This window comes from Propionivibrio limicola (assembly GCF_009469695.1).
Taxonomy (GTDB): Bacteria; Pseudomonadota; Gammaproteobacteria; order Burkholderiales; family Rhodocyclaceae; genus Propionivibrio; species Propionivibrio limicola.
This window is the reverse complement of the sequence record NZ_SSSR01000011.1, coordinates 1-56,573: the sequence shown is the minus strand read 5'-3', so window position 1 is coordinate 56,573 and position 56,573 is coordinate 1. Positions and strand designations below refer to the sequence as shown.

Annotated in this window: 49 protein-coding genes, 1 other RNA gene and 2 riboswitches (1 of these 52 running past the window's edge); of the genes, 20 read left to right on the top strand and 30 right to left on the bottom strand. The window is 64.2% G+C overall.

The annotated features are described in order from the left end of the window. Positions 1–1,527 carry the 3' portion of a phosphate acetyltransferase gene (pta, locus tag GH659_RS09255; protein WP_153111119.1) on the top strand. The gene continues 531 nt to the left of window position 1, outside the view, so only the last 1,527 of its 2,058 coding nucleotides appear in the window; its start codon lies off the left edge, out of view; it ends in the stop codon at positions 1,525–1,527. Between the two features lie 57 nt (positions 1,528–1,584). Here the strand turns inward: pta and GH659_RS09250 are convergent, their stop codons facing one another. After that, positions 1,585–3,906 (bottom strand): diguanylate cyclase domain-containing protein, encoded by a 2,322-nt coding sequence (locus tag GH659_RS09250; protein ID WP_153111118.1) that lies wholly within the window; start codon positions 3,904–3,906, stop codon positions 1,585–1,587. Continuing rightward, the gene (locus tag GH659_RS09245; protein ID WP_153111117.1) at positions 3,903–4,733 is read right to left on the bottom strand and encodes an ABC transporter substrate-binding protein; all 831 of its coding nucleotides are present in this window, start codon (positions 4,731–4,733) and stop codon (positions 3,903–3,905) included. Before GH659_RS09245 ends, GH659_RS09250 begins: the two co-directional genes overlap by 4 nt. 200 nt (positions 4,734–4,933) lie before the next feature. Between GH659_RS09245 and GH659_RS09240 the strand changes: the two genes are divergently transcribed. The 3 genes from GH659_RS09240 to GH659_RS09230 are packed head-to-tail and all read left to right on the top strand — an operon-like array spanning position 4,934 to position 9,069. Next, positions 4,934–6,007, top strand: a complete 1,074-nt coding sequence (locus tag GH659_RS09240; RefSeq protein WP_153111116.1) for an alkene reductase — start codon at positions 4,934–4,936, stop codon at positions 6,005–6,007. Continuing rightward, a complete protein-coding gene (locus GH659_RS09235) occupies positions 6,004–6,438 on the top strand; it encodes a thioredoxin family protein (RefSeq protein ID WP_246167791.1) in 435 nt (144 codons plus the stop codon). Before GH659_RS09240 ends, GH659_RS09235 begins: the two co-directional genes overlap by 4 nt. A gap of 48 nt (positions 6,439–6,486) precedes the next feature. Next, positions 6,487–9,069, top strand: coding sequence for an ATP-binding protein (locus GH659_RS09230; protein WP_153111115.1), 2,583 nt, complete (start codon positions 6,487–6,489; stop codon positions 9,067–9,069). 115 nt (positions 9,070–9,184) lie between these two features. Here GH659_RS09230 and GH659_RS09225 read toward each other — a convergent pair whose 3' ends face one another. The 6 genes from GH659_RS09225 to ilvD all read right to left on the bottom strand — a co-directional run bounded on the left by GH659_RS09225 (position 9,185) and on the right by ilvD (position 16,368). Beyond that, on the bottom strand, positions 9,185–9,913 hold the full coding sequence (locus GH659_RS09225) for an ABC transporter ATP-binding protein (protein WP_246167790.1): 729 nt from the start codon (positions 9,911–9,913) through the stop codon (positions 9,185–9,187). Next, the gene (locus tag GH659_RS09220) at positions 9,882–10,661 is read right to left on the bottom strand and encodes an ABC transporter ATP-binding protein (protein WP_153111114.1); all 780 of its coding nucleotides are present in this window, start codon (positions 10,659–10,661) and stop codon (positions 9,882–9,884) included. The genes GH659_RS09225 and GH659_RS09220 overlap by 32 nt, the downstream gene beginning before the upstream one ends. Further along, complete coding sequence (locus tag GH659_RS09215; protein WP_153111113.1) at positions 10,658–11,767, bottom strand: ABC transporter permease subunit; 1,110 nt, start codon at positions 11,765–11,767, stop codon at positions 10,658–10,660. Before GH659_RS09215 ends, GH659_RS09220 begins: the two co-directional genes overlap by 4 nt. Further along, complete coding sequence (locus GH659_RS09210) at positions 11,767–12,690, bottom strand: branched-chain amino acid ABC transporter permease (protein WP_153111112.1); 924 nt, start codon at positions 12,688–12,690, stop codon at positions 11,767–11,769. Before GH659_RS09210 ends, GH659_RS09215 begins: the two co-directional genes overlap by 1 nt. Before the next feature lie 228 nt (positions 12,691–12,918). Continuing rightward, a complete protein-coding gene (locus tag GH659_RS09205; protein WP_153111111.1) occupies positions 12,919–14,154 on the bottom strand; it encodes a branched-chain amino acid ABC transporter substrate-binding protein in 1,236 nt (411 codons plus the stop codon). 354 nt (positions 14,155–14,508) lie between these two features. Continuing rightward, positions 14,509–16,368 (bottom strand): dihydroxy-acid dehydratase, encoded by a 1,860-nt coding sequence (gene ilvD, locus GH659_RS09200; RefSeq protein WP_153111110.1) that lies wholly within the window; start codon positions 16,366–16,368, stop codon positions 14,509–14,511. A gap of 222 nt (positions 16,369–16,590) precedes the next feature. Here ilvD and lgt point away from each other — a divergent pair, with 222 nt between their 5' ends. The 6 genes from lgt to dsbD all read left to right on the top strand — a co-directional run bounded on the left by lgt (position 16,591) and on the right by dsbD (position 23,277). Continuing rightward, positions 16,591–17,388, top strand: coding sequence for a prolipoprotein diacylglyceryl transferase (gene lgt / locus GH659_RS09195; RefSeq protein ID WP_153111109.1), 798 nt, complete (start codon positions 16,591–16,593; stop codon positions 17,386–17,388). 59 nt (positions 17,389–17,447) lie between these two features. Beyond that, complete coding sequence (locus tag GH659_RS09190) at positions 17,448–18,836, top strand: malonyl-CoA decarboxylase (RefSeq protein ID WP_153111108.1); 1,389 nt, start codon at positions 17,448–17,450, stop codon at positions 18,834–18,836. Between the two features lie 88 nt (positions 18,837–18,924). Continuing rightward, positions 18,925–19,338, top strand: a complete 414-nt coding sequence (gene mce / locus GH659_RS09185; protein ID WP_153111107.1) for a methylmalonyl-CoA epimerase — start codon at positions 18,925–18,927, stop codon at positions 19,336–19,338. Positions 19,339–19,458: 120 nt separating this feature from the next. Next, the gene (locus tag GH659_RS09180; protein WP_153111106.1) at positions 19,459–21,084 is read left to right on the top strand and encodes a hypothetical protein; all 1,626 of its coding nucleotides are present in this window, start codon (positions 19,459–19,461) and stop codon (positions 21,082–21,084) included. Between the two features lie 58 nt (positions 21,085–21,142). Next, positions 21,143–21,487 carry a divalent-cation tolerance protein CutA gene (cutA, locus tag GH659_RS09175; protein ID WP_153111105.1) on the top strand — a complete coding sequence of 115 codons (345 nt, stop codon included), beginning with the start codon at positions 21,143–21,145 and terminating at the stop codon, positions 21,485–21,487. An 8-nt stretch (positions 21,488–21,495) separates the two neighbouring features. Next, the gene (gene dsbD / locus GH659_RS09170; protein WP_153111104.1) at positions 21,496–23,277 is read left to right on the top strand and encodes a protein-disulfide reductase DsbD; all 1,782 of its coding nucleotides are present in this window, start codon (positions 21,496–21,498) and stop codon (positions 23,275–23,277) included. 21 nt (positions 23,278–23,298) lie between these two features. Here the strand turns inward: dsbD and GH659_RS09165 are convergent, their stop codons facing one another. From GH659_RS09165 to GH659_RS09145, 5 genes are all read right to left on the bottom strand, one after another. Continuing rightward, positions 23,299–23,553 (bottom strand): TIGR02647 family protein, encoded by a 255-nt coding sequence (locus GH659_RS09165; RefSeq protein ID WP_153111103.1) that lies wholly within the window; start codon positions 23,551–23,553, stop codon positions 23,299–23,301. A 102-nt stretch (positions 23,554–23,655) separates the two neighbouring features. Beyond that, positions 23,656–25,212: a protein adenylyltransferase SelO gene (locus GH659_RS09160; RefSeq protein WP_153111102.1), complete on the bottom strand. Its 1,557-nt coding sequence runs from the start codon at positions 25,210–25,212 to the stop codon at positions 23,656–23,658. 161 nt (positions 25,213–25,373) lie between these two features. Continuing rightward, positions 25,374–25,557: non-coding RNA, 6S RNA (ssrS, locus tag GH659_RS09155), on the bottom strand. A 12-nt stretch (positions 25,558–25,569) separates the two neighbouring features. Then, positions 25,570–25,923: a cell division protein ZapA gene (locus tag GH659_RS09150; RefSeq protein WP_153111101.1), complete on the bottom strand. Its 354-nt coding sequence runs from the start codon at positions 25,921–25,923 to the stop codon at positions 25,570–25,572. Between the two features lie 8 nt (positions 25,924–25,931). Beyond that, positions 25,932–26,138, bottom strand: a complete 207-nt coding sequence (locus GH659_RS09145; protein ID WP_153111100.1) for a hypothetical protein — start codon at positions 26,136–26,138, stop codon at positions 25,932–25,934. Between the two features lie 185 nt (positions 26,139–26,323). Beyond that, positions 26,324–26,559: riboswitch (cobalamin riboswitch) on the top strand. 157 nt (positions 26,560–26,716) lie between these two features. Here GH659_RS09145 and GH659_RS09140 point away from each other — a divergent pair. The 5 genes from GH659_RS09140 to GH659_RS09120 are packed head-to-tail and all read left to right on the top strand — an operon-like array spanning position 26,717 to position 32,262. Then, positions 26,717–28,567: a TonB-dependent receptor domain-containing protein gene (locus GH659_RS09140; RefSeq protein ID WP_170285855.1), complete on the top strand. Its 1,851-nt coding sequence runs from the start codon at positions 26,717–26,719 to the stop codon at positions 28,565–28,567. 6 nt (positions 28,568–28,573) lie between these two features. Beyond that, a complete protein-coding gene (locus GH659_RS09135; RefSeq protein ID WP_153111098.1) occupies positions 28,574–29,563 on the top strand; it encodes a FecCD family ABC transporter permease in 990 nt (329 codons plus the stop codon). 1 nt (position 29,564) lies between these two features. Then, positions 29,565–30,344 carry an ABC transporter ATP-binding protein gene (locus GH659_RS09130; RefSeq protein WP_153111097.1) on the top strand — a complete coding sequence of 260 codons (780 nt, stop codon included), beginning with the start codon at positions 29,565–29,567 and terminating at the stop codon, positions 30,342–30,344. Positions 30,345–30,349: 5 nt separating this feature from the next. Beyond that, on the top strand, positions 30,350–30,970 hold the full coding sequence (gene cobO, locus GH659_RS09125; RefSeq protein WP_153111096.1) for a cob(I)yrinic acid a,c-diamide adenosyltransferase: 621 nt from the start codon (positions 30,350–30,352) through the stop codon (positions 30,968–30,970). Between the two features lie 2 nt (positions 30,971–30,972). Next, complete coding sequence (locus tag GH659_RS09120) at positions 30,973–32,262, top strand: cobyrinic acid a,c-diamide synthase CobB (RefSeq protein ID WP_153111095.1); 1,290 nt, start codon at positions 30,973–30,975, stop codon at positions 32,260–32,262. A gap of 260 nt (positions 32,263–32,522) precedes the next feature. Here the strand turns inward: GH659_RS09120 and GH659_RS09110 are convergent, their stop codons facing one another. Together GH659_RS09110 and GH659_RS09105 are read right to left on the bottom strand one after the other, a co-directional pair. Next, complete coding sequence (locus tag GH659_RS09110) at positions 32,523–33,083, bottom strand: lipid-binding SYLF domain-containing protein (protein WP_153111094.1); 561 nt, start codon at positions 33,081–33,083, stop codon at positions 32,523–32,525. Positions 33,084–33,294: 211 nt separating this feature from the next. Then, on the bottom strand, positions 33,295–35,679 hold the full coding sequence (locus GH659_RS09105; protein WP_153111093.1) for a Lon protease family protein: 2,385 nt from the start codon (positions 35,677–35,679) through the stop codon (positions 33,295–33,297). A 212-nt stretch (positions 35,680–35,891) separates the two neighbouring features. Here GH659_RS09105 and GH659_RS09100 point away from each other — a divergent pair, with 212 nt between their 5' ends. The 5 genes from GH659_RS09100 to GH659_RS09080 all read left to right on the top strand — a co-directional run bounded on the left by GH659_RS09100 (position 35,892) and on the right by GH659_RS09080 (position 40,931). After that, entirely contained in the window at positions 35,892–37,469 is a 1,578-nt protein-coding gene (locus GH659_RS09100) for a L,D-transpeptidase family protein (RefSeq protein WP_246167789.1), read from the top strand. A gap of 27 nt (positions 37,470–37,496) precedes the next feature. Then, positions 37,497–38,051 (top strand): peptidoglycan L,D-endopeptidase MepK, encoded by a 555-nt coding sequence (gene mepK, locus GH659_RS09095; RefSeq protein WP_153111092.1) that lies wholly within the window; start codon positions 37,497–37,499, stop codon positions 38,049–38,051. A 79-nt stretch (positions 38,052–38,130) separates the two neighbouring features. Next, positions 38,131–38,568 (top strand): universal stress protein, encoded by a 438-nt coding sequence (locus tag GH659_RS09090; protein ID WP_153111091.1) that lies wholly within the window; start codon positions 38,131–38,133, stop codon positions 38,566–38,568. A 213-nt stretch (positions 38,569–38,781) separates the two neighbouring features. Beyond that, on the top strand, positions 38,782–40,143 hold the full coding sequence (locus tag GH659_RS09085; protein WP_211364180.1) for an NfeD family protein: 1,362 nt from the start codon (positions 38,782–38,784) through the stop codon (positions 40,141–40,143). Further along, complete coding sequence (locus GH659_RS09080; RefSeq protein WP_153111089.1) at positions 40,140–40,931, top strand: slipin family protein; 792 nt, start codon at positions 40,140–40,142, stop codon at positions 40,929–40,931. The genes GH659_RS09085 and GH659_RS09080 overlap by 4 nt, the downstream gene beginning before the upstream one ends. Before the next feature lie 34 nt (positions 40,932–40,965). Here the strand turns inward: GH659_RS09080 and GH659_RS09075 are convergent, their stop codons facing one another. From GH659_RS09075 to GH659_RS09005, 15 genes are all read right to left on the bottom strand, one after another. Next, positions 40,966–43,851: a sensor domain-containing protein gene (locus GH659_RS09075; protein ID WP_153111088.1), complete on the bottom strand. Its 2,886-nt coding sequence runs from the start codon at positions 43,849–43,851 to the stop codon at positions 40,966–40,968. Between the two features lie 200 nt (positions 43,852–44,051). Further along, positions 44,052–44,801, bottom strand: coding sequence for a uroporphyrinogen-III C-methyltransferase (gene cobA, locus GH659_RS09070; protein WP_153111087.1), 750 nt, complete (start codon positions 44,799–44,801; stop codon positions 44,052–44,054). A 21-nt stretch (positions 44,802–44,822) separates the two neighbouring features. Continuing rightward, positions 44,823–45,824, bottom strand: a complete 1,002-nt coding sequence (cobJ, locus tag GH659_RS09065; protein ID WP_153111086.1) for a precorrin-3B C(17)-methyltransferase — start codon at positions 45,822–45,824, stop codon at positions 44,823–44,825. Continuing rightward, positions 45,821–46,225, bottom strand: coding sequence for a cobalamin biosynthesis protein (locus tag GH659_RS09060; RefSeq protein WP_153111085.1), 405 nt, complete (start codon positions 46,223–46,225; stop codon positions 45,821–45,823). The genes cobJ and GH659_RS09060 overlap by 4 nt, the downstream gene beginning before the upstream one ends. A 346-nt stretch (positions 46,226–46,571) precedes the next feature. After that, positions 46,572–47,330, bottom strand: a complete 759-nt coding sequence (locus GH659_RS09055; protein ID WP_153111084.1) for a cobalamin biosynthesis central domain-containing protein — start codon at positions 47,328–47,330, stop codon at positions 46,572–46,574. 116 nt (positions 47,331–47,446) lie between these two features. Continuing rightward, positions 47,447–48,226 carry a precorrin-2 C(20)-methyltransferase gene (gene cobI, locus GH659_RS09050; RefSeq protein ID WP_153111083.1) on the bottom strand — a complete coding sequence of 260 codons (780 nt, stop codon included), beginning with the start codon at positions 48,224–48,226 and terminating at the stop codon, positions 47,447–47,449. Between the two features lie 84 nt (positions 48,227–48,310). Continuing rightward, positions 48,311–49,597: a precorrin-6y C5,15-methyltransferase (decarboxylating) subunit CbiE gene (gene cbiE / locus GH659_RS09045; protein WP_153111082.1), complete on the bottom strand. Its 1,287-nt coding sequence runs from the start codon at positions 49,595–49,597 to the stop codon at positions 48,311–48,313. Between the two features lie 105 nt (positions 49,598–49,702). After that, complete coding sequence (locus GH659_RS09040) at positions 49,703–50,842, bottom strand: cobalt-precorrin-5B (C(1))-methyltransferase (RefSeq protein WP_153111081.1); 1,140 nt, start codon at positions 50,840–50,842, stop codon at positions 49,703–49,705. Position 50,843: 1 nt separating this feature from the next. Beyond that, the gene (locus tag GH659_RS09035) at positions 50,844–51,515 is read right to left on the bottom strand and encodes a precorrin-8X methylmutase (RefSeq protein ID WP_153111080.1); all 672 of its coding nucleotides are present in this window, start codon (positions 51,513–51,515) and stop codon (positions 50,844–50,846) included. Between the two features lie 6 nt (positions 51,516–51,521). Beyond that, positions 51,522–52,508, bottom strand: coding sequence for a sirohydrochlorin chelatase (locus GH659_RS09030; RefSeq protein ID WP_153111079.1), 987 nt, complete (start codon positions 52,506–52,508; stop codon positions 51,522–51,524). Beyond that, the gene (gene cobM / locus GH659_RS09025) at positions 52,501–53,295 is read right to left on the bottom strand and encodes a precorrin-4 C(11)-methyltransferase (protein ID WP_153111078.1); all 795 of its coding nucleotides are present in this window, start codon (positions 53,293–53,295) and stop codon (positions 52,501–52,503) included. The genes GH659_RS09030 and cobM overlap by 8 nt, the downstream gene beginning before the upstream one ends. A gap of 28 nt (positions 53,296–53,323) precedes the next feature. Then, complete coding sequence (locus tag GH659_RS09020; RefSeq protein ID WP_153111077.1) at positions 53,324–54,280, bottom strand: energy-coupling factor ABC transporter ATP-binding protein; 957 nt, start codon at positions 54,278–54,280, stop codon at positions 53,324–53,326. Next, positions 54,277–55,023: a cobalt ECF transporter T component CbiQ gene (gene cbiQ, locus GH659_RS09015; protein WP_153111076.1), complete on the bottom strand. Its 747-nt coding sequence runs from the start codon at positions 55,021–55,023 to the stop codon at positions 54,277–54,279. The genes GH659_RS09020 and cbiQ overlap by 4 nt, the downstream gene beginning before the upstream one ends. 4 nt (positions 55,024–55,027) lie before the next feature. Then, positions 55,028–55,372 carry an energy-coupling factor ABC transporter substrate-binding protein gene (locus tag GH659_RS09010; protein WP_153111075.1) on the bottom strand — a complete coding sequence of 115 codons (345 nt, stop codon included), beginning with the start codon at positions 55,370–55,372 and terminating at the stop codon, positions 55,028–55,030. After that, positions 55,369–56,046, bottom strand: coding sequence for an energy-coupling factor ABC transporter permease (locus GH659_RS09005; protein ID WP_153111074.1), 678 nt, complete (start codon positions 56,044–56,046; stop codon positions 55,369–55,371). The genes GH659_RS09010 and GH659_RS09005 overlap by 4 nt, the downstream gene beginning before the upstream one ends. A 169-nt stretch (positions 56,047–56,215) precedes the next feature. Further along, positions 56,216–56,432: riboswitch (cobalamin riboswitch) on the bottom strand. Positions 56,433–56,573: the final 141 nt, after the last annotated feature.

Here is a 56,573-nt window from a genome sequence, read left to right as displayed (position 1 = left end):
GCCAAACAGCAACTGGGCAACGTCTGCGTCTGGGGCGTGGTCAACGACAATCCGCTGCTGCTCGCACCGCGTACCAAGGATGTCGCCGACTACCTGAACGCCGAAGTCGTGATGCCGGGCGAAATGGCGACCCGTCGCGTCACCGACACCATCATCGCCGCCCGTTCGGCCTCCGAATTCGTGCCGCGCCTGCGTCCGGGCACGCTGATCATCACCTCCGGCGACCGCCACGACATCATTCTGGTTGCCGCACTCGCCGCCAGCCGTGGTATCCCGCTCGCCGGCCTGATGCTGACGCATTCGAGCTCGATCTCGCCGCAACTGCTCGAACTGGCTACGCCTGCCCTGAACAGCGGCGTGCCGGTCCTGCGCGTCTCCGGCGACAGCTTCTCGAACGCCGTCAAGGTTGGCCAGATCCCGACGTCCGTTCCGCTTGACGACGTCGAGCGCATGAACGCCGTGCTCGATACCGTGGCCGAGCACCTCGATGCCAAGGCCATCACCGGTTCGTTCCATGTGCCGGAAATCATCAAGATGTCGCCGCCGGCTTTCCGCTACCAGCTCATCCAGAAGGCACGCGCCGCGCAGAAGCGCATCGTGCTGCCGGAAGGCGACGAGCCGCGCACCGTCAAGGCCGCCGCGATCTGCGCCGAGAAGGGCATCGCCAAGTGCGTGCTGCTCGCCAAGCGCGACGTCGTCGAAACCGTGGCCGCTTCGCAAGGCATCAAGCTGCCGACCGAAAACCTCGAAATCCTCGATCCGGATGAGATTCGCGAGAAGTACGTCGCGCCGATGGTCGAACTGCGCAAGTCGAAGGGCCTGACCCCCGACCAGGCAACGGCCCAGCTCGAAGACACCGTCGTTCTCGGTACCATGATGCTGGCCGTCGATGACGTCGATGGCCTCGTCTCCGGCGCTGTCCACACCACCGCCAACACCGTGCGTCCGGCGCTGCAGCTGATCAAGACGGCACCGGGCTCGTCGATCGTTTCGTCGGTCTTCTTCATGCTGATGCCCGATCAGGTGCTGGCCTACGCCGACTGCGCGATCAATCCGAATCCGACGGCCGAAGAGCTGGCCCAGATCGCCAAGCAGACCTCGGACAGCGCGGCCGCCTTCGGCATCACGCCGAAAGTTGCGATGATCAGCTACAGCACCGGCAGTTCCGGTCAGGGTGAAGACGTCGAGAAGGTTCGTGCGGCGACCGACATCGCCCACAAGAACTTCCCGGATCTCGTCGTCGATGGTCCGATCCAGTACGACGCCGCTTCCGTGGCCGACGTTGGCAAGCAGAAGGCCCCGAACAGCCCGGTCGCCGGCCAGGCGACCGTGTTCGTCTTCCCGGATCTGAACACCGGCAACACGACCTACAAGGCCGTTCAGCGCAGCGCCAACGTGCTGTCGGTTGGCCCGATGCTGCAGGGTCTGCGCAAGCCGGTTAACGACCTGTCGCGCGGCGCATTGGTCGACGACATCGTGTTCACGATCGCCCTGACCGCCATCCAGGCGGCTTCGATCAAGAACTGATCACTCGGCAGCGTCCGAAGCCAAAAGCCGTCCTTCGCAAGAAGGGCGGCTTCTTTTTTATGTCGGCCGCGCTGGCGGGCGGGGTGCTGGCTCCGTCTCCCCTTCTGTTGCCGCCTCCGTCGCGGCGTCCTTGGCGCAACCGGTACCTTTGTCGTCGGTTCTGAACACGCGATAACGATTCTTGCCCGCCAGCTTGGCCTGATACATCGCCTGATCGGCTTGTCGAACCAGTTGATCGGCGTCGACTTCGTTCGCCTGCGGGAAAAAGGTGACGCCGAGGCTGGCCGATACCTGCAACGTGAGGTCGCCGACATGCACCGGCTGCGAGGCGGCGTCGAGCAGGCGGGTCAAGGTCGGCAGTTGGCCGTCGACGTGGGCCAGATCAAGCAGCACGGCGATGAATTCATCGCCGCCGAGTCTGGCCAGGGTGTCGCCTTCGCGCAAGGTCAGCTTCATGCGCGTGGCGACGATGATCAGCAAGCGGTCGCCGATTTCGTGGCCGTGCGTGTCGTTCACGGCCTTGAAGCCGTCAAGGTCGAGGAAGGCGACGGCCAGACTGGTGCCGTGCCGTTGCGATTGCGTCATCGCCTGATTCAGGCGGTCGGCGAGCAGGACGCGGTTCGGCAGGCCGGTCAGGGCATCGAAGTGGGCGATGTGTTCGAGTTCGTGCTCGTGCTCCTTGAGCCGGGTGATGTCGGTGAACAGGGCGACGAACTGCCGTGCCCGCCCGCGTTCGTCGCGCACGGCGCTGATGGTCAGAATTTCGGCCAGCAGTTTGCCGCTCTTGTGGCGGTTCCAGATTTCGCCGTGCCAGAATCCGTTTTCCTTCAGTTCCCGCCACATCGTGCTGTAGAAGGCCTTGCCGTGGCGTTCGGAGCGGAACAGGCGCGGTGTGTTGCCGATCGCTTCCTCGCGCGCAAAGCCGCTGATCTGGCAAAACGCGTCGTTGACGTCGATGATCGTGCCGACTTCGTCGGTAATGAAAATCCCCTCGCGCGCGTGCGTGAAAACGCTGGCGGCGAGGCGGATTTTTTCTTCCGACTGCTTGCGGGCAGTGATGTTGCGCGCGATGCGCCGGTAGCCGGCACGTTCCCGTCGTTGCGGCGGTTCCGGGGTGGCGAGAATCTCCATCCAGAACGGTTCGCCGTTCTTGCCGCGTAACTGCACTTCGAGCCGCGCGGGCGCTTGCTCTTTCTCGTTCGGTGGCGGCGCATTCTTGAACGTGGCAATGCCTTTTTCGTCGAGAAAGTCGAACAAGTGCCGGCCGATGATTTCTTCCGGCGGGTAGCCGGTGACGCCGGTGAAAGCCGGGTTGACCGAGATGACGCGCAGGTCGCTGCCGGTGATCAGCGTCGCTTCGGCGCAGGCGTCGAAGAGCGTGGCGTTGATCCGCTGCAGGCGCTCGAACTCGGTGCGTTCGGCGGCTCGGGCGAGTTGCCGGCGCAGGAAGTGGGCGGCCAGCAGGATGACCGCCAGCAGGGCGGGCGCGACGATCGACAGCAGCGTCCGCGTTGCCGTGCGCCACGGGCCCAGCGCATGCTTGCGGTCGATGTGGGTGACGACCACGAACGGGTAGAGGCGCGAGACACGGAAGGCGCTCAGGTGGCCGCTGTCGGTGTCGAGGTTCTTGAAGCGCCCGGTGGCGCTGCCGGATTCGTCGATGCGCCTGATCGTTGCTTCCTCGCGGCTGCCCGGCGGGCGGTCATGGCCTGACGACATCAGCAGCGTGCCGTCGTAGCGCAGGACATCGACGAGGCCTTGCTCGTCCTCCAGGCGTTCGGCGAACTGATTGACGAAATAGCCCGGATTGAAGGCGAGGAGCAGGAACAGTGTGCGTTCGCCGACGTGCAGTTGCTGGGCGACGGGGACGAAGCCCAGCGCGTCGGTGCTGGCCGGTGCCCGGTGGCTGGTCGAGGCGCCGCTGGCGAAGTCGCGGCCGGTCCACGGCGGGCCGATGCGGAGCACGTCGGGATTGTTGGCGGCCAGCGGCAGGAAGGTGTCGGTGGCCGGGGTCAGGCCGAGATTGGCTGGATTCGTGCTGATGAAAATGCGGCCATCCTCGTCGAGCAGCGAGATCGAACGCAGGAAAGGAGTGCGGCGCAGGATCGTGTCGAGCGCTGCCTGCAGGGCTTCCGGGTCGGTGGTGGCGGTCTTGTGCGCGAGGACGCTGGCCGTCAGGTAGTGTGCGGCGTGCAGGCTCTGCGTCAGTAGATCCTCGAAGCCGCGGGCGTGGACGGACGAGCGTTCGAAGCCGCTGGCGATCGCTTCGGCGCGCAGCGTCTTGACCGTGTAGGCCGTGATCGCCAGCATGCCGCCGACGAACAGCAACAGCGCTACCAGGTAGGTGCGTTGCAGTTGGCGGGTGCCAGGGGCGGTCATGGCGCGAGGATGGTCTCGAGTTTGTGGCGCCGGGCAGCTTCGCGCAGGCGACCGTCGCGCTTGATGTCGCTGACGAAGCGCTCGACGCGGGCGTACCAGCCGTCGTCGCCCGGCTTCATGGCATAGGCGTAAGGGGTGATGTGGTAGGTGGTTGGCGGTGCCACCAGCCGGGCCCAGTCGGCGTTGGCGAGGAAACGCTGGCTGTATGGGTAGTCGGTCATGAACACGTCGGCGCGGCCCGAATGAACCTCCTGTTCGCGCGCGAACGGCGTGTCCACCACCAGCAACTGCGCCGCCTTCAGTTTTTCGCGCATGACCGGCTCGTGCAGCGTTCCCTTGGCCACGGCGACGACGCTGTCCGGTTTGTCGATGTCACCCCATTGCTGGATGCGCCGATTGCTGCGCGCGACGATGGCGTAGATGTCGCTGGCCAGATGCGGGCGGGTGAAGCGCAGCTTCTCGGCGCGTTGCGGCGTGATGCCGATGGCGAACATGGCGATGTCGCAGCGCTCCCCGGTGACGTCGTCGATCAGCCGGGCGAACGAGCTGTCGATGAACTCGACGGCGACGCCGAGGTCCTTGCCGAGGGCGTGCGCCATGTCGATGTCGATGCCCGACAGCATGAGTGTTTTCGGGTTGCGATAAGTGATGCCGTAATAGTCGGGCCAGATGCAGACGCGCAGGCGCTGGCTGGCGGCGATGCGTTCAAGGCGGGTGGCGCTGGCGGCTCCGGCGGGGCTGCTTTTCGGCTCGGCGCCGCGCGCCACCGCCGGGAGAAGGATCGCGGCGCTGGACACAAGCGCCAGAAGGAAGGAAGAGCATCGCATCGGCATCGACTCCCCAAAACAGTTCGGGTCCAATCGATGATACCCGATTGCTGCGACGGATTCCCCCTCGCTTTGACGTGACTGCGTTCGGGCATGAGGGACGGGCCGCGCCGATCGGGTATCGAGCATGACCACGGTGCCGGAATCGACACCTGTTTGCGCTAATATGATGCTTATACGTTCATAGGAGTTCCCGCATCATGAACACGTTATTTACTCCTCTCTCACTGGGCGCGTTGACCGTGCCGAACCGGGTTTTCATGGCGCCGCTCACCCGTTGCCGCGCCGGCGAAGATCATCTGCCCAACGCCCTGATGGCCGAATACTACGCGCAACGGGCCAGCGCCGGCCTGATCGTTGCCGAGGCAACGATGGCGATGCCGCGCCATTCCGCGTTCTGGAAGGAGCCGGGTATTCATTCCGAGGCGCAGGTGGCCGGCTGGCGGCTCGTCACCGACGCGGTGCACGCGGCGGGCGGGCGCATCTTCCTGCAAATCTGGCATGGTGGACGGGCTTGCCATCCGCTGCTCAACGAGGGCGCGCGCCCGGTCGCGCCGAGCGCCATCGCGATTTCCGGCGATGAAGTCAATACGCCGCAGGGCAAGCAGCCGTATGTGATGCCGCGCGCCCTGCGCGATGACGAATTGCCGGGCATCGTCGATGGTTTCCGGCGGGCGGCCGCGAATGCGCGCGCAGCCGGGTTCGACGGCGTCGAAGTGCATGCGGCCAACGGTTACCTGCTCGACGAGTTCCTGCGCGATGGGGCGAACAAGCGCAGCGGCGCCTATGGCGGGCCGATCGAAAACCGGGCCCGCCTGCTGCTCGAAGTGCTCGAAGCGGTGTGCGGCGAACTGGGTGGCGGCCGTGTCGGCGTGCGCGTCTCGCCGCTCAACAGCTTCAACAGCATGTTCGACAGCGATCCGGTCGCGCTCTATTCGTGGCTGGCCAAGCGGCTCAACGATTTCGACCTGGCGTACCTGCACGTGATGCGCGGCGACTTTTTCCAGAAGCAGCAGGGCGATGTGCTGACGCCGGTACGCGAACGCTACGACGGCGTGCTGGTTGGCAACATGGGCTATTCGCCGCAGGAGGCCGAGGCGGCCATCGCCGCCGGACAGGTCGATGCCGTGGCGTTCGGCCTCGCCTTCCTGGCGAATCCCGATCTGCCGGCCCGCATCAAGGCTGGGGCACCGCTCAATGCGCCGCGCCCCGAAACCTTCTACAGCGAAGGGGCCGCCGGCTACACCGACTATCCGGCATGGGAGGGCGCGTGACGGTGGCCATGTCCGAATCGCCGTGTGCGCAAGGGGCGGCGGATGCCGCCGAAGGTTTTGTCGTGCTGTGCCTGTGCGCCGACTGGTGCGGCACCTGTCGTGAGTACCGGCCGGCGTTCGATGCGTTGGCCGAGCAGTTTCCGGGGGTTGGCTTCGGCTGGCTCGATATCGAGGATCACGCTGACCTGATGGGCGACCTCGACATCGAAAACTTCCCGACCCTGCTCATCGTGCGGCGCAATCTGGTCCTGTTTTTCGGGACGATGCTGCCGCATATCGGGCATTTGCGGCGGACGATCGAAACCTTCCTCGAACAGGGGCTCGACGAGAGCCGTCAGTACGTCGGCTCGAACGCCGAGCGGCGCGCATGGCAGGCCGATGATGACCTGCGCCGACTTGCCGGGCAATGGCCGGCGGCGTTGGCTGGATGAACGGCCGGCGTTTCTTGCCGGCCGGTTTTTTTTCAAAGGATCAAATCCATGCCTGAAGGGACTTACCCCGTCCATGAGGGGCGGGCGTTGCGCAGCCGTTTGCCGCGCTGGCTGCTTTCGATCGTCCTCCTGTTGCTCTTCGCGCTCCTCGGCTATCAGCTCTGGCTGAGCCATGAGGATCAGATCAGGACGGCCGAAATCAGCACGCGCAATCTGGCGGCGATTTTTGAAACGCGGCTGGAGGCAACGCTGCGCCGAACCGACGCCGATCTGATCGCGCTCGGGCTGGAAATTCCGCCGGAAGCGCTGCTCAAGGAGAATGTGCCGCTGTTCCAGCAGGAGATGAGCAATCGCCTCAATGGTCGCTTGTTCAACGTCGAACGCAGCGATGGCTTTCACGTTTTCGACGTCGAGGGCGATGCGCTTTACTCGTCGGACGCCGTCCCGGCGCACCGCATGAATGTCGCCGACCGCGAGTATTTCAGGCGTCTGCGTGACGATCCCCAGGGGCTCGTATTTTCGGAGGTGGTGACCAGCCGTATTTCCGGGCGCGACATTCTCGTGCTCGCCAGAGCCTTGCGCGATGCCCATGGAACCTTCCTCGGCGTGGTGATCAACCCGATCGATCTTGACCATTACCGGCAACAGTTCAGTTCCGTCAACCTGGGCCAGCAGGGCGTCATCTCGCTGGTCCGCTCCGATACCCATGCGCGCGTCGTGCGCTGGCCGGAAATGCCGGGGGGAACCAATCAGCCGTTGCCTCCTGATCATCCGGCCGTCAGCCGCCTGCCAGCGCCGGGCGGCGAGGTCACCTTGCTGCATGACGTCGATGCCGTCCATCCGGCGCTCATCATGAGCCTCAAGACGATGCGGACCTATCCGTTCTATTTTGCCGTCGGCGTTGGGCGCGATGAAATATTGGCGGGCTGGTACGCCCAAGTCAGGCTGGTGGGCGTGTCGATCCTGTTGATTGCCGGCCTGGTCGGCGTGCTGCTGTTCCGGCTGGGCCGCATGCGCCAGCGCGAGGCCGGCATCCTCACGGATCTGGCGCAAAGCGAGCGGCAATATACGAAGCTCGCGCAGGCGGTGCCGGTGGGGATTGCCCATTTCGACCGGGAAGGGCGTCACACCTACGTCAATGACCGCTATCTTCTGCTGACCGGGCGGAGTCGCGAAGCGCTCATCGGCCGCACCTGGTCCGAGGTCGTCGATCCCGAGGATTCGGCGCTCCTGCGCGCGACGTGGGGGCAAATTCTGGCGGCCGGCGACGTGGCGGCATGCGAATTCCGTCTGGTGCGGCCCGATGGCGTGCCGGTGCATGTGTTCGGCGAGGCCAAGACGGAGACGGCGCCGGACGGCACCCTGATCGGCTATTTCACCGCGCTGACCGACATCACCCAGCGCAAGCAGGCGGAGGCGGAATTGCTCGTCGCCAAGCAGCAGGCCGAGAGCGCCAACCTGGCCAAGACCCGCTTTCTGGCCGCGGCCAGCCATGATCTCCGGCAGCCGATCCAGGCCATCAATCTGTTCAGCGATGCCCTCGGGCGTACGCCGCTGAACGAAGAGCAGCAGTCGATTGCTCGCTATCTGACGATGTCGGTGCGCCTGCTCGGCGAACTGCTGTATTCGTTGCTCGACATCTCGAAACTCGAGGCGGGGCTCGTCAAGCCGCAGATGCAGCCGGTGTCGGTCGAGGATCTGCTCAAGGTCATCGACGCCGAATTTTCGCCGCTGGCGTGCGAGCGGCGGTTGCGCTTCAAGCTGTTCTATCCCTTTGCCAGTCCGGTGTTGATGACCGATTCGGCGCTCTTGCTGAGCGTTCTGCGCAATCTGGTGGACAACGCCTTCAAATACACCGAGAAGGGCGGGGTGCTGGTCGGCGTCCGCCGGCACGGCGAACGGGCGTTGATCCAGGTCTGGGATACCGGTGTCGGCATCGATCCGCGTTACGGCGATCAGCTGTTCGAAGAGTGCTTCCAGGTCGGCAATCCGATGCGCGACCGCACCAAGGGGCTGGGTATCGGCCTGGCGATCGCGCGCCGGACGGCACGCCTTTTGGGCGGTGACGTGATCTTTCATTCGCGGCCGGGCCGAGGGTCGGTGTTCGAGGTGTCGCTGCCGCTGGCCGACGCGTCAGACATTTCCATGGATGATCTCGGCGATACGGAGGCCGAGGATGGCCAGTGGCCCGGAGGCGCGGCGGGCGAAGATGCTTCGCTGCTCGCTGGCTGGCGCGTCGTGGTGGTCGAGGATGATCCCGTGGTGGCGAAGTCGGTCGAGTTTTCGCTGCAATCGCTCGGCATTGACGTGAGCGTTTTTCAGGATGCGGAGAAGGCCTTGGCATCACCGGCCATTGCTGCGGCCGACTTTTACGTGACCGATTTCAGCATGCCGGGGATGAACGGCCTGCAACTTCTGGCGGCGATCAAACAGCGGGTCGGTCATCCGATCGACGCGGTGCTGATCACCGGTGAAACGTCGCCGGAGCGTATCCGGCAAGCATCAGACGCGCACTGGCCGGTGTTGTTCAAACCGGCCGAACTGTCCGGCCTGCTGGCGGTGATGAACCGGGCGGCCCGGCGTCGTGCACGCGGGGTCGACGCTCCCTCAGCGGTGGCCGATTTGCCCTGAATCCTCCGGTTTGAACTGCTTTAACGCAGAGATCGCCCGGCAGAGCCGGGCTCCTACCGTGGCTGTCAGCATCGTAGGAGCGCTTTGCTGCGCGAAAGGAGCGACCACGTGCGCCTCACTCGCCGAGGTAGGCGGCGCGTACTTTCGGGTCTTCGAGCAGTGCGCCAGACTCGCCGGTGAGCGTGATTTCCCCGCTTTCCATGACGTAGCCGCGTTGGCTGACTTCGAGCGCCAGCTTGGCGTTCTGCTCGATCAGCAGCACTGTCATGCCTTCCTTGGCGACGGCGCAGATGACCTCGAAAATCTTCTGCACCATCAACGGGGCCAAGCCCATCGACGGTTCGTCGAGCAGCAGCAGTTTCGGCCGGCTCATCAGGGCGCGGCCGATGGCCAGCATCTGCTGTTCGCCGCCGGAGAGCGTGCCGGCGAGCTGAAAGGCGCGTTCCTTCAGGCGGGGAAAAAGCGAGAAGACGTGCTCCTTGTCGGCTTCGATGCCGTCGTTGTCGCGGCGGCTGTAGGCGCCCATCTGCAGGTTCTCGACGATGCTCATGCGCGGAAAGACGCCACGCCCTTCCGGCACCAGCGCGATGCCTGCGGAGACGAGCTGATGCGGCGGCAGGTTCAGAATTTCCTTGCCGCAATAGCGCACGCTGCCGCCCGCCGCGTTGAGCAGGCGCGCGAGTGCTTTCAGCGTGCTGGTCTTGCCGGCGCCGTTGGCACCGATCAGCGCCACCATCTCGCCCTGATTGACGTGGAAATTGATGCCACGCACTGCCTGAATGCCGCCGTAGGCGACGCGAAGTCCGGTTACCTCAAGCAACGCTGCCTCCCAGATAAGCTTCAATGACTTTCGGATCTTTCTGCACGACGGCGGGGATGTCCTCGCAGATCTTGACGCCGTAATCGAGCACGGCGACCCGGTCGCACAGGCCCATGACCAGCTTGACGTCGTGTTCGATGAGCAGCACGGTGATGCCGTCGGCGCGGATGCCTTCGATCAGCACGCGCAATTCCTCGGTCTCGGTGCCGTTCATGCCGGCGGCCGGTTCGTCGAGCGCCAGCAATTTCGGTTCGGTGGCCAGGGCGCGGGCGATTTCGAGCCGGCGCTGGTCGCCGTAGGACAGGTGTTTCGCCAGATCGTTGGCGCGGTGGTCGATTCCGACGTAATGCAGCAGTTCCTCGGCGCGGCGGTGGATGGCGGCTTCTTCGCGTTTCGTGAACGGGTCGTGCAGGATCGCGCCGAAGACGCCGGCGCGGGTGCGCACATGGCGGCCGACCATGACGTTCTCGATGGCCGTCATGTTGCCGAACAGACGGATGTTCTGGAAAGTGCGGGCGATGCCGCGCTGCGCCGCCTTGTGCGGGGCGCTGGCCTGCAGCTTCTCGCCGTCGAAGTGCAATTCGCCGCCGTCCGGGTGGTAAAGCCCGGTCAACACGTTGAAGAAGGTCGTCTTGCCGGCGCCGTTGGGGCCGATCAGGCCGTAGATTTCGCCGCGCCGGATGCTCAGCGAAACGTCGGTGAGCGCCTTGACGCCGCCGAAGTGCTTGGCAATGGCGCGCGCTTCGAGCAGGGTGGGGCTAACGGTACTCATTCGCCCTCCTTGAGTACATCGGTGGTCGATTCGCCCTTGAATTCGCGGCGGCGGGTGGTCGATGGCCACAAACCGGCCGGCCGGTAGAGCATGACGAGTACCAGCGCCAGGCCGAAGAGCAGCATGCGCAGCGCTTCCGGGTCGAGCAGGATCTTGCCGAAGATGGCCTGCTGGACCGGGCCGGCGCTGTGGCGGAAGAATTCCGGCAGCACGGTCAGCATGAGGCCGCCGAGGATGACGCCGGGGATATGGCCCATGCCGCCGAGCACGACCATGCACAGCACCATCACCGATTCCATCAGGTTGAACGACTCGGGGCTGACGAAGCCCTGGAAACCGGCGAACAGGCCGCCGGCGACGCCGCCGAAACTGGCGCCCATGGTGAAGGCGAGCAGCTTGATGTTGCGCGTGTTGATGCCGCAGGCCTTGGCGGCGATCTCGTCCTCGCGGATGGCCACCCAGGCGCGCCCGATGCGCGAATCCTCCAGCCGGATGGTGACGAAAATGATCAGCAGCGCCAGCGCCAGGAACAGGAAGTAGTAGGCGTGCAGCGACGGGATCGTGAAGCCGAGAAAAGTGAGCGGCTTGGCCAGCGTGATGCCGCCCAGGTGGATCGGGTCGATGCCGGAAATGCCCTGCGGACCGTTCGTGATATTGACCGGTGCGTTCAGGTTGTTCATGAAGATGCGCACGATCTCGCCGAAGCCGAGCGTGACGATGGCCAGGTAGTCGCCGCGCAGGCGCAGCGTCGGCGCGCCGAGCAGGGCGCCGGCAAAGCCGGCCAGCACGGCGCCACACGGGATGATGACCCAGATCGGCACGTGCAGCCCGAAGTGCGGGCTGGCCAGCAGCGCGTACAGATAGGCGCCGACGGCATAGAAGGCGATGTAGCCCATGTCGAGCAGCCCGGCGAAGCCGACCACGATGTTCAGGCCGAGCGCCAGCATGATGTAGAGCAGCGCGAAATCGACGATGCGCAGCCAGGAATTACCGAGCGCGTTGCCGACCGCGAACGGCAATACCGCCAGCACGAGGCCGAGGACAGCGGTCGCGGCGATGGCCGCACGTTTGTCGTGACGCAGGGATTCGAGTGTCAGTGTGGTCATTAGGCACGCTCCGAAACGCGTTCGCCGATCAGGCCCGAGGGGCGGAAGATGAGCACGCCGATCAGCACGAAGAAGGCGAAGATGTCCTGGTAGTGGCTACCGAGGAAACCGCCGGTCAGGTCGCCGATGTAGCCGGCGCCGAGTGCCTCGATTAGCCCGAGCAGGATGCCGCCGAGCACGGCGCCGGCGATGTTGCCGATGCCGCCCAGTACCGCCGCGGTGAACGCCTTCAGGCCGAGCATGAAGCCCATGTAGTAATGCGCGATCGAGTAGTTGGCGCTGACCATCAGGCCGGCGACGGCGGCCAGCGCCGAGCCGATGACGAAGGTGGCAGAGATGATCTTGTTGATATCGACGCCCATCAGCTGGGCGATCTGCGGGTTTTCCGAGGTGGCGCGCATGGCACGGCCGAAGCGCGTGTGGTTGATGAGCACCATCAGGCCGGCCATCATCAATCCGGCGATCAGCACAATGGCGACCTGCAGGCTGGTGATCGTCGCCCCGAAAATCTCATGGGCGGAAGCCGGCAGGATCGGCGGGAAAGCGTGGTAGTTGCGCCCCCAGACGAGCATCGCCGTGTGTTGCAGGATGATCGAAATGCCGATGGCGGTGATCAGTGGCGCCAGCTTGTGCGCACGGCGCAACGGCCGATAGGCGATGCGTTCGACGGAAAAGCCGATCGCCATGCATACCAGCGCGGCGGCAGCGAGCGCGATCAGGATGACGGCAAAGACGGGCAGGCCACTGGCGGCCAGCGCCTTGACGACGGAGAGCGCGACCATGGCGCCGATCATGACCACTTCGCCGTGCGCGAAGTTGATCAGCCCCATGATGCCGTACACCATCGTGTAGCCCAGCGCGACCAGGGCGTAGATGCTGCCGAGCACCAGGCCGTTGATGATTTGCTGGATGAAAATGTCCATCGTGTCTTGAATCCGGGAGTGAGGCGTTAAAACCGCTGGATGGCAAACGCTCATCCGGCCAGCCAGCGGCTAGTAGTCAGTCAACGAAAAAAGCGAACCACCAAGGCACCAAGCACACCAAGAGAGCACCAAGTTAACGTCCTGTTTTCTTGGTGAATCTTTGTGTTCTTGGCGTCTTGGTGGTGAAGCATTTGTCCATGCCCTTCAATATGACTGACTATCGGCTAATTACTTGGCTTCGTCCTTCTTCGGCTCTTCAGCCGGTGCGGCGGGGGCGCCGCCGATGGTTTCGCGGTACTCCCACTTGCCATCCTTGACCTGATAGAGCGAAATGGCGCCGCCCTTCAGGTCGCCCTTGTCGTCGAACTGGATCTTGGCCGACACGCCCTGATAGTCGGTCTTGCCGATTTCAGGCAGGTATTTGGCCGGTTCGACCGAGTTGGCGCGCTTCATGGCTTCGGCCATGACCATCACGGCGTCGTACACATAGGGCGCGTACAGCTGGATCTGGCCATACTTGGCGTTGAACGTGTCGCCGAACGCCTTGCCGCCCGGCATCTGGTCGAGCGGCACGCCCGGCAGCGAACAGAACTGGCCTTCGCTGGCTTCGCCGGCGAGCTTGATGAATTCCGGCGTGCAGGCGCCGTCGCCGGTCAGGAATTTGGCTTTCAGGCCGAGCGACTTCATCTGCTTGGCCATCGGTCCGCCCTGGGCGTCCATGCCGCCGTAGAAGATGACGTCAACCTTCTTCGACTTGATCTTGGTCAGGATGGCCGCGAAATCGGTGGCCTTGTCGTTGGTGAATTCGCGCGTGGCGACCTTGCCGCCGGCGGCGACAACGCCCTTCTCGACTTCGTCGGCCAGCCCCTGCCCGTAAGCGGTGCGGTCATCGACGATGGCGACGGTCTTGCCAGCCAGCTGCTTGATGGCGTATTCGCCGAGTACCTTGCCCTGTTGCACGTCGTTGGCCATGACGCGGAAGGCGGTGGCAAAGCCCTGCTGGGTGTATTTCGGGTTGGTCGATGACGGCGAGATCTGCGGGAGGCCGGCGTCGAAGTAGATTTTCGAGGCGGGGATCGTGGTGCCGGAATTGAGGTGGCCGATGACGCCGTTAACCTTGGCGTCGACCAGCTTCTGGGCGACGATGGTGCCCTGCTTCGGGTCGGCCTGGTCGTCTTCGGCAACCAGCGTGAACTTGACCTTCGAGCCGCCGATTTCGACGCCCTGGCCGTTCAGCGCGTCGATCGCCATGCGGGCGGCGTTTTCATTGTCCTTGCCGAGATGGGCCTGCGGGCCGGTCAGCGGGGCGACGTGGCCGATGGCGACGGAAATTTCTGGCTTGGCGGCCTCGGGGGCGGCAACGGGCGCGGCTTCTGGCTTCGGTTCTTCCTTCTGGCCGCAGCCGATCATGGCGAGGGCGGCGGCGACGGCGAGTGTCATGCTGGAAAGGCGTGAATGCTGCATCTTGATTTACCTCCGGAAGCGTTGGGTGGGAAAAAGGTTCTGGCAGTTACGGACGTGTGACGTGGCCGGCGGACGCATGATTCGTGCCATCAGCCGACGGAGGGGAGCGCAAGTGCTTGCGGCTAAATCGAGTGCAGCGCGATTGGCTGCAAGCACTGCTTTGGTGCGGCGGATAAAACAACGCCCCGTCGCGGTGTGGTACCGGCGGGGCGTTGTGAGGGGCTTCTGCTGGAGAGTCTCGCGGGCCAGCGGGCCGGCTTCGTCCGCCGCGACCGGGGAGTCGGCGGCAAGGCGTGGGACGAAGCCGGGGAGGTTCATGTTCTTCTTTGGCTGGTGGCGGCGGGCTCCCGGGGATTAGCGGCGCTTGAGCTGATCGAGGTCGCGTACCGCGCCTTTGGCCGCCGACGTGGCCATCAGCGCGTAAGCCTGCAGCGCCTTGGAAACGATGCGCGGGCGTGGCTTGGCCGGTTGCCAGGCTTGGTCCTTCTTCGCTTCCATCGCATCGCGGCGGGCTTCGAGGTCGGCGTCGGAAATCATGAGCTGAATGCTGCGGGCGGGGATGTTGATCTCGATGGTGTCGCCGTCTTCGATCAGGCCGATGGCGCCGCCTTCAGCGGCTTCCGGCGAGGCGTGGCCGATCGACAGGCCCGAGGTGCCGCCCGAGAAACGGCCGTCGGTGAGCAGCGCGCAGTCCTTGCCGAGTCCCTTCGACTTGAGATACGAGGTCGGGTAGAGCATTTCCTGCATGCCCGGGCCGCCTTGCGGGCCTTCGTAGCGGATGACGACGACGTCGCCGGCTTTGACTTCGTCGCCGAGAATGCCTTGCACGGCCGCGTCCTGGCTTTCGAAAACCTTCGCCTTGCCGGTGAATTTCCAGATGCTTTCATCGACGCCCGCCGTCTTGACGATGCAGCCGTCTTCGGCAATGTTGCCGAACAGCACGGCGAGGCCGCCTTCCTGCGAGTAGGCATTGGCCTTGTCGCGGATACAGCCGTGCGTGCGGTCGAGGTCAAGTTCGTTGAAGCGCTTGTCCTGCGAGAAGGCGACTTGGGTTGGGATGCCGCCCGGCGCGGCGCGGTAGAACTCGTGCACCTTGATGTCCTGTCCGTGGCGCATGACGTCCCACATGTCGAGCGCCTCGCCGAGGTTCTTGCCATGCACGGTCGCGGTCTTGCGGTGGATCAGGCCCGCCCGGTCGAGTTCGCCGAGAATGCCGAAGATGCCGCCGGCGCGATGCACGTCCTCGATGTGGTACTTGTCGGTCATCGGAGCGACCTTGCACAGGCAGGGCACCTTGCGCGAGATGCGGTCGATGTCGGCCATCGTGAAATCGACGCCGGCTTCCTGCGCGACGGCCAAGAGGTGCAACACGGTGTTGGTCGAGCCGCCCATGGCGACGTCGAGCGTCATGGCGTTTTCAAAGGCTTCGAAGGTGGCGATGCCGCGCGGCAGCACCGAGGCGTCGTCTTTCTCATAGTAACGGCGGCAGAGTTCGACGATCTGGCGGCCGGCCTTGAGGAACAGTTCCTTGCGGTCGGCGTGGGTGGCGACGAGCGTGCCGTTGCCCGGCAGCGACAGGCCGAGCGCCTCGGTTAGACAATTCATCGAGTTGGCGGTGAACATGCCGGAGCAGGAACCGCAGGTCGGGCAGGCGGAGCGTTCGATGGCGTCGACGTCGGCGTCGCAGACGGAACTGTCGGCCGCCTGGACCATGGCGTCGACGAGGTCGAGGTGAATGACCTTGCCGTGCAGCACGACCTTGCCGGCTTCCATCGGGCCGCCGGAAACGAAGATGGTCGGGATGTTGACGCGCATCGCGGCCATCAGCATGCCCGGGGTGATCTTGTCGCAGTTGGAAATGCAGACCATGGCGTCGGCGCAGTGGGCGTTGACCATGTACTCGACCGAGTCGGCGATCAGGTCGCGCGAGGGCAGCGAGTAGAGCATGCCGTCGTGGCCCATGGCGATGCCGTCATCGATGGCGATGGTGTCGAATTCCTTGGCGACGCCGCCGGCCGCTTCGATCTCGCGTGCCACCATCTGACCGAGGTCCTTGAGGTGCACGTGGCCCGGCACGAACTGGGTGAAGGAGTTGACGACGGCGATGATCGGCTTGCCGAAGTCGCCATCCTTCATGCCGGTGGCGCGCCAAAGCGAGCGGGCGCCAGCCATGTTGCGGCCGTGGGTCGAGGTGCGGGAACGGTAATCGGGCATGTCGGGGTCTCCTTGAAAGCGATTTGCGGACGCAAACGTCGAATTGGTCAATTCTACCGAAAGAGCGTCGGAAAGAGTTCGCTGGCGAAGCCGGCTGACGGAAAAGGAACAGCGGTGCTCATCCGGTGGGAAGCGCGTCTTTCGCGATGGCCGACGAAGCGCTTCCTATGCCGGGAAATGACGGCATGTTCGCCGCTATCGGTGGGTATAATGTTTTTCACCATGATGACCTTTCCCCAGTTCGATCCGGTGGCCTTCTCGTTGGGGCCTTTTGCTGTCCGCTGGTATGGCCTGATGTATCTGGCGGCCTTCCTCCAGTTCTGGTGGCTCGGCAAGCTGCGCATTCAGACGCATCCGTATTACCAGCGCACCGGCTGGACCGTGCAGCATCTCGACGATCTGCTGTTTTACGGCGTGCTCGGCGTCATCGTTGGTGGCCGCTTGGGCGAAGTGCTGTTTTACGCGCCTGGCTACTATTTTTCGCACCCGACGCAGATTTTCGCGGTCTGGAAAGGCGGCATGTCTTTCCACGGCGGCTTTCTCGGCGTGCTGGTGGCGATGACGCTCTTCGCTCGCAAGACGGGCAAGCACTGGCTCGAAATCACCGACTTTATCGCCCCGCTCGTGCCGCTCGGCCTGGCCGCCGGCCGCATCGGCAACTTCATCAATGGTGAATTGTGGGGGCGGGTCGCCGATCCCTCGTTGCCGTGGGCGATGGTCTTTCCGCATGTCGATAACCTGCCGCGCCATCCGTCGCCGCTCTATCAGGCGGGGCTGGAGGGCGTGGCGCTGTTCATCATCCTGTGGTTGTTTGCGCGCGGCGACCGGCCGCGTGGTGCCGTATCCGGTGCGTTCCTCGCTGGCTATGGCTGTTTCCGTTTTCTGGCCGAGTATTTCCGTACGCCGGATGCCGGAATTTTCGGGTTGTCGGAAGTCATCAGCATGGGGCAGTGGTTGTCCCTGCCAATGATTGTGGCCGGTGGTGTCATGCTGGCCTGGGCTTATCGGCAGCGTGTTTGACGCCCGTCTGCGAGCACGTGTGGCTTTCGCTCGCCTGACGGTTGATCGGGAGAAACGAAGTGTCCGAAGGAATTGTTGCACGGGGTATCGAAAAGGTCCGCAAGTTGCTCGGCGAGCGGGAAACCGACGGTGGTTTGAGTGCCCGCAAGCTGGCGCAGGTGCAGGAGCAACTCAAGGAATGTGTGGCGGGGGCCGGAGGTGAAATCTCGGCCCGTCAGCGTGCGGTGCGGCTGGCCGAAACGTATCTCGGGCTGGGCGATGCCGGGCGCTTGGCCTTCCTGCGGCTGATCGCGACGGAGTTCGGGCCGGACCCGAAAGCGGTGGCCAGGGCGCACGAAAAATATCAGGCGGCGATCGGCAACGATGAGCAATGGGCCGCCGAGTCGGCGTTGCGGGCGGCGATGCGTTCGTCGCGCCTGCGCATCCTGACGCAGTTCAATGCGATGCCGCAGGGCGTCAAGTTCCTGGTCGACCTGCGTGCCGACCTGTTGCGTCTGCAGGAGAAAGACCCGGCACTGCGGGCTCTGGATCGCGAACTCGAAACGCGGCTCTCTGCTTGGTTCGACGTCGGCTTCCTTGAACTGCAGCGCATCTCGTGGAATTCCCCGGCGGGGCTGCTTGAGAAACTGATCGAGTACGAAGCGGTGCACGAAATCCGTTCGTGGAGCGACCTCAAGAACCGGCTCGATTCGGACCGACGTTGCTACGCCTTCTTCCATCCGCGCATGCCGATGGAGCCGCTGATCTTCGTCGAGGTGGCGCTGGTCGAGGAACTGGCCGACAACGTGCAGGCGCTGCTCGACGAGAAGGCACCGGTGTTCGACGCACAGCGCGCCAAGACGGCCATCTTCTATTCGATCTCGAACACGCAGGTCGGCTTGCGCGGCGTTTCCTTTGGCAACTTCCTGCTGAAGCGCGTCGTCGAGGATCTCAAGCGCGATTTCCCGCGTCTGACGACCTTCGCCACGCTGTCGCCGATCCCCGGTTTGCGGCGCTGGCTGGACAAGAATCCCGAGCTATGGGATCAGGTCTTCAACAAGGAAATGCTCGTGCGCGTCGCACGTCACGCTGCGGAGCTGGGGGCCGCCATCGAATCCGCCGAGGATGTGCGCAAGTTGCTGGCCAGCAATGAATGGGCGGCCCAGCCGCGCCTCGTCCGCGCGCTGCAGCCGGGGCTGACGCGGCTTGCCGCCAAGTACTTCCTGACCGCCAAAAGCGGCGACCGCCCCGTCGATCCGGTGTCGCGTTTCCATCTCGGCAACGGCGCGCGCATCGAGCGCATCAACTATTTTGCCGATACATCCGAAAATGGCCTCAAGCAGTCCTACGGGCTGATGGTGAACTATCTCTACGACCCTGACAGCATCGAGAAGAACGTGGAAGCCTTTTCGCGCGAGGGGACCGTCGTCACCTCCGGCGCGGTGAGGCGCGCGGCACGCGACGATTAGCGTGCCGGCACTCAAACGTTGATTTTTATTGGATAATCGCCGTCTGTACCAACGCAACTTTGTTTCACCCTCGTTAAAGGAAAACGCAATGAATCTGTCGCACATTGAGCATATCGGTATTGCTGTCAAAAGCCTCGACGAAGCCATCCCGTTCTGGGAAAAGCAGCTGGGCCTGAAGTGCTATGCCATCGAAGAAGTGAAGGAACAGAAGGTTCGCACTGCTTTCTTCAAGATCGGCCAGTCGAAGATCGAACTGCTCGAATCGACCGAACCGGACGGCCCGATCGGTAAATTCATCGAGAAGAAGGGCGAGGGCATCCAGCACATCGCCATCGCTGTCAGCGGCATTCAGGAAAACCTGACCGAACTGGAACAGAACGGCGTGCAACTGATCGACAAGGCTCCGCGCAAGGGCGCTGAAGGTCTGGACATCGCCTTCCTGCACCCGAAGTCGACGCACGGCGTGCTGCTCGAGCTGTGTGAAGATCCAAGCAAGAAATAATCCATCCGGATTGTTGCGGCAGAAGGGTTGAGTCACTCCGCTGTCAGGATGGCCGTCTTTTGCCGGATCTGTCGAAAGCCGCCCCGCCCGGGCGGCTTTTAACCCATAAAAGGGGCGTCAATGACCGGGGCTTGCTTGGCAGAAACGCAAACAGAAATCAGGGCGGCATTTTCCGATGCCCACAGTGCAGAACGCTGGCTGACCAGCCAGCCGCTGGCGAATACATCCGCCATGCTGGCCGAATTGCTTCCGCAACTTCGGTTCTTCAATCAAATTCCAGTTTCTCCGCGCGAGCGCCTCAAAACGCTGGAGGTGTTGCGCAAGATCGTGTTCACCGTCTGCCTCGATGCGCAGCGGCGCTTCGAGTTCAAGGCGTTGCCGCTGTTGCCGGCCGAGCAATCGGCGTTCGATTCGGCGTACGGCATCTGGCAGGCGTGTCGCGTCGGCTATCTGACATGCTTGCAGGCCTGTCTGAAGCAGGATGATGCGCTCGCCAAATACCGTGCCAAGGTGACGCAGCGGGTGTTGGCCTGTTTGCGCATGGAGCAACTGGCTGCCTATGTGGCGGGAACGCTGCCGGCACCCGGCTTTTGGCGGGATTTGCACGCTGTTTTTGCCGCCGCCGAACGGCTCGGCATCGCGCGCGAACCGGTCGACGACCGCCTTTGGGGCGAAGGCCGCGCGGCGACGGCTTGCGGTCACTACAGCATGGCGCTCATGCTGCATCAGGCCGGTCCGGACTCGTTCAGCCGCGTTCAGTTCTCCGCGGTGATACGCTGGCTTTCCCGCTGGCGGGAACGGGCCGAGGTGCTGCTGGCTCCGTCCGAAGGCGCTGTTTGCCTGCCGCTCGATCTTGCGCAGGACAGTCCGTTTTCGAATGATCGATCAGCTGCGGAGCGTTGGCTGGGGCTTGATGGCGTGCGGCGGAAAATCCGTCAGCGTCTCGATGCGCTGGCCAAGGGCGAGTCGCCGGAAGCGTTGAAGCTGGGCAGCGCGCTGCCTGCCGACGCCTGCGTATCTCTGCTGAGCCGCTTGCTGGTCAATCTGGCGTCTCCGTCTGCCGCGCTGACGGCCGATGTGGCGGCGTTCGTGCCGATGGATGTCGTGCCGGGCGTCGAGGCCATCTTCCGGTTGTTGGGGGGTAAAGGGCTCCGGAAGGCGGTTGATGATCCATTGCAGCAATATGGTGGCTATCTGCAGCGCCAGCAGCTCGCCGTTTTTGGTCATGTGCCGGGGGACGAAAGCCGCTTTGACGAGCGGGTGGTCGAAAGCTGGCGCGTCGCCGCAAAAAACGGCGGCCAGTTCAGCCTGATGAGGCTGGCGGAGGCTGCGGCGCCGTCCCGTTTCCGGCTCGGCAGTCTGCTCGCCTTGCGCGTCGGCCCGCCGGGGGGCTGGCTCTTGGCGCGGATCGATCGTTTGCGGATGCGGCAGGAAGGCGGGCTGTGCGTCTCGGCGAGCGCGCTTGCCGGCGAGCCGTCGCCGCTGATCGTCGAGATTCGAGAGCGTCCGGTTGGCCGCTTGTCGCGCCATCCGGCCTTGCTGCTGCCGAATCAGCCGGGTGGCTCCAGTGCAACGGTGATCTTGCCGGAAGGCGTGTCTGCGCGGGCGCTGCCGCAATCGATCCGGATCGTCGATGCGCTCAACGAGTCGACGCTCGCCTTGCAGCTCGGCGCATTGCTCGAACGGAGTGGCGACAACGAGCGCTGGTCGCTCGTGCGCGAAGTATCGCCAGCTTCTCGCGACTGAACTGGCGCGAGTCGCGTTGGTGCGGCGTATAGCTGATCCATAACCCAGGAGGTCGTTTATGTTGCTGGTTTTGACCAATCTGCCCGATCAGATGGCCGCGGAAACGCTCGCCGCGTTGTTGATCGAAATGCGGCTCGCCGCCTGCGTCAACATTCTGGCGCCTTGCCGTTCGATGTATCGCTGGCAGGGCAAGGTCGAGCGCGCAGTCGAGGTGCCTTTGCTTATCAAGACGACGGCCGAGCGCTATCCTGAACTGGAGGCGGCAGTGCGGGCGCATCATCCCTACGAGTTGCCCGAAATCGTCGCGTTGCCGGTCGCCGGGGGACTCCCCGCTTATCTCGATTGGGTGAGCGCGGAAACGCAGGCGGGCGAGTTGTTGTCCGACGAACAATCCATCGCCTGAGTTCCGCCATGATCGTTCGCCTGTTCCGGTGTTTTCTGTTGCTGATCCTGTGCGTTGGCGCCAAGGCTGCCGATCCCCTGCCGCCGGCGCTGGCGTTCAAACCCTCTGCGCGGGCGGTCGATGGACGGACGGTCGAAGTCCATTTCGAAATTGCCGACGGCTATTACCTGTACCGTGACAAGTTCCGTTTTGCCGCCGTGCCGCCGGTGGTCGAATTCGGCGCACCGGTGATCCCGGCCGGCAAGGAAAAGCTGGATGAGACGTTCGGCCGGGTCGAAGTGCATCACGACAGCGTGACCATCCGTTTGCCGGTCGAGCGTGCGAGTTCGGGCACCTTGCCGCTGTTGCTGAATGTCACCTCGCAAGGGTGCGCCGAGGTGGGCGTGTGTTATCCGCCGCAGACGCAGGCGTTCGGCATCGAATTGCCGGACCCGGTGGCGGCGGCTGTTTCTCGGCCTGTTTCTCCGCCTGTTACGTCGGCCGGAAACGACGAATCGGGGCGCATTGCCCGCCTGCTCGGGGAAGCGGAAATCTGGCTGGTGGCGGCGAGTTTTTTCGGCTTCGGACTCTTGCTGGCGCTGACGCCCTGCGTTTTCCCGATGTTCCCGATCCTGTCCGGCATCATTGCCGGCGCCCGTCGCCACGACGAGGCGCTGAGCCACGGGCGGGGTTTCGCGCTGGCCTCGGCCTACGTGCTCGGCATGGCTGTGACCTACACCTTGGCCGGTGTCGCCGCCGGCTTTTCGGGCCAGTTGCTATCGTCCGCCTTGCAGAACGCCTGGGTGCTGGGGGGCATGGCGCTGGTTTTCGTCGCTCTGGCGCTGTCGATGTTCGGTTTCTATGAGCTGCAGTTGCCGGCCTTCGTGCAAAGCCGGGTTTCGGGCGAAGCCGCGCATTTCAAGGGAGGTTCGCTGCCCGGTGTGGCGGCCATGGGGGCGCTGTCGGCGTTGATCGTTGGCCCTTGTGTCGCCGCGCCGCTGGCCGGGGCGCTGCTTTACATCGGGCAAACCGGTGACGCGTTGCTCGGTGGCCTGGCCTTGTTCTGCCTGGCATTGGGAATGGGTTCCCCGTTGCTGCTGATCGGCCTCTCCGCCGGGACGCTGCTGCCGAAAGCTGGGGCCTGGATGGAAGCCGTGCGCAAAGCGTTCGGTGTCGTTTTGCTGGCGATGGCCGTGTGGGTCGTCTCGCCGCTATTGCCACTCGCCGTGCAGATGAGCGCCTGGGCGTTGCTGCTGATCCTGCCCGCTGTCTATCTGCATGCGCTCGACCCCCTGCCGCCGCACGCGGGCGGCTGGCACCGGTTCTGGAAAGGCATCGGGGTGGTCATGCTGTGCGCCGGGGTCGCCACGCTGGTCGGTGTGCTGTCGGGCGCCAAGGATCCGCTGCAGCCGCTCGCCGGTCTGCGCGCCAGCGCGCCGGATCGCGTGTCGCCGGCTCTTTCTTTCGAGCGTGTGCGCTCGGTGGCGGAACTCGATGCGCGCCTGCAGCAACCCGGCGCGCCGGTCATGCTCGATTTCTATGCCGACTGGTGCGTCTCCTGCAAGGAAATGGAGCGCTTTACCTTTGCTGACCCGCGTGTGCGCGCCAAGCTGGCCGGCTGGCGCCTGCTGCAAGCCGACGTGACCGCCAGCTCCGAGGCCGACAAGGCGCTGTTGGCGCGCTTTCGCCTCTACGGGCCGCCCGGACTGATCTTTTTCGATCGCGCTGGCCGCGAAATCGAGGGGGGCAGGGTCGTCGGCTATCAGGATGCCGACGAGTTTCTGAAAACGCTGGCAGCCGTCGCTCCTTAAGGAGCAAGGGCGGCCAGGTGCTTAACCGACCGTCGCCGCCGCGCCTTCGGTCAGGATGCCGAGTAGCGGGGTCGCCAGTTCGGCCGCCTCGTGGCCGAGGCTTGTCAGATAGCCGCCATCCGTTTGCGTGACCAAGCCCTTGGCGTGCAGGCGCTGCACGGCGGCGATGACGGCCGGATCGGCCGTCTTGTGGACCTTGATGCCCTGTTGTCCGCTGTCCAGGCTGAAGCGGGTCAGGGCGTTGAGTTCATGAACCAGCTCGGTGGTGTAAGGCATGATCGGTCGCTCCTCTGGCAGATGGCGGTGAATGCCGCGAGATCCATTCTACGCGCTTTGTCCGTTATGGCGAGGTGCGGTGTGCTGCGGATGATCGTTCGTTCAGGAACTGCATGAGAGCATCGAACAGCCGGGCTTGCGGCGTGCCCAGTCAGGGCGTCTGGCGGCAAAAACCTCTTTGCCCGGCTGGTTGTCGTAAGGGTGGCGTAGCGTTTCGAGCAACTCGTCAATCATCGTCATGTCGCCGGCCTCGGCGCGCTCGATCGCCTGCTGGGCCAGATAATTGCGCAGGACGTAGCGCGGGTTGGCGGCGTTCATGGCCGATAGGCGCCTGTCGTTGGGGCGCCCGTCGCTTTTGATCCGCTGGCGCCAGCGCTGGAGCCAGGTTGCGAGTTCGCCGGCGACGGCCCGAAACTTCGCGCCAGCGTAGAACGCGTCGCGCAGACTGTCGATGTCCGGTACCTCAAGATCGACCTGGCCCAAGGTGCGGAAAAACACAGTCATGTCGATTTCGCCCCGGTACATCAGCTGGAAGGCGGTTTCCACAAGGTCGTCGTCTCCATCCCGCCAGCCGGTGAAACCAAATTTGGCGGCAAAGGCGGTGCGGAATTCGCGATCATAGGTCGTGTCGTAGCGCTCGATTCCTTCGGCAAGCGCGCCGGGATCGGGGGCAATGAGCGAAAGGGCGTCAGCCAGTCGTTCGAGGTTCCAGCGTGCGATGTCCGGTTGGCGGCCGAAGCAGTAACGGCGCCCGGCGGCATCGGTCGTGTTCGGCGTCCACAGCGGGTCGAAATCGTCGATCCAGCCGTAGGGTCCGTAATCGATGGTCAGGCCGAGAATCGACATGTTGTCGGTGTTCATCACGCCGTGCACGAAGCCGACGCGCATCCAGTGCACGATCAGGCGCGCCGTGCGCTCGCAGACCTCGATGAACCAGCGGGCCACCCGTTCGTCGGGATGCGTGTGGGCGAAATCGGGAAAGTCCCGGTCGAGCGTGAAGTCGAGCAACTTCTGCAACAGCGCGGTGTCGCCGCGTGCGGCGGGCAGTTCGAAATGGCCGAAGCGCGTGAAGGAGGGCGCGACACGGCAAACGATGGCCCCGGTTTCGGCGGCCGGATGGCCGTCATAGAACATGTCGCGGATGACGGTTTTTCCCGTCGCGACGAGCGACAGCGCGCGGGTGGTCGGCACGCCGAGGTGGTGCATCGCTTCACTGCAGAGGAATTCGCGGACCGACGAACGCAGCACGGCGTACCCGTCGGCGTGGCGCGAATAAGGCGTCGGACCGGCTCCCTTGAGTTGCAGTTCGAAGCGTTTGCCTTGCGCGTTGACTGCTTCGCCGAGGAATATGGCGCGGCCGTCGCCGAGTTGGCCGGCCCAGGTGCCGAACTGATGGCCGCCGTAGCATGTCACGTAGGTGGCCATGCCGGCCAGCAGGCTATTGCCCGAGAGTGCGCCAAGCCAGTCCCGGGAGCGAATCGTCGCCTCGTCGAGGTCGAGAAGTTCGGCGACTTCGCGCGAATGGGCGAGCAGACGCGGGTTGGGGGCAGCTTCCGGCGTGACAGTCGACCACAGTGCCTCGTGCACTTGGCGGGGGTGGTTTTGCGTGCAGGTGTCGCCCGGTAGCTCACGCAGCCAGCGGTTGTCAAAATGCGGCATGGATGTTGTGCCAGAAGGCTGTGACAAAACAACCGGTTGGGCACCGGCTGGCCGGGGCAGGTTCCCGTTCCGCTTTGCAGGCCGGGGCCTGCTCGGCAACGGCGTCCCCAAATGAAAACAGCGTGGAAGCCGGGTTTTCCGGACTTTCCACGCTGTCAAATAATGTCCCCGCAAGTGCCGTTAGGCCGGCATCCTGAACCGGAGTTCAGAGGAGGCTACTTTCCTTCCGCATCAGGCTGGCCCGTCAGAGGGGCTGGCACAACAGCGGCTTCGCTGGTCAGTAACCGATGCCAATTTAGCATTGGTTCAAGGAATATATGGCCTTCACAAACACCGCAGGGAACAACCTTTTGAGGCTTAGAGCAACTCTTCTTGGTGCTTGAGCACCGCGTCAAGTTGTGCCTCCATGGACTTGATTCTATCCGTTGCCGCCTCGATGTCCACCCCTGTTTCTGACCCGGCGGTCAGATAGGGCTCCGGCATGTCGTACGAACACTGTTGTGCCGAGAGTAGTTCGTGCGCGATATTCAGTGCGGCCATCACCGCAATGCGCTCGGATATGTTGCTGTGCGTCTTTTCGGCGATGTCGTGCATCTTGGCGTCGACGTAGGCGACGGCCGCCTGCAAGGCATCGCGTTCCTCGGGCGGGCAGGCGACGCGGTATTCCTTGCCGAGCAGGGTGATGTCGAGGTGGTTCGATTCGTTGGGCATGCGAGGACTCAGGCGGGGTTTGATGAATCCGGCAACTGCTCGGCGATCTGCTCAAGCCGGATACGTGCGGCATCCATGCGGCTGGCGAGTGCCGCCTTTTCGGCTTCCGCGTTGGTGAGCTTCTGCTGCAGTTGCTGGTTTTCCGCACGCAACGCGTGGCATAACGCCACGACTTGGGCGACTTTGTATTCGAGCGTGTCGAGTTCGTTTTCCATGGCGCGGACTATAGTTTCATAAAGCGAGGAGCGTCAAGGGGCGGTGTCTGCGGGGCATGCCATTTGTTGCGCTAATTCAGTGCCTTAGTCGTGAAAGATGCCCTTCGACGGATGGCTTTTGTTATACTCCGTGACTTTCGTTCGTTGTCTGATGCCCATCGTTACACGATGGCGTGCCCGGCATCGTGACGAAAACCGTGCAAGGTGCCGCCCGCGTTTTCCATGTGGCGGTTAAACGGGAAACAGGTGCGTGTCGTCCGGTCCTGGTTTGAGGACCGAAGCAAACGGCGCAATGCCTGTGCTGCCCCCGCAACGGTAAGCGAGTGTGGATGTTTCGGCAGGCCACTGGGCGAAAAATGCCTGGGAAGGCGAAGCATCAAGACTCGTAAGCCCGGATACCGGCCATGCACGCCATCGAAGGATGTGCCGCGGGGAAGCGGACTCCGGATGCATGTGCTTGTTTCGCACTTCGCGTGCGCGGCGTTCGCTCATTCGCTTCCTGGTTTTCCCTGATGCGCATCCGTTTATTTGTCTGCCGGCATGCGGGGACGCTTGCCGGCGCATTGGGAGAAGTCCGAATGTATCCACGTTGTTCTCTGGCGGCGGGCGCGATTGCGCTGATGGCTGCTTTCCCCGTCATGGCGGCCGAATCGGAAGCCGAAACCATCGTCGTCACGGCCACCCGGCAGGCGCAGCGCGCCAATGAGTTGCTGGCCGACGTCTCGGTGATTTCCCGCGAGGAGATCGAAGCCGCTGGCCAGTCCAGTTTGCCGGAATTGCTGGCTCGCCAGCCCGGGATCGAGTTTACGCAAAGCGGCAGTGCCGGCAGCACGTCGAGCCTGTTCATTCGCGGCACCAACAGCGAGCATACCTTGGTGCTGATCGACGGCATGCGCGTCAATTCGGCCACGCTCGGCACGACAGCGCTGTCGAGAATCCCGCTCGCGCAGGTTGACCGCATCGAAATCCTGCGCGGCCCGGCCTCATCTCTCTACGGTTCGGAGGCGATCGGCGGCGTCATCCAGATATTTACCCGGCAGGGCAGCGGCCCGGCCGCCTTCAATCTTGAAGCCGCCTACGGCAGCGACGCAACGCAGAAACTGTCGGCCGGCGTCAGCGGCCAGAATGAGGGTTGGAAATACAGCCTGCAGGCGGCTTACGACGATACCAACGGCTTTTCCAACATCAGGAACAAGAACAACAATTCATACAATCCGGACGATGATGGTTTCCGTGACAAGAGCTTTAGCGGCAACCTTGCCTATCGTTTCAACAACGATCACGAGATCGGCCTGAATACTTTCTCGAGCGACGGCAGCAACGATTACGACGGCGGCTACAAGGCGTCGGCGACCAAGGATTACCGCAACGACATCCGGGTCAGCAGTTACAGCCTCTATTCGCGCAACCGGATTCTGCCGGACTGGCAGAGCACGGTCCGTCTCGGGCGCGGCACCGATGATGCGTTTTATTATGTGGATGGCGTAAAGGCGAGTTCGGTGCGCACCGATCAGGATCAGTTCTCCTGGCAGAACGACATTGCGTTGCCGCTCGGCAAAGCCTTGCTGGCCGCCGAATGGCTGCGGCAGGATGTGGAGGCGACGCAGCAGTACGACAAGACCGAGCGCACGATCAAGTCGCTGTTGGCCGGTTGGGGTGCGTCGGCGGGGAACCATCGCTGGCAGTTCAATGCGCGGCACGACGACATCTCGCAAACCGGCTCGAAGACGACCGGCTCGGCCGCCTACGGTTACCAGATCAGCGACGCTTTCCGTGCCCACGCTTCGTACGGCACAGCCTACAAGGCGCCGTCGATGAACGATCTCTACTATCCGTATATGCCTTACATGGGGCAGGGTAACCCGGACCTCAAGCCCGAGTACGCCCACAACCGCGAATTCGCGTTGCACTATGAGGCCGGGCCACATGCCGCGTCGGTGACCTACTTCCACAACCGCATCGACGACCTCATCCAGTGGGAAGAGACCCCCGCCGGATCGTGGTTCTATGTGCCGCAGAACGTTTCTTCAGCGCGCATTACCGGCTGGTCGCTGGCGTACAAGGGCAGTTTCGGCCCGCTCTCGTTGCGTGCCGCGATCGATCTGCAGGATCCGCGCAACACGGAAACGGATAACCTGCTGACCCGGCGTGCGCGCAAGCACGCCAACGTCGGCGCCGATTACATGACCGGTGCGTGGACGTTCGGCGGCGAAGTCGTGAGCAGTGGCGAGCGCTATAACGATGTGGCCAATACCGTGCGCCTTGGCGGCTATACGCTGCTCAACCTGACGGCCAACTACCGCATCGACCGGAACGTCTCGCTGTTTGCCCGCATCAACAACGTGTTCGACAAGCAGTACGAGCTGGTGGATGACTACGGGACGGCCGGCGTCAATGGGATGGTCGGTATCCGTTATCAGCCGAAGTAAACCACCATGCCCACCCGCCGCCGCGCCCTGCTTATCCTCGCCGCCCTGACCGGGGTGGCGCTGCTGAGCATTCTGCTGGCGCTGGTGGCGGGCAGCATCCGGATTCCGCCGGCCGAGGTGCTGGCGGCGTTGTTCGGCGGCGCGGACGGCGTTTCGGGCGAAGTCGTGCGCAGCCTGCGTTTGCCGCGTGCGCTGGCCGGTTTTGCCTGCGGCGGGCTGTTGGCTCTGGCTGGCGCCTTGTTGCAGGTGTTGTTGCGCAATCCACTCGCCGATCCGTATGTACTCGGCATTTCGGGCGGGGCGGGGGTTGGGGCGATTCTCGCCATTCTTTTTGGCGTCGGCGTCGCCGGTATCAGCGGTGCCTCGTTTGTCGGCGCGCTGGCGGCGATGCTCGTCGTTTTCGGGCTGGCGCACGGCGACGGCAGCTGGACGCAAACGCGATTGTTGCTGACCGGCGTCATCGTCGCCGCCGGCTGCGGCGCGATGGTCGCGCTGATTCTGTCGATTGCCCCCGATCATAAATTGCACGGCATGCTGTTCTGGTTGATGGGCGACCTCTCGCAGGCGAGCAGCCCGGGGTTGGTGCTCGGCGTGCTGGCGGCGATTCTGCTCGTCGCCATGCCGTTCGCCCGCGAACTCAATTTGCTGGCGCGCGGGTCGGACATGGCGCAGACGCTCGGCGTGCAGGTTAGTCGCTTGCGCAAGGGCGTTTATCTGGTGGCCTCGCTGGCGACTGCCGCGGCGGTGACGCAGGCCGGCTCGATCGGTTTCATCGGCCTGATCGTGCCGCATCTGGTGCGGCTGGCGGCCGGCAACGACCAGCGCTTGCTGCTGCCGGCGTCGGCGCTGGCCGGCGGCAGCCTGCTGGTGATCGCCGATACGCTGGCGCGCTCGGTGATCGCACCGCAGCAGTTGCCGGTCGGCGTGCTGACGGCGCTGATCGGCGTGCCGGTTTTCCTTTTTCTGCTGGCCCGCGATGCGCGGCGGGGGCGCTGAGATGCGGACTGAGGCGCCCTTGCTCGAAGCGCGGAAACTGACGGTCGCCATCGGCCAGCGCAGCTTCTGCCGCGATCTCGACCTGAGTTTGCAAGCCGGCGAGCGGCTGGCGATTCTCGGCTGCAACGGCGCCGGCAAGTCGACGCTGCTCTCGGTGCTGGCCGGATTGCGGGCGCCGCAGGGTGGCGAGGTGCGAATTCAGGGCGCGACCTACGCCGAGCTCGGCGCCCGTAAAAGCGCCCTGATTCGTGGCTGGTTGCCGCAATCGCGCGGCGATGCCTTTGCCTCGACGGTACTGGAGACGGCGCTGGTCGGGCGCCATCCGCATCTGGAACGCTGGGGCTGGGAATCGGCCAAGGATGCGCAGATTGTCCGCGCCGCGCTGGCCGCCGTCGATCTCGCCGACTTCGAGCGGCGCGACATCCAGACGCTTTCCGGCGGCGAACGCCAGCGGCTGGCGATCGCCACGCTGCTGGCACAGGAACCGCAACTGTTCCTGCTCGACGAGCCGATTGCCTACCTCGACCTCAAGCACCAGATCGCCATGCTCGACCTCTTCGCCAAGGCGGCGCGCGAGAACCATGCCGCTGTCGTCATGGTGCTGCACGAACCGGCGCTGGCTTGGCGCTTTTGCGACCGTGTGCTGCTGGTGCATGGCGATGGCTTGACCGAAAGCGGCCCGGCCAAGACCATGCTGACCGCCGAGCGGCTGTCGGCGCTCTACCAATATCCGATGCTGGCCTACGAATGCGACGGCCAGATCAGTTTTATTCCACGGTGAATGCCATGAGCGAATCAAGCAAGGAAGAACGCCACGCCGAGCGCATGGCGCGCAAGAAGGCGGTGGTCGACGGCGCCATCGCCGCCGCGCAGGAAGAGCGCGGCGTGCTGGTCGTCAATACCGGCAACGGCAAGGGCAAGTCCTCGGCGGCGTTCGGCGTCGTCGCCCGCGCGCTCGGGCACGGCATGAAAGTCGCCGTCATCCAGTTCGTCAAGGGGCGTTCCGATACCGGCGAGGAGGCGTTTTTTCAGCAGGCCGCCAAGGCCATGCCGGAGGCGCTGCACTGGCACGTCACCGGCGAGGGCTTTACCTGGGAAATCCAGAATCTCGACCGCGATGTGGCGACGGCGCAGGCGGCGTGGGCGCTGGCTTGCCGCTACCTGAACGATCCGGCGATCGGCCTTGTCGTGCTCGACGAGATGACCTACGCCTTCAAGTACGGCTGGCTGCAATTGCCGGCCGTGCTGGAAGTGCTCGCGGCGCGGCCGAAGATGCAGCATGTGATCATCACCGGGCGGGCGGCGCCGGAAGCGCTGGTCGCCGCCGCCGATACGGTGACCGACATGACGCTGGTCAAGCATGCCTTCAAGGCCGGCGTCAAAGCCATGCCCGGACTGGAGTGGTGAGCATGGCGCCAAACATTTCCTGCCCCGCTTTTCTCGTTGCCGCGCCGGCTTCCGGCCAAGGCAAAACCACCGTCGTCGCCGCGCTGGCCCGCCTGCACACCCGGCTCGGCCGCAAGGTGCGCGTTTTCAAGTGCGGTCCCGACTTCCTTGATCCGCAGATTCACGCCATCGCCAGCGGCGCGCCGTGCCAGAACGTCGATCTGTGGATGTGTAGCGCGGCCGACATTGCCTGGCGATTGGCCGAAGCGGCACGCGACGCCGACCTGATTCTCGTCGAAGGCGTCATGGGGCTTTACGACGGCAGCCCGTCGGCCGCCGAACTGGCGCGCCAGCTCGGTCTGCCGATTCTGGCCGTGATCGACGGCGCCTCGATGGCCAACAGCTTCGGCGCCATCGCCTACGGCCTGAAAAACTACCAGCCCGGCACGCCGCTCAAGGCCGCCTTCGCCAACCGCGTTGGCAGCGCCTATCACGCTGAACTGCTGGAAAAGAGCCTGCCGGCGGACATCGCCTGGTACGGTCACCTGCCGCGCGATGCCGAGGCGGCGATGCCCGAGCGTCACCTCGGCCTGCTGCCGGCCGCCGAAATCGACGGGCTGATGCAGCGCATCGACCGCATGGCCGATTTGCTGGCGACGACGGCGGCCGCGCAACTGCCGCCGCCCGTTGAATTTGCCGACGTGCCGCCGCCGGCTATCCCGCCGCTCTTGCGGGGCAAGACAATCGCTGTCGCGCAGGACGCGGCGTTCTGTTTCCTCTACTCGGCCAACGTTGATTGCCTGCAACGGCTTGGCGCGACGCTCACCTATTTCTCGCCGCTCGTCGATGCGGCGCTGCCCGCCTGCGACGCCGTCTGGCTGCCGGGCGGTTACCCGGAATTACACGGTCCCAGGCTGATGGCGAATCAGTCCTTATGGGCCGAGCTGGCGGCGCATTTCGACGCCGGCAAGCCGCTGCTCGCCGAGTGCGGCGGCATGATGGCGCTGTTCGCATCGATGCGCGATGTCGACGGCAACGAATTTCCGCTCGCCGGCCTGTTGCCGGGCCAGGTCGTCATGCAGAAACGGCTGGCCGGACTTGGCATGCAGGAAGCCGCGTTGCCCGAAGGCGTGCTGCGCGGGCATGCCTTCCACTACTCACGAACGGAAACCCCGCGTGAACCGTGCTGCATCACGACGCGCGCCGACGGCCGTCCAGGCGAAGCGGTCTATCGTCGGAAGCGCCTGACGGCCAGTTACATGCACCTCTATTTCCCGTCGAATCCTGACGTTGTTGCCGCGCTGTTCCGGTGACGGTTGCCGCAAAAAGCGAGCGCGCCGGAAAGAACGCGGCGCGCTTCGCTCCTGCTAAGAGCCGTTCAACGAACAGTCTGGCCGCGCAATTCGTCGAGTCCCTGACGGAACTGCTTAGCCCAGGAGTGGACGATCGGCCGCAAGTCATTCCAGGTAACGCGGTCATTCTGTGACAAGGTCTGGTCAGGCTTGCGGGTGGCCACGGCGGCAGCAACCTGTCTTCCTTGGCCGTCAAGCACGAGGGACGGCCAGATGACCGCTTATTTGATCCGGGTGATCTTCTGCCCTTGCAGCGCCATGCCCGCCATCAATCCTTCCTGGTTGAAGACGAACGCATAGATGCCCTTCTTGGCCGTCGCGGTATTGAATTCCTTGCCTGCGCCGGCGTCGATGACGACTACCGTGGGGGCCGCGCCGATATCCCAACCCTTGCTGTTCTGGAAGTTCTTGAGATCCTTTTCGGTCAGGAAGAATACCGCGTAGCCGAACGACTGCATGCCGGCCTGCAGCCCGACCGAAGCGCTGCCGGAACTGTAGTACGAATGGGCCTTCTCCTTCTTGAACAGCACGCCCTCGCCGCCGGATCCACCGACAACGAATCCGGCGCGGACGATCTTCGGGAAGACCAGAATGCCGGCGGCCTGTGCGCCGAGCGTTTTGGCGCCCGGATGCGTTTTGTACAGCGATTGCAGAGCGGCTTTCGCATCCTGGGTGAGCAGATTTTTGTCAGCGGCGCCGGCGGGCGACATGCCAGTCAAAGCGATTGCCGCTGTCAGCGTTACGATGAGAAATCGCACGATTCGGTTGAATGTTTTTGTCATGTTGTACTCCTGGTGGAATGCGTTGCATGGACATGGACGGCGCGGCGAACACGCCGACGGCGTACTGTCTATTCCATTGGCGAGACACCCCCGCTTGTACACCATAGTCGACCCACAGAGACATAGAGGCACAGAGAAAGGATTTTATCGATCTTCTCTGTGCCTCTGTGCCTCTGTGTCTCTGTGGTGAGGGGTTTGGGTTGAAAGCGGTTCAGCCGCGATCCTTTCCTCCTTTGTCATTCGATTCCGCGAAGGCCTTGCGCAGCTCGGAAAGCTCGGTCAGTTGGGCGGCGACTTGGGCGTTGATGGTGTCGGCCGGGACGCCGGTCAACCGTTCGATCGCTTCATCGACATTGTTGTACGGGAAGACAGCGAAGCGGCCGGCGGTGCAGGCGTCGATGATGTCCTGGCGCAACATCAGGTGCTTGACGTTGGCGGCCGGAATCAGCACGCCCTGGTCGCCGGCCAGGCCGCGCGCTTGGCAGATGTCGAAGAAACCTTCGATCTTTTCATTGACGCCGCCGATGGCCTGCGCGTCGCCGAACTGATTGACCGAGCCGGTGATGGCCAGCGACTGGCGGATCGGCGTTTTGGCGAGCACCGAGAGCAGGGCGCACAGTTCGGCCATCGACGCGCTGTCGCCCTCGATCGGCCCGTACGACTGCTCGAAAACGAGGCTGGCGTCGAGCGACAGCGGCACGGTGCGGGCGTAGCGCGCGCCGAGGAAGGAGGAGAGGATCAAGACACCCTTCGAATGGATCGGACCGCCGAGTTCCGTTTCGCGCTCGATGTCGATCACATCGCCGCTGCCGACGCGCGCCGTCGCCGTGATGCGCACCGGATGCGCGAAGCGGAAGTCGTCGAGCGCCACGACGGCGAGGCCATTGATCTGGCCGATGCGCTCGCCGCTCACCGAGATGAGCAGCGTGTCGCGCAGGATTTCTTCCTGATACTTGCTGCGGATGCGGTCGGCGCGGCGGAGGCTGGCGGCGAGTGCCGTTTCGATGTCCTCCCGGCGTACGGTCGGGCGCCCGGCACTACCGGCCCAGTGGTCGGCTTCCTGCAGCAGATCGGAGACTTTCCAGCGGCTCGTGCATAGCCGCTCGGCGTCGCCGCACAGCCGTGCCGTATGCTCGATGACGCGGGCCACGGCGTCGCGCTCGAAGGGGCGCAACCCGGCTTGGCGGGCCAGCGTGGCGATGTATTCGGCGTAGAGGCGGGTGTTGGTCGCGTCGCGTACCAGCTCGCTTTCGAAGTCGGCGCCGATCTTGAACAGTTCGGCAAATTCCGGGTCGAGCGCCTTGAGCAGGTAGTAGATGCGCCGCTCGCCGATCAGCAGCACCTTCAGGTTGATCGGCATCGGCTGCGGTTCGAGCGAGATCGTGCTGATCAGCCCGTACGCCTGCCCGAGCGATTCGATGTGCACCTGTCCCGAACGCAACGACCGTTTCAGACCCTCCCAGGCGTAAGGCTGGAGCAGCACCTTCAGCGCGTCGAGCACGAGGTAGCCGCCGTTGGCGCGTTGCAGCGCGCCGGGCTTGATCAGCGTGAAGTTGGTCAACAGCGTGCCCATCTGCGAGATGTGGTCGACGCGGCCGACGAGGTTCGGGTAGATCGGGTTGTCCTCGAAGATGATCGGTGCCGTTTTGGCCTCCGAATTGTCGACGAGCAGATTGACCTGATAGCGCAGTGTCGACAGGCCACCGCTGACGACCATGTTCGACGCGTCGCCCTCGCCGCGCGGCTGTTCGCGCAGTTGTTCGCCTTCCTCGACGATGTCGTGCATCACCTCGTCGAGAAAGTGGAGGACGTCCGGCAGGTCCTGGTACTCGTCCTTCAGTTCCTCGATCAGGTGACCGACGGCGAGGCTCAGCGTCTCCCGGCTCGCCTCCTTGATCTGCGCCTGTACCTCGCGCCGCCAGCGCGGAAATTGCACCATCAGTTGCTTCAGGCGCTCGCTGAAGGTTTTGATCAGATCGCCGATGCGTGCGCGCTCGGCATCGGGCAGCTTGTCGAATTCGGGCGGCTCCATCGGCTCCTCGCCGGACAGGGGCGCGAAGATGAAACCATGTGGCGTGCGCACGAGGACGATGCCGTTGTCGGTGGCGTCACGGGCCAGTTCCTGCAAGGCCTTTTCCTCGCGCGCCTTGAACGTCTCGTTGATGGCTTCGAGGCGCGAACGGTATTCATCGCTCTCGAAAGCCGCTGAAATCGCTTTCGACAATTCGGCGACGAATTGCTGCATGTCGCGCTTGAGCTTGCCGCCACGCCCGGCCGGCACACTGAGCAGGCGCGGCTTGTTCGGCTCGGCGAAGTTGTTGATGTAACACCAGTCGCTGGGCAGCGGTTCCTGTGTGGCCTTGGCTTCGAGCAGCCGGCGCACGGCCGAATGGCGGCCGCTGCCGGCATCGCCGAGCACGAAGAGGTTGTAGCCGGGATGACGCATGTCGAGACCGAGCCGGATCGCGTCGACGGCACGCTCCTGGCCGACGATCTCGGTGGCGGCGGCAAGGTCGTCGGTCGTTTCGAACGGGAGGTGGGACGGATCGCAGTGCTGGTAGAGCATTTGCGCGTCGAGTGCGTTGACGGTGGGCATGGTCGGTCCTTTGTTGTTTTGGACGGTCAAGGCAGGCACAGCGTATTTTCAGCATAGACGATTTCCCCGGCGTCACGCCTTTTTGGAACGTTGGCCGAGAACGAAATCATGGTTTAGGCTGATCAATGAAGACATGCACAAAAAGGGGAGTTCAAGTGCGCCCTTCCGGATTGACGGGGTTTGTCGGTGAACGGCTGCGTCGAGGGGGGCGCGTGGTCGCAGTTTTCTGCTGCATGGCGCTCGGCGCAGGTGCTTCCGCGGCCGATGAACCGCTGTGGTTCGACGGTGGGCGGCCGCACCAGCAGGCATGGCTGGCGGTCAAAACCCTGCAATCGGCGGCGCAGGACGGGCTGAAAGCGGAGAACTATCACGCCGAATTGCTCGGTCGGACGCTGGCGGCGACGAACGAGGGAGTCGTGTTGCCGGCCGAGACGATCAGCCGCCTCGACGACGCATTGACTGAGGCGATGCAGCGCTATCTTTCCGATTTACATTCCGGCCAGATCGATCCGCGCCAGATCGAGGAAAACTTTGTCGTGCGTCCCATCGACGCCTTCAATCCGGCGGCCTATCTGCGCGCCGCCGTGGCCGAAGGGCGCTTGCCCGACGCGGCAGCGCGCGCCGCACCGGCGTTGCCGCTCTATGACAGGCTGCGCCGGGCGCTCGCGCATTACGGGGCGCTGGCCGTCGATCCGGCGACGGAGGCCGCTTGGCTGGCGCCGTTGCCGGCCATCGCCGGCGGCAAGCTCGAACCGCGGCAGCCGTATGCCGGCCTGGATTTGCTGACCCAGCGCCTGTCCGTCGTCGGCGATCTTGCCGATTGGAATGGCAAGACGCCGCCACGCTACGAGGGGGCGTTGGTGGATGCCGTCAAATCGTTTCAGCGGCGTCACGGCCTGACGCCGGATGGCGTGATTGGTCGCGCCACGCTGGAACAGCTGAACGTGCCGCTTTCCGTACGCGTGCGGCAGATCGAGCTGACCATGGAGCGGTTGCGGTGGACGCCGCTGCTCGATGCACCGCGCACGGTCGTGGTCAATGTGCCGGAGCTCCGGCTGCGGGCTTACGAGGTGCGTGATGGCGGGCTCGACATCAAGGTGGACATGAAAGTCATCGTCGGCAAGGCGCTCAACACGCGCACGCCGCTGTTCGACGAGGAAATGCGTTTCATCGAATTCAGTCCGTACTGGAACGTTCCGCCGTCGATCGCTCGCGGCGAAACCGTGCCCAGGCTGCGCCGCGAGCCGGGTTATTTTCATCAGCAGGGCTTTGAATTCGTCGCCAGCGACGGGCGGGTGAGCCGGCGGCTGTCGAGAGAATCGCTCGATGCCGTGCAGCGCGGCCAGATGCGCATCCGTCAGCGCCCGGGCCCGATGAATGCCTTGGGCGACATCAAGTTCGTCTTCCCGAACAAGGACAACATCTACCTGCACCACACGCCGACGCCGCGGCTGTTCGAGAAGGACCGGCGCGACTTCAGCCACGGCTGCATCCGCGTCGAGGAACCGGTCGCGCTGGCGATGTTCGTGCTCCAGAACGACCCGGCCTGGGATGAAGCGCGCATCCGCGAGGTGATGGCCAAAGGCGTGTCATCGACGTTGCGTCTGCGCGAACCGGTGCGGGTGGTGATCGCTTACCACACGGTGCTGGCTGATGAGCAGGGCGTGGTGCATTTCTTCCCCGACATTTACGGGCAGGACCGGCGGCTCGACGAGGCGCTCGAACAAATCAACCGGAAGGATAATCGGCAGGGACAAGCTACCCTTCTGCTCAAAAAACAGGCAATATGAACGCCCGTTTTTTGCCGGTTGCCGATCATGAAACATCACAAGCCCACTCGCCGTCATTTTCTTCATCACATGGCGAAACTGGCGGTGGCCGGAGTCGCCCTGCCGCTGGCTCGTCCCGTCTTGGCCACGCAGGCCGGAGCGCGTTCGCTCGCCTTTGCGCATACCCACACCGGCGAACGGCTCGAAGTTGTCTATGCACTCGGCGAACAGTACGTGCCGGAAGCGCTGACCCTGATGAACCGCTTCCTGCGCGACCATTACTCCGGCGAAGTGGGGCGGATGGATCCGCAACTCTTCGATCTGCTGCACCATTTGAAACTCGAGTTGGGCAGCGAGGCGCCATTCCAGATCATTTCCGGCTACCGTTGCCCGACCACCAATTCGACCCTGCGCAACACGCGCAGCGGCGGTGTGGCCAAGCACAGCCTGCACATGGAAGGAAAAGCCATCGATATCCGGCTGGCTGGCGTTCCGTTGAGCGATCTGCGCGATGCGGCGCTGTCGTCGCGGATCGGCGGTGTCGGCTTTTATCCGCGCGAGCAGTTCGTCCATGTCGACACCGGGCGTGTGCGCAGCTGGTAACGCCGGCGAGGCATGTACATCCGGCGCGCCACTGTCTATGTTTAACTACACACCCCCGACCAATCCGCAAGGAGGCGTTATGTTCAAGCATGTTCTCGTGCCGACTGATGGTTCGCCGCTCTCCGAGGCCGCTGTCCGCGCGGCGGTGTCTTTTGCCAAGGAGGCGGGTGCCGCGATTACGGCGGTGCATGTGATGAAGGAATATCCTGAATCCTATGCCAGCGAGGGGCTGGTTTTCGACGCCACCGGACGTTTCGCGCAACTGGCCGAGGAAGAGGCGCAGGAAATTCTCGGTTTCGTCGAGCGCCTGTGCACAGAGGCCGGTGTCGCGTGCACCAAGGTCGTGCATGCGCCTGGCGCGGTCTATGAAGCGATCATCGCGACGGCGGCCGAGAACGGCTGCGATCTGATTTTCATGGCGTCGCATGGGCGGCATGGCGTGCACGCCCTGTTGCTCGGCAGCGAGACGACAAAAGTGCTTACCCATTCGAAGGTTCCCGTACTCGTCTATCGCTGACCCCCGGAAACGACCACCTTTTCGGCGGCGGCATGGCGACCGCCGCTTTTTCTTCCCGATTATTTTTACCGAGCCTTTCCACATCGGTGATTGCATCGCGATTGCCGACGAAGAGGGCGAAGTGTGGATGCTCTGACCCGCCGGGAAAATCCTCCGCGCGGCTGCTATGGTGGGTAGACGGCCGAATCCCGGCCATGTCCGTGCGAGGGGATGATGAAACGTCTTTTCGTCCTTGTGGTCGCCTTGCTGCTGTCATCGCTGGCCTTGCCAACGTTTCCGGCGACGGTCAAGGTGGCCGAGATTGGCGGTCCGATCAGTCCGGCCAGTGCGGCGTATTTCGGACGCGCGCTGGACGAGGCGCAGCGTGCCAGCGCCGCTCTGCTGGTGCTCAAGCTCGATACGCCGGGCGGTCTCGATTCGGCGATGCGCGAAATGATCCAAGGGTTGCTTGCCTCTCCCGTTCCCGTTGCCGTCTGGGTCGCGCCGGCCGGTGCACGTGCCGCCAGTGCCGGCACGTATCTGCTTTATGCCAGCCATGTCGCGGCAATGGCGCCGGGGACCAATCTCGGTGCGGCCACGCCGGTGGCGATCGGCATCGGCGGCGCCGGCAAGCCCGATCAGGGGAAAAACGGGGCCGACAAGAACGGCGCCTCTTCTCCCTCCTCCGCAACGACCCTGGAGAAAAAATCCGTCCACGACGCCGCCGCCTACATCCGCAGTCTGGCGCAATTGCGGGGACGCAATGCCGAGTGGGCCGAACGCGCCGTGCGCGAGGCAGAGAGCCTGTCGGCCGAGGAGGCGCTCAAGCAGAACGTGATCGATCTGGTGGCGGCTGATCTGCCGGAGTTGTTGCGCGGTGTGGAGGGGCGCCGGGTGGCGCTGGCCTCCGGTGAAATCACGCTCGCCCTCGCCGGAGCGAACGTGGAAGTGATCGCGCCGAACTGGAAAGAACGCTTGCTGGCGATGATTGCCGATCCGAACATCGCGCTGATTCTGCTGATGCTCGGCGTTTATGGGCTGCTGTTCGAGTTTTACACGCCGGGATTCGGCGTGGCCGGCATTATCGGTTCGATCTGTCTGCTGCTCGCGCTTTACGCGCTCGCCATGGTGCCGATCAATGCCGTCGGTGCGTTGCTGTTGTTGCTGGGCATGGCGCTGATGGTGACCGAGGCTTTTGTGCCGAGTTTCGGCGCGTTCGGCATCGGCGGCATCGTGGCGTTTATTGCCGGATCGCTCATGTTGATCGACGGCGACGTGCCGGGGCTCGAAGTGTCGCTGGCTTTCATCGTGCCGTTGGCCGCGGTCAGTGCGCTGGTGCTCGGCGGTGCCGGTGCGCTTGCCCTGCGCGCCCGCCGCCGTCCGGCTGTGGCCGGGGTCGAGGCAATGCTTGGTGCGCCCGCGCTGGCGCTTGAGGACATTGAGCGCGAGGGATGGGTGCGGGCTTCTGGCGAGCGCTGGCGGGCGAGGACGTCGGCGCCGCTGGCGAATGGCGAGGCGGCGCGGATCGTGGCGGTGGAAGGGCTGCTGCTCGTGGTTGAACCGGAAGGCAACGGTGAAAAAGGAGCGCGCAAATGAGGGTCTGGGAATTTGGCTGGAATGTCGGTTGGGGCGGGGCGGTGCTGTTGCTGGTCATGCTGGCGGTGGCCAGTATCCGCATCCTGCGCGAGTACGAGCGTGGCGTGGTGTTTCTGCTCGGTCGCTTCTGGAAAGTGAAAGGGCCGGGGATTGTCCTCATCGTGCCGGGCATCCAGCAGATGGTCAGGGTGGATCTGCGCCTGGTGGTGATGGACGTGCCGAGCCAGGATGTGATCTCGCGCGACAATGTGTCGGTTCAGGTCAATGCCGTCGTCTATTTTCGGGTCGTCGATCCGGAAAAGGCGATCATTCACGTCGAGAACTATTTCGAGGCGACATCGCAACTGGCGCAGACGACGCTGCGTTCGGTGCTCGGCAAGCATGAGCTGGACGACATGCTCGCCGAGCGCGAACGGCTGAATGTCGATATTCAGCAGATCCTCGACGCACAGACCGACTCGTGGGGCATCAAGGTGGCCAATGTCGAGATCAAGCACGTGGATATCAACGACTCGATGGTGCGCGCCATCGCCCGTCAGGCCGAGGCCGAGCGTGAACGGCGGGCGAAGGTGATTCATGCCGAAGGCGAATTGCAGGCGTCGGAGAAACTGCTGGAAGCGGCGCAGGTCCTGGCGCAGTCGCCACAGGCCATGCAATTACGCTATCTGCAGACGCTGACGAATATCGCCGGCGACAAGAGTTCGACGATTGTCTTTCCGATGCCGATGGACATCGTCGATACCTTGTTCAAGGGCGGGATGGGCGGACAGAGCGGCAAGGGCGAATAAGGCGGGATGCTCCCTGAGCGATTCGGGTGTTCCGCTATTTGGGCTCGAGCGGCAACAAATAATCGCTTTGTGGCGTGGCATTCCTGACCCGTTTCCCGGCGTCGCCGGGGGGCAGCTCCGGGCCGAAGTCGACGCCGTCGCGCACTAGTTGGGCAAAGGCGTCGGCCGGCAGCGGCCGGCTGACGAGGTAGCCCTGGATGACGTCACAGCCGTTCTGGCGGAGGAATTCGAGCTGTTCCTCGCGCTCGACGCCCTCGGCAATCACCGTGAGTTTGAGACTGTGCGCCAGGGCGATGACGGCCTGCGAGATGGCGATGTCGTCTTCGTCGCTCGGCAGGCCATCGACGAAGGATTTGTCGAGCTTGAGCGAGTCGATCGGAAACTGCTTGAGGTAGCTGAGCGACGAATAGCCGGTGCCGAAGTCGTCGACGTCAATGTGCAGGATGCCCTTGTTGCGGAGCTGGAGCAGCATGTCGACGGTCCATTTCGGGTCGTGCATGAGCATGCTTTCCGTGACCTCGAGTTCGAGGAATTGCGGGTCGAGTCCCGTTTCTTCCAGAATGTCGGCAACGGTGGAGGCCAGGTTGTTGCGCTGCAGTTGCCGTCCGGAAAGGTTGGCGGCGACGATCAGCGGTGGCAGCGACGGATCTTTCTGCCACGCCCGGATCTGGGTGCACACCGCTCTTAATACCCACTCGCCCACCGGTTCGATGAGGCCGGTTTCTTCGAGGATGGGCACGAATTCGACTGGCGAAACGAGGCCGCGCGTCGGGTGCTTCCAGCGCAGCAAGGCTTCCGCGCCGATGATCGAGCCGGTCGCGAGATTGAGTTTCGCCTGGTAATAGACGATGAATTCTTCGCGTTGCAGTGCGTGGCGCAGCCCGCTTTCCATCTGTAGCCGGCCGGTCGTCAACACATCCATTTCCGTCGTGAAAAAGCGGTAGCCGTTGCCGCCGTCTTCCTTGGCCCGGTACATCGCGGTATCGGCATTCTTGACGAGCTGATCGGCGTCTTCGCTGTCCGAGGGGAAAATGGTGATGCCGATGCTCGGCGAGACGAAAGCTTCCTGGCCGCGCAACAGGATGGGCGTGGCGAGCGCCTCGATGATCTTGACGGCGATGGCGGCAGCGTCGCCCGGCTTGTTGATCTGTTCCAGAATGACCGTGAACTCGTCGCCGCCCAGGCGGGCGACGGTGTCGACCTCGCGCACGCACTGGCGCAGGCGTGCCGAGACCTCGCACAGCAGCAGGTCGCCCGAGTCGTGGCCGAGGGTGTCGTTGATGGTCTTGAAGCGGTCCAGGTCGATGAACAACAGCGCGGCCAGATCCTTGTGCCGCTCGACGCGGGCCAGCGCCTGGTTGAGGCGGTCGCGGAACAGCAGCCGGTTGGGCAACAGCGTCAGCGCGTCGTAATGGGCCATGACATCGAGCCGGTCTTCCGCCCGGCGCCGCTCGATGGCGATACTGGTCAGGTGAGCGGCGATCCAGACCAGTTTGCGGTCATGCGGCGGCTGGTCGGCCGGCGTGCGGTAATGGGCGACGATGAAGCCGAGCAGGCTGCCTTCCGAAGAACGCACGGCGACGGCGAAGCAGGCCTGGATGCCGTACTTGGCGATCAAGGTGCGGTACTCCGCCCACGCCGGGTTGACATGAATATCCTCGATGACGCCGCTGAATTCGTCGCCCAGATCGTGGTTTTGCGGGCCGCCGCGGCTGGCGATGTCAGCGCAGGCTTTCTCGAACGCGGTCTGGCCGTGATGAACGAGGCTGTCAGCGACGTTGTCGGGCAGGTTGCGGCCGGTCGCACAGGCGAGCGAGTTGCCTTCGCCGTTCTCACGGAACATGATCGCGCAGAACATTTCGCCGGAAAGCACCTCGACATGGCGAGCCAGAACGCCCAGCGCCGCTTTCAGCGGATTGCCGCAGACGACCATCTCGAGCACTTCTTTCTCCGCGGCGAGCAGCGCCTCGGCGCGCCCCCGCTCGGTGATGTCGCGGAAGCTCGAGACGCGGCCGACGACCTTGCCGTCGACGAACTGGGGGCGCGAATTCCATTCGAAGCGGCGTCCGTCGCGCAGTTCGAGAATGGCGGCGTGATTGACGTCGATGTGCTTGGTGAGGTCCTTTTGCGTGCTGAAGAACGTTGCCGGATCGCGTAGCTGGCCAGCGAGTGCGGCGATGGTTTCGTTGTCGCCGGTGTAGGACCCGGCCGGCCGGCGCAGATTCCACATGTCGAGGAAGCGCTGGTTGGCGACGATTTCCCGCCCGTGCACGTCGGTCACGAAAATGCCGTCGGCCGTCGATTCGAGCGTCGCCGCGAAAATGGCCAGCGATTTGGCCAGCTGCTCCTCGGTGGTCTTGCGCATGCCATTTTCCTGCAAGGCGAGGCGCAGGGCACGCATTGGCACGTCGCGCAGCGCGAAGAAAACCATCAGCCCGAACACCAGCCCCGGCGCCAGCATGAGGAGCGAGTGGTAGAGAAGCGGCACCAGGGAGCGGCTGACTTCCAGCTGGGCGATGCTTCTTTCCCCGAGATTCAGGTAGGCGGTGCGAACCAGGCGCGGGGGGCGCGAATCGGCCACCTTCTCGGCGAGCAGCTGCTGGTCTGTGCCGGTCATGCGGATACGGGTTTCGTCGCCCAGCCAGTCGAGGGAGGCGAGCGCGTTTTGTGGCGACAGGAAGCCCGCTGCCGCCTTCGCGCCACTGTTCTGCAAGGCGCGCGTCTGCCGTTCGATGTTGTGAATGCTGGCCTGCAGCGCCGATTCAAGGCGCGTGACTTCGCTCTGATAGCCGATCCCGAGAAAGACCAAGGGGACAAGAAGAGTCGTAATTGCGCCTCCCGCCCAGGAGAGGAGGGCGATCACTTTTGGCAGCTCGGGAGGCAGTTCCTCCGGAGCGGTGGACGGCTCGTCGCGTTTCATCGGTCGGCAGAAGTCGTTTCCGGAACTAAAGCGTGGTTGCTGGTCCGGCCATCTCTCGCTGCTCCGAGCGGCCGGTCAAGCCATTGTTCTTTCCTATAAAGGCACTCTATAGAGTGGGGCGGGAAAGTACAAGCGGGAAACTACGTATGCCGGCAACCGGCGGAGGAACTCGCCAAGCCGCCGGGGCGCTCATTTTCTTGCTATGCCGTTGTGTCGTTCTTCAGCAATCCGACGACGCCACCGATGACGATCAGCGCCGGCGGCTTGATGTTGTTGGTCCGTGCCATTTCGACCAGCGTGGCCAGCGTGCCCGGATAAATCCGCTGGTTCGGCCAAGTGGCGCGGTAGATCAGGGCAGCCGGCGTGTCGCCGGACAGGCCGGCGGCTTGCAATTCCTTCGCGATGGTGTCGAGGCCGGTGATGCCCATGTAGATGACGATCGTCTGGTTCGGCTGGGCCAGCGATTGCCAGTTGAGATCGACCGAATGATCCTTGAGGTGGCCGGTGACGAAGACGCAGCTTTGCGCGTGGTCGCGGTGGGTGAGCGGGAAGCCGAAGCTGGCGGCGGCGCCGAGCGCGGCGGTGACGCCGGGGACGATGTCGACCGGCACGCCGGCGGCCAGCAGCACGTCGACTTCCTCGCCGCCGCGCCCGAAGACGAAGGGGTCGCCGCCCTTGAGGCGGACGACGAATTTGCCGGCGAGTGCCTTATCGACGAGCAGCTGGCAGATGTCTTCCTGCGGCAGCGTGTGGTTGCCGGCCATCTTGCCGACGAAAATGCGCTCGGCGGCCGGCGCGATCAGGTCGAGAATGCCCTGGCTGACGAGGTTGTCGTAGATGACGACTTCGGCCTGCCCGAGCAGGCGGGCGCCTTTGAGCGTGATCAGCTCGGCATCGCCGGGGCCTGCGCCGACGAGGGCGACGCGTCCTGTGGTGGTGGGTGAGGTCATGGCGAGTCTCCTGTCTTTTCGTTACGCTTCGGCGCTTTCTTCGGCGGCTTCGTCGGTGTCGATGTCGAGCGGTTCGTTGAGCACGGCGGCGATGTAGTCTTCCGGCAGGCGGTAGGCTTTGGCGAGTTCGGCCGGCGATTGGCCGTCGGCGTGTGCGGCGTGGATGGCGGCCAGCCAGCCATTCAGGCCCGTCGACAGCGAAACGCCGGCCTTCTCGCCGTCGCGCGCGGCGCTGTTGCCAATTTCGACGTCGTATTTGTTGGCGTAACCGCGCGGCGTGATCATCAGGCCGTGCTTGACGAAGGTGTTGGAGTTGCCGATCAGCACCGTCGACAGCATGCCGATGTCGGCTTCAAGCATCTTCTCAAGCGTGGTGAATTCGATGCGCTGCTTGGCGCGGAAGGCCGACTTGACGATGGCCACCGGCGTGTTCGGATCGCGGTGACGCAGGAAGATGCGTTGCGCTTCCTGAATCTGGCGCGTGCGGCGGCCGCTCTTCGGGTTGTACAGAGCGACGACGAAGTCCGAGTAGGCGACGGCGTCGAGACGGCGGGCGATGGTCGGCCACGGCGTTAGCAGGTCGGACAGCGAAATGGCGCAGAAATCGTGTGTCAGCGGGGCGCCGACCAGCGAGGCGCAGGTGTTGATCGCCGAAGCGCCGGGGATGATTTCGACTTCGATGCCCGAATCGGGCGTCCAACCGGCTTGAAACAGCACTTCGAAGGTCGGGCCGGCCATGCCGTACACGCCGGCGTCGCCCGAGGAAATCAGCGCGACTTTCTTGCCCTGCTTGGCGCGGTCGTAGGCTTCGATGGCGCGGTCGAGTTCCTCGGTCATCGCCTTCTTGATGACTTCCTTGCCGTCGAGCAGTTCTTTGACCAAGCGGATGTAGGTGGCGTAGCCGATGACCGTATCGGCCTCAGCGATGGCGGCGCGGGCGCGGCCGGTCAGGTAGTCGTGGCTGCCTGGGCCGAGGCCGACGAGCATGATTTTTCCGGTGGGTGCGGTGCAGGCTTGGGTCATTCTGGAATCCTTGCGATGGAGACGGTGGCATTGCGGCCGTCCGGGCCGCGATGGCGGTGTTTTTCGATGATGAGGTTGGTCTTGTCGGTGCCGGCGGCGAGCAGGGCGGTGGCTTCCGAGACCGAGGGCGTGCCGGTGTGTTTGCGCACGGTTGCCGACGGGTTGGGGACGTCGACAGTCGCCAGCTCGGCGGCGGGGTAGAAGCGGATCGTCCAGCCGTGTTCGGCGGCAAGTTCAAGCAAGGCCGGTTCGTCGGCTTTGAGGTCGATGCTGGCGACGGCTTTGACGTCGTCGAGGCTGGCGTGGCAAAGGGCCAATGCCTGCACGATGGCGGTTTTTACGGTGGCGAGCGGGGTGTTGCGGTCGCAGCCGAGGCCGAGGGCGATGGGTTTTGCGCTCATGCGATGGCTCCCTCCCCGCCATTCCGGCGAAAGCCGGAATCCAGAAGTGTGCCGCAGGCGTTTTGTGGGTTCTTCCCTTGCGGTGCGTGCGGAAAGGTTTCGTTCCGCCGTTGACCGGCGTGTTCCTTTCTTTGCGTCGCCAAAGAAAGGAACCAAAGAAAGGCGACCCCACGCACGCGGCGGGCCTGCGGCCCGCTCCCCGGCGCCGTGCCACACGGGCGGGCGGCGCGTGAAAACTCGCCTGCGGCTCGGACAACACGCACCGACTTCCCCAGCCCGTGCGACACGGCTTGGCGCGTGCGAAGGGGGGAGGTCGGGGCGCAACGGTGCAAGGAGTTCGATGGCGTCATTGGGCGTTTTCGTCAGCTGGTGGGCGGTAGGTGACGCTGCGGCCGGCGAGTTTTTTCCGGTAGTCTGTGGGCATGTCGCGTTGGCTGATCCAGAGGACGGCGGCGAAGCGGTCGGGATCGACATCTTCCAGCTTGGTAAATAGGGTGATGTTGGCCGGCAGCGGCCCGGTGCGGCCGTTGGCGTGGTTCGGCCACCAGTCGGCGCGGCCGGCTTCCTGCACCAGGGCGACCGGTTCGTCGTTGACCACGGCGGCGCTGGCGCGGATGAGTTCGCCGTGTTTGGCTTCCAGCGTCCAGCCGAGTTCGCGGCCGAGCAGGTCGACGCCGATGGTTTCGCGCGAGTCGGAAGCGGTGGTCAGCACGGCCTGCGCGCCGAGTGCCGTTGCCAGATGCCCGGCCAGCGCGTTGGCGCCGCCGAGGTGGCCGGAGAGCATCGGGATGGCGAACTTGCCGCCTTCGTCGAGCACGACCACGGCCGGGTCGGATTCCTTCGATTGCAGGTAGGGGGCGATCAAGCGCACCATGGCGCCGAGCGAAAGGATGGCGACGATGGCATCGTAGTCGGCAAAAAGAACGCCCAGCTGCTCGCCGGTCTTGCCCGCGTAGGTGTGCGCGGCGCCGGGTGCCGCTTGCTCGGCCTCGGCGGCGAACTTCTCCGGCGCGAACAACTGCGCGCCGGGCAGGGCGCCAACGACGCGGCCGGCCATGGCAACGCCGTGACGGGTGATCGAGATGACGGCGGTGCGTTGCGGCATGTTATTGAACCTCTTTTAACGCAGAGGGCGCAGAGGCGCAGAGGACGCAGAGAAAAACCAAAGAAAAGGTCTTCTCTGCGCTCTCTGTATCTCTGCGCCCTCTGCGTTGAAAGCGTTTAAGCATTGACCGCAGCCTCCTTGCGCTGGCGGCAGCCGCGGCGCAGTTCGCCGCGCTGGCGCTTCGGGTTCTGCACCAGCAGCAGCGACAGGTAATTGACCTTTTCGCCCTTGAGGCTGGCGAGGTCGCGGATAACGCGCTCGTCCGGCGAACCGACCTTTTCGATGAAGCAGCTGGTCGCCAGCAGGTCGCGGCGTTCCAGCAGTTCGAGCACTTCGTCGAGCAGCGGTTTGACCTTGAGCAGGATCAGCGTATCGAACTCGTCGAGCATGTGGTCGATGACGCCGGTGCCGTAGGCGGCCGGGATGATCGCCAGCGTTTCGTCCTCTTCGGCGAGCGGCATGCCGGTGGTGGCGGCGGCGGCGGCGAAGGAGGAGACGCCGGGGATGGTCTCGACTTCGATCTCGGGCGCCAGTTCGCGGGCGACGCGGGCGAGGTGGCCGAAGGTGGCGAAGGTCGAGGCGTCGCCTTCGACGAGGAAAACGACATCGCGGCCTTCGGCCAGCAATTCAACCGTTTGCTGCGCGGCGCGCACCCAGGCCTTGGTCAACGCCTCGGTGTCGCGCGTCATCGGGAACACCAGCTCGACGGCGTCGGCCGGCACCGGCAGGCCGCCGCGTTCGACGATCGACAGCGCGTAGGAGATTTCCTCGGCCTTCTTGACCGGGTAGATCCAGCGCGCGCCGGATTGCAGCACGGCCCAGCTGCGGCGGGTAATCAGTTCAGGGTCGCCGGGGCCGAGCGAGGCGCCGATCAGTTTTCCGTAGGTTTTAGTCATGTCAGTGGCTTTCAAATTCAATTAACCACAGAGACACAGAGAAAAACGAAAAGTATCTCTCTGTGTCTCTGTGGTGAAAGGTTTTCACGCATTTTCTGCCGCGGTTCGCGTGGTCGTAACGATCCACACCGGGTTCTGTGCCGCCATGCGGTGCATGTCGAGAATCGGCTGGCTGCGGCTGGCCTGCAGCTGGACGACGTCCCAGTCGGCGCCGAGTTCCTTCAGCGCGGCGGTGGCGGTGGCCAGATTTTCGAGCGTGACGAAATTCATCACCAGCCGGCCGCCGGGATTGAGGCGGCCAAGAATCAGGTGGATCAGTTCGGCCAGTTCGCCGCCCGAGCCGCCGATGAACACGGCGTCGGGGTTCGGCCAGGTGTCGAGGTGCTGCGGTGCCTTGCCGTCGAACAGCGAGTAGTTGCTGAGGCGGAAGCGCGCGGCGTTGGCGCGCGCATTAGCGGCATCGCCGTCGTTCTTTTCGATGGCCCAGACATGGCCGTGCGGCGCGAGTCGGGCGGCTTCAAGACCCATTGAGCCGGAGCCGGCGCCGATGTCCCAGACGGTGGCGTCGGGCCGGAGGCGCAGCTTGGCCAGCGACAGGGCGCGGGCTTCCTGCTTGGTGATCAGGCCTTTTTCGGGGCTGCGCTGGAGGTATTCGAGATCGTCGAGGCCGAAGGATGGCGCGCCGGGGCTTTCCTTGCGCTGCACGAGCACGACGTTCGGCTCGGGGAAGTCCATCTGCGCCGCCTGTTCGAGCGGCAGCGTCGGGAACAGTTGTTCGTCCGGCAAGTGCAGGCGGCAGGCAACCGACAAACGGACTTCGTCGCTGACGTAACCGGCGGTCAGCAGCGCCCGTGCCAACCGCGCCGGGTTGTTGTCCGGGCCGGTGAACAGGAAAACCTGCGGGTGCAGGGCGATGGCGCGCATAGCCGGGTAGATGCCGTGCTGCGGCGTGGCGTCGATGTGCCATTCGCCGGCGTCTTGGCAGTGGATCGAGGCGATCTTGATGTCCTGCCACGGTTGCCGGAAACGGGCGCAGGCCAGTTGCAGCGTCGAGAGGTTGGGCAGAATGTCGATGGCCGTATCGAGTTTGCCGGTCAGCCAGGCGGCGAGGCCGTGGCAGAGCGGGTCGCCTGTGGCGAGAATGGCGACGGAACGGCTTTCGGCCAGCGCAGTCAGCGTCCATTCCGCCACCTTGGCCAGCGCACCGTCCATGTCGTGATACGCCGTTTCTGCCGGCAGGTGCGGGCGAACGAGGTCAAGCGTGCGGTCGGCGCCAATGACCACGCTGGCGGCCAGCAGCCGTTGCCGGGCGGCGTCGGAGAGGCCGCCCCAGCCATCATCGAGAATGCCGATCAGAGTGCAATCAGTCATAAATTTCCCAAAAGAATCCGTCACCCCGGCGAAGGCCGGGGTCCAGTCTGCGGCCGTTCTGGATTCCGGCTTGCGCCGGAATGACGCGGGATGGATGGTTCGACGTCATTGCGCTTCTTCCTCCTCGACGCGCACGATGAATTCCCCGTCGAAATCGCAAACCAGCACGGTCAGCCGGTACGGGCCGGGGTAGCAGGCTTTCAGGCTGCGGATGGCCTTTCTCGCCAGTGCCCGGTGGAATTCGACCGCCAAGCCAAGCGCCGCCAGCCGTTCGGCGGCGAAGCGGGCCGTTTCGGCATTGCGGATTTCCTCGATGAGCGCCGGTTCGGCGCCGACTTCCTGCGCGCAGTCGGCGAGCAGGTCGCGGTCGATGGCGGCTTTCCAGGCGTGCGTGACGGCGAGGCCCTGGCCCATCTTGGTCAGTTTGCCGGCCATGGCGCCGATGTACACGTTGGCCATCTTGCGCTTGATCGCTGTCTGGAACGCCGCCTTGACGAAGTCGCCCATCTGCACGAAGCAGGCCTCGTCGAGGTCAGGCAACTGCTGCATGGCGAATTTTTCGCTGCGGCCGCCGGTGGTGAACACGACGCTGGTATTGCCCTGTTTTGCGGCGACATCGACGGCCTGTACGACGCTGGCGCGGAAGGCCGCCGTCGAGTAGGGGCGGACGATGCCGGTGGTGCCGAGGATCGAGATGCCGCCGAGGATGCCGAGGCGGGCATTGAGCGTTTTCTGCGCCATCTCCTCGCCGCCGGGCACGGAGATCGTCACTTCCAGTCCGTCATTCTCAAGCAGCGAACCGGCGACGGCGCGCACGTTGTCGGCGATGTTGCGGCGTGGCACCGGATTGATTGCCGGGCCGCCGACCTCCAGCCCGAGGCCTTCCTTGGTGACGGTGCCGACCCCTGCGCCGCCCTTGAGCACGATCTGGCCGGCCGCACCGGGCAGACGGCGCACGTCGGCGGTCAGATGTGCGCCGTTGGTGGCGTCAGGATCGTCGCCGGCATCCTTGACGATGACGGCGCGGGCCATGTCCAGCTCGACGTGACCCTCTTCAACGGCAAAGCTCACCTCCTGCCCGTTCGGCAGATGGCCGACGACGCTGGCCGGCACCTCTCCGGTCAGCAGGCCGAGCGTCGCTGCCCGTGCCGACGCCGCCGCGCAGGCACCGGTGGTGAAACCGCTGCGGTTGCCGCGCTGGCGCTTGCCGTCGCCCTTGCGGACTTTTGCGGGGGTGTCGCTCATTTCAGCGTTTCTGCTGGGCTTCGGCCAGACCGAGCATGGCATGGATGGCGGCAACGACGAGCGTCGAGCCGCCCTTGCGGCCCTTGATGGTGACCCACGGCACGTCGTTGACCGTCATCAGCAGATCCTTCGATTCGGCGGCCGAGACGAAGCCGACCGGCATGCCGACGATCAGCGCCGGGCGCACGCCTTCTTCGCGAATCAGGCGGATGACTTCGAGCAGCGCCGTCGGCGCGTTGCCGATGCCGACGATGGCGCCTTCCAGCTTGCCCAAGCGGTGCGCCTTGCGCATCGCTTGCACGGCGCGCGTGGTGTCGTTGAGGTGCGCTAGCTCGATCACGTCCGGGTCGGAAATGTAGTGATGCGTGCTCATGCCGAAGTGCGCGAGACGCGGCTTCGAGAGGCCGACGCAGATCATTTCGACATCGGCAACGACCGGCGTGTCGAGCTTGAGCACGGCCTTCAGCCCGGCCTGCATGGCTTCCGGGTGGAAGGCGGTGAGGCCGTTGAATTCGAAGTCGGCGTTGGCGTGAATCATCCGGCGCACGAGCGGCCATTGCTCGTCGGTGTAGGCGGCGTGCGGACCGGCTTCGGCGTCGATGATCGAGAACGAGTCGTGCTCGATGGCGCGGCCGGCGGCGGTGATTTGTTCGGTGACGGTGTTGGTGGTCATGGCGTTTCAGTCGTGCGAATGATCGTGCTGATGATCGTGGTGGCAGTGACCGTGCTCATGGTCATGCTCATGTTTGTGGTCGTGCGTGTTTCCACTCTCTTGGTGGGCATGGCCGTGATGGCCGCAACCGCCGGTCGCTGTGTGGCTGTGGTCGTGCAGGTGTTCCTCTTCGGCGGCTTCGCGGTATTTGCAGCCGTCGCATTCGAGCAGCGTGCCTTCGGAAAGTTCGCCGCGCAGTTCGCTACTTTCGACGCGTTTGTCGAGAATTTCGTAAATTTCCGGTTCGAAGCCGAAGTGCTCGCCGAGCGCGAAGGCGATCTGCGGATACTGCTGCCGGAGACGTTCGATCTGGCCCTGGATGCGCTCGATCAGCACGCCGGTAAAGAGATAGACCGGGATCACGCAGATTTGCGTCATGCCGAGCTTGACCTGCCGCTGCACGACCGTTTCCAGCCGCGGCCAGGTGACGCCGGTGAAGGCGAGGTCGACGAGTTCATGATCGTTGGCTTCGAAGATCCAGCGGGCCATGCGCGCCAGTTCGCCGTTGGCGCCGATATCGGATGAGCCGCGGCCGAGCAGGATGACGCCGGTGGTCTGCGGATCGGGCACGTCGAGCGCCTGCATCTGCGTTTCGAGCTGGTGTTGCAGTACCTCGAAAATGTCGCGGCCCATGCCGAGGTGACGGGTGACGATGAATTCGACATCGGGGTGGCGTTCGCGTGCCGTTTCCAGAGCGGCCGGCATTTCCATCTTGACGTGGCCGGCAGCGTTGAGGATGAAGGGGATTAGTACGACGCGTTCGGCGCCCTTGGCCGCACGGTCGAGACCTTCGTTGAGCAGCACGTCGGCGTGCTCGATGAAGCAGACTTCGATGCGCCAGTCCGGGTGCATTTTCCGCCAGTCGGCGGCGAAGCGTTCGATTTCCTCGTTGCCTTCGCGATTGCGCGAGCCGTGGCCGGCGAGCAGGAGCGTGGTTTTTTTTGTATCAGTCATGCGCGATTTCTCCTGAAGCCTTGCGGAAACGATGGGTGAAGGCCGGATCGTAGAGCTTCGAGCGGACGAGGTCGTCCCAGTCGGCGGCGCCGAGCGTCGGGCTGGCGACGATCATCGCCTGGCTGCCAATCTTCTCGGCCTGGCATTTCTGCTTGATGTCGGCGAGCGTGCCGCGCACGATCTTTTCCAGCCCCGGCCAGCTTGCTTTCTGCACGACCAGCATCGGCGCGTCTTCCTGCCAGCCGGCAGCGCGCAGGGCGTTCTGGACTTCGTGCAACAACGTGATCGAGAGGTAGATGCACAGCGTGCAGTGGTGGCTGGCCAGCGATTCGAGGTCTTCACCGGCGGGCATCGGCGTGCGGCCGGCGACGCGGGTGAGGATGACCGTTTGCGTGACTTCCGGCAGCGTCAGCGTTTCGCCGGCGGCGGCCATCGAGGCCATCGCCGAGGAAACTCCGGGCACGACGGCCCATTCGACCTTGGCGGCGGTCAGCGGGCGGGTCATCTCGATCAGCGCGCCGTAGAGGCCGGGGTCGCCGGTCTGCAGGCGAATGACGACGGCGTGGCGGCTGGCCTGGTCGAGCAGCCAGGCGGTCATCTCGTCGAGCGTCATGTCCTTCGAGTCGCGGATTTCGCAGCCTTGCGGCGCGTACAGCGTGGCCGCCTGATCGACGAGCGAGCCGGCGTAGAGAATCGCCCCGGCCTGCTCGAGGAGCTTGCGGCCCTTGACGGTGATCAGGTCGGGATCGCCGGGGCCGGCGCCGACAAACCAGATTTTGCCGGGCATCAGTTGAGTCTCCCGAGGTGCGTTGCGTTCATTGGAAATCCTTTTGCGTGTTGTTCAGTTGGGCGATCAGTTCGGCAAGGCTGCGCGGCGAACTGATCGCCGGGAGTATCTGGCGCGTTACCAGCAAGCGGTGCAGTTCGACGACGCCGGGCACCGGCAGACCGGCAGCCGACAGCGTTTCGGCGTTGTCGGGCAACTCGGCCGCGGCGAAGGCGCTGGTGCAGCGGCCGGAGCTCATCAGATGGATGCGGTCGGCCCAGCGATAGGCGAAATCGATGTCGTGGGTCGCCAGCAGCAGCGTGATACCGCGCGCGTGCAGCTCGTCGAGCACGGCCAGCAGTTCGGCGCGCATGGCGTGGTCGAGCCCGGCCATCGGCTCGTCGAGAATCAGCAGTTGCGGCTGCATGGCCAGCACGCCGGCGATGCAGACGCGTTTTTTCTGGCCGAAGCTCAGGTTGTGTACCGGCCGGTCGGCGAATTTTTCCATGCCGACGGCTTGCAGGGCAGCGGTCACGCGCTGGCGCACCGTCTCCGTGTCGAGACCGAGGTTGAGCGGGCCGAACGAAACGTCCTCGCGCACGCTGGCCGAGAACAGTTGCTGGTCGGGGTTCTGGAAGACGAGGCCGACTTCGCTGCGCAGATGGCGCAGGCCGGCGCGGCTGTAGTCGATGGCGCGGCCGGCGTAGCGAATGCCGCCTTTTTGCGGGCGCAGCAGCCCGTTGGCGTGCTGGAACAGCGTCGTCTTGCCGGCGCCGTTGGCGCCGATCAGCGCGTTGCGGCTGCCACGGACGATGCTCAGCGAGCAGCCGTCGAGGCCGGTGTTGCCGTCCGGGTAGCGGAAGGCAACATCCTCGAACGCCAGCAGAATCTCGTCATTCCGGCGAATGCCGGAATCCAGACCGTGCGGAGAAAGGTACGTAAAATCGGGCGCCGCGCTGGACACCGGCGTTCGCCGGTGTGACGGCTGGTGTTTCAGCGGCTTCATGGCATCCCCACGGCCAAGCCGATCAGCAAGGCACCGCCAAGCGCGGCAATGGTCAGATCGCGTCGCACATGTGCGTATTCCGGTTCGAGAAAACGGAAGGCGCCGTCGTTGTTGCGCGACTGCGCGGCGATATGCAGACTGTGGGCGCGCTGCCAGATTTGCAGCGTCAGATTGGCGGTCAGGCTGCCGAGCGAACGCAGCGCCAGGCGGGGCGTGGCGTAGCCGAGGCGGGCCGCCTGCGCCGTGCGTGTATCGTGCAGCGCCTCGGAAAAAACGAAGAGCATGCGGTAGCAGAGCACCATGATTTCGAGCAGCACTTCCGGCATTTTCAGGCGGCGCAGCAGGGCGATCAGATCGATCATCGGCGTCGTCAGCGCCAGAAAGAGCAGCGCCGCCAGCGCCGCGCCGGAGCGGGCGGCCAGTTGCCGGATCGGCGCCCAGCCGCTGGGCAGCCAGAGGACGGTGAAGTCATTGCTTGCCCCCTGGAAATCGAGCGAATAGGCAAGCGAAAGACAGCCGAGCAGCAGGAAGCCGAGCGGCGGCAAGGCGACGCGTACGAAGCGCGGGAAGGGAACGCCGGCACCGAGGACCGTGATCAGTACGACCAGCCCGGCCACGGCGGCCGCGGCCGCTGGCTGGCTGGCCGCAAAGGCGGCGATGAAGCCGCCGAGGCAGAACAGCCCCTTGGCCGCCGGCGCAACCTTTCGCCAGCGGTTGCCATACGCGCATTGCTCGATCAGCACCTTGTTACCGGCCTGCCGCGTCTTCGTTGCCCTCGGCGTCCCGCTTCATCTTCTCGCGGGTGCGGGCGACGCCGAGGTAGTAACCGATGAAGCCGGCGCCGAGCGCGGCTTGCAGCGCAAAGAGCATCGAGGCGATTTCGCCGCTGGCCGGCTCGATCAACGGCTCGAACCAAGGCTGGTAGTCCGGGTCGATTTCGCTGATCACACCCTTGGCCTTGTCGTCGGCGCCGCCGAAGATGGCGACTTCCTCGCCATCCGGTCCGGCTTCCTGCTTGTCGACGAGCCACAGGGGCGCGACGCCGAGCACGACGACGGCGATCAGCAACAGCAGGTTTTGATAGCGTTTCATGCGCGCACCTCCGCGGTATCGGTGAGTTTCATGTCCTGCAGTTCTTTCGGGTTGAAACGCGCCAGCGCGTTGAAGATCATCACAGTGAGCAGGCCTTCGCTGATCGCCAGCGGAATCTGCGTGACGGCAAAGATTCCGGCGAACTTGGCGAACGAGGCCATGAAACCGCCGAGCGGATCGGGAAAGGCCATCGCCAGTTGCACCGAGGTCGTCACATAGGTCAGCAGGTCGGCGAGGCTGGCGGCGAGGAAGACGGAAACGGCCAGCGATGCCTTGAGCGAGCGTGCCAGCTTGAATACCGCGTAGGCGGCAAACGGGCCAACAATCGCCATCGAGAAAATGTTGGCGCCGAGCGTGGTCAAGCCGCCGTGCGCGAGCAGCAGCGCCTGAAAGAGCAGGACGACGGCGCCGACCGGCGCCATCGCCGCCGGGCCGAAGAGCAGGGCGCCGAGGCCGGTGCCGGTCGGGTGCGAGCAACTGCCGGTCACCGACGGGATTTTCAGTGCCGAGAGAACGAATGAAAATGCGGCAGCCACGCCGAGCAGCATGCGCTGTTCCGGGTTGGCGGCAATCTGTTTTTTGACCGAATAAATACCGTAGGCCACGAATGGCGCCGCGGCCACGCCCCAGCCGATGGCGTGTTTGACGGGCAGGAAGCCCTCCATGATGTGCATGATTCTCTCCTTCGCGAAACTGAAAAAACGGTCGCGAGGGGGATCAGATCGGAAGAAAAGCCTTGGGGGAATTCGTGTGAGGCAATGTCAGCGTCGGCGGGAGCCCTGCTGGCGGTAACGAAGACCGGATGGCGAATCGACAGAACCTTTCCCCTCACCCCGAGGATTGGCACCACATTCGTCTCAGGCCGGTCTTCTGGCTTGCCTTCATCCTTCTCCGGCGCCTTCCCATGCGAAACAAGTCATCGCACAGTGGCATATTGTCGGAGTCGTCGGGCCTACAGCAGCGGGGGGCTGCGCCGGAATGTCCTGTTGAGGAGTCACCGGCTTCCCATTTCACCCGCTTCACGGTCGTGAAGCAAGGAACCTAAAACGCGCGAAAGTATACCCGAATATGGGAAATTGTTGTGATATCAGGCATTTCCATGCAGGGCAATCGCATCAAACCTACCCGAGTCCAAGGATGGACTCCCGGTAGGCATCAGAGGAGGCGGCGAGGATTCTGCGCGTATGAATGCCAGCCTTTC

Excerpts from the sequence above, each read along its gene's own strand:
- mce (WP_153111107.1), top strand. The coding sequence starts at position 18,925 with ATGAATCTGTCGCACATTGAGCATATCGGTATTGCTGTCAAAAGCCTC.
- GH659_RS09140 (WP_170285855.1), top strand. The coding sequence starts at position 26,717 with ATGTATCCACGTTGTTCTCTGGCGGCGGGCGCGATTGCGCTGATGGCT.
- cbiE (WP_153111082.1), bottom strand. The coding sequence starts at position 49,597 with ATGACTGATTGCACTCTGATCGGCATTCTCGATGATGGCTGGGGCGGC.
- lgt (WP_153111109.1), top strand. The coding sequence starts at position 16,591 with ATGATGACCTTTCCCCAGTTCGATCCGGTGGCCTTCTCGTTGGGGCCT.
- GH659_RS09055 (WP_153111084.1), bottom strand. The coding sequence starts at position 47,330 with ATGCCGCAACGCACCGCCGTCATCTCGATCACCCGTCACGGCGTTGCC.
- GH659_RS09085 (WP_211364180.1), top strand. The coding sequence starts at position 38,782 with ATGAAACGTCTTTTCGTCCTTGTGGTCGCCTTGCTGCTGTCATCGCTG.
- GH659_RS09245 (WP_153111117.1), bottom strand. The coding sequence starts at position 4,733 with ATGCGATGCTCTTCCTTCCTTCTGGCGCTTGTGTCCAGCGCCGCGATC.
- GH659_RS09205 (WP_153111111.1), bottom strand. The coding sequence starts at position 14,154 with ATGCAGCATTCACGCCTTTCCAGCATGACACTCGCCGTCGCCGCCGCC.
- mepK (WP_153111092.1), top strand. The coding sequence starts at position 37,497 with ATGAAACATCACAAGCCCACTCGCCGTCATTTTCTTCATCACATGGCG.
- GH659_RS09080 (WP_153111089.1), top strand. The coding sequence starts at position 40,140 with ATGAGGGTCTGGGAATTTGGCTGGAATGTCGGTTGGGGCGGGGCGGTG.
- GH659_RS09060 (WP_153111085.1), bottom strand. The coding sequence starts at position 46,225 with ATGAGCGCAAAACCCATCGCCCTCGGCCTCGGCTGCGACCGCAACACC.
- GH659_RS09130 (WP_153111097.1), top strand. The coding sequence starts at position 29,565 with ATGCGGACTGAGGCGCCCTTGCTCGAAGCGCGGAAACTGACGGTCGCC.
- GH659_RS09135 (WP_153111098.1), top strand. The coding sequence starts at position 28,574 with ATGCCCACCCGCCGCCGCGCCCTGCTTATCCTCGCCGCCCTGACCGGG.
- GH659_RS09145 (WP_153111100.1), bottom strand. The coding sequence starts at position 26,138 with ATGGAAAACGAACTCGACACGCTCGAATACAAAGTCGCCCAAGTCGTG.
- GH659_RS09230 (WP_153111115.1), top strand. The coding sequence starts at position 6,487 with ATGCCTGAAGGGACTTACCCCGTCCATGAGGGGCGGGCGTTGCGCAGC.
- GH659_RS09220 (WP_153111114.1), bottom strand. The coding sequence starts at position 10,661 with ATGAGTACCGTTAGCCCCACCCTGCTCGAAGCGCGCGCCATTGCCAAG.
- GH659_RS09005 (WP_153111074.1), bottom strand. The coding sequence starts at position 56,046 with ATGCACATCATGGAGGGCTTCCTGCCCGTCAAACACGCCATCGGCTGG.
- GH659_RS09075 (WP_153111088.1), bottom strand. The coding sequence starts at position 43,851 with ATGAAACGCGACGAGCCGTCCACCGCTCCGGAGGAACTGCCTCCCGAG.
- cobM (WP_153111078.1), bottom strand. The coding sequence starts at position 53,295 with ATGCCCGGCAAAATCTGGTTTGTCGGCGCCGGCCCCGGCGATCCCGAC.
- GH659_RS09040 (WP_153111081.1), bottom strand. The coding sequence starts at position 50,842 with ATGAGCGACACCCCCGCAAAAGTCCGCAAGGGCGACGGCAAGCGCCAG.
- GH659_RS09165 (WP_153111103.1), bottom strand. The coding sequence starts at position 23,553 with ATGCCTTACACCACCGAGCTGGTTCATGAACTCAACGCCCTGACCCGC.
- GH659_RS09240 (WP_153111116.1), top strand. The coding sequence starts at position 4,934 with ATGAACACGTTATTTACTCCTCTCTCACTGGGCGCGTTGACCGTGCCG.
- GH659_RS09120 (WP_153111095.1), top strand. The coding sequence starts at position 30,973 with ATGGCGCCAAACATTTCCTGCCCCGCTTTTCTCGTTGCCGCGCCGGCT.
- GH659_RS09250 (WP_153111118.1), bottom strand. The coding sequence starts at position 3,906 with ATGACCGCCCCTGGCACCCGCCAACTGCAACGCACCTACCTGGTAGCG.
- GH659_RS09105 (WP_153111093.1), bottom strand. The coding sequence starts at position 35,679 with ATGCCCACCGTCAACGCACTCGACGCGCAAATGCTCTACCAGCACTGC.
- GH659_RS09180 (WP_153111106.1), top strand. The coding sequence starts at position 19,459 with ATGACCGGGGCTTGCTTGGCAGAAACGCAAACAGAAATCAGGGCGGCA.
- GH659_RS09150 (WP_153111101.1), bottom strand. The coding sequence starts at position 25,923 with ATGCCCAACGAATCGAACCACCTCGACATCACCCTGCTCGGCAAGGAA.
- GH659_RS09035 (WP_153111080.1), bottom strand. The coding sequence starts at position 51,515 with ATGACCACCAACACCGTCACCGAACAAATCACCGCCGCCGGCCGCGCC.
- cobO (WP_153111096.1), top strand. The coding sequence starts at position 30,350 with ATGAGCGAATCAAGCAAGGAAGAACGCCACGCCGAGCGCATGGCGCGC.
- GH659_RS09160 (WP_153111102.1), bottom strand. The coding sequence starts at position 25,212 with ATGCCGCATTTTGACAACCGCTGGCTGCGTGAGCTACCGGGCGACACC.
- GH659_RS09110 (WP_153111094.1), bottom strand. The coding sequence starts at position 33,083 with ATGACAAAAACATTCAACCGAATCGTGCGATTTCTCATCGTAACGCTG.
- GH659_RS09020 (WP_153111077.1), bottom strand. The coding sequence starts at position 54,280 with ATGAAGCCGCTGAAACACCAGCCGTCACACCGGCGAACGCCGGTGTCC.
- GH659_RS09010 (WP_153111075.1), bottom strand. The coding sequence starts at position 55,372 with ATGAAACGCTATCAAAACCTGCTGTTGCTGATCGCCGTCGTCGTGCTC.
- cobA (WP_153111087.1), bottom strand. The coding sequence starts at position 44,801 with ATGACCTCACCCACCACCACAGGACGCGTCGCCCTCGTCGGCGCAGGC.
- GH659_RS09215 (WP_153111113.1), bottom strand. The coding sequence starts at position 11,767 with ATGACCACACTGACACTCGAATCCCTGCGTCACGACAAACGTGCGGCC.
- cobJ (WP_153111086.1), bottom strand. The coding sequence starts at position 45,824 with ATGACCCAAGCCTGCACCGCACCCACCGGAAAAATCATGCTCGTCGGC.
- ilvD (WP_153111110.1), bottom strand. The coding sequence starts at position 16,368 with ATGCCCGATTACCGTTCCCGCACCTCGACCCACGGCCGCAACATGGCT.
- GH659_RS09030 (WP_153111079.1), bottom strand. The coding sequence starts at position 52,508 with ATGACTGATACAAAAAAAACCACGCTCCTGCTCGCCGGCCACGGCTCG.
- cobI (WP_153111083.1), bottom strand. The coding sequence starts at position 48,226 with ATGACTAAAACCTACGGAAAACTGATCGGCGCCTCGCTCGGCCCCGGC.
- GH659_RS09090 (WP_153111091.1), top strand. The coding sequence starts at position 38,131 with ATGTTCAAGCATGTTCTCGTGCCGACTGATGGTTCGCCGCTCTCCGAG.
- GH659_RS09210 (WP_153111112.1), bottom strand. The coding sequence starts at position 12,690 with ATGGACATTTTCATCCAGCAAATCATCAACGGCCTGGTGCTCGGCAGC.
- cutA (WP_153111105.1), top strand. The coding sequence starts at position 21,143 with ATGTTGCTGGTTTTGACCAATCTGCCCGATCAGATGGCCGCGGAAACG.
- dsbD (WP_153111104.1), top strand. The coding sequence starts at position 21,496 with ATGATCGTTCGCCTGTTCCGGTGTTTTCTGTTGCTGATCCTGTGCGTT.